Raw genomic sequence first — 56627 nt, 5'->3', positions numbered from 1 at the left:
CCATCGGCATCGTCGCAGTATGTACAGACCTGTACGGACCCCGGTGGCACCATGCGCAGCTTTGGCAACAGCCATGACGGACCGCTACGGATGCTGTTACGGATGCGAAAAATGCCCCGTTGTCGACGTGCACCGGCGCGTCTCGTGATCGGTGCCGCCGAGAGTATTCAGCGCGCCTCCGGTCCTGCGCTCCACCCGCCCCGATCCGACCGCCCGGTTGCTACCGGGCGGTCGGGTCGTTTGCGTGCCCAGGCTTCGAGGCACCGATCTCGGAACCGAAGCCTCGGTCGACCGAGCAGTGGTCAGCTCGCGATCATGCCATGCGGATCGATGACGAACTTCTGAGCAACTCCGCTGTCGAATTCGCGGTAGCCGCGAGGCGCGTCGTCGAGTGAGATCACGGTTGCATTCACTGCTTTCGCGATCGAAACGCGTTCTGTGAGAATTGCATTCATCAGTTCTCGGTGGTAGCTCATCACCGGGCACTGACCGGTGGCGAACGAGAGCGACTTGGCCCAACCGGTACCGAGACTCAGCGACAATGCGCCGCGCTGAGCCGCCTCGTCGACACCGCCGGGATCTCCTGTGACATAGAGACCCGGGATACCGATTCCGCCGCCCGCAGTCGTGATGTCCATCAGCGAGTTGAGCACTGTGGCCGGTGCTTCGTGCGACGAGTCTCCGCCGTGTCCACGGGCTTCGAATCCCACCGCATCCACCGCGGCATCGACCTCCGGCACGCCGAGAAGCTGCTCGATCTGATCCTGTGGTGCGCCCTTGCTCACGTCGACGGTCTCGCAACCGAAGGTTCGAGCCTGAGCCAACCTGTCGGCGTTCATGTCACCGACTATCACCACCGACGCTCCCAGTAGTTGCGCGCCGACCGCCGCGGCGAGGCCCACCGGGCCCGCACCCGCGATGTACACCGTCGACCCCGGCTTGACTCCGGCAGTGACTGCTCCATGGAAACCCGTGGGGAAGATGTCCGACAGCATCGTCAGGTCCAGGATCTTCGCCATCGCTTGGTCACGATCCGGGAACTTCAGCAGGTTGAAGTCCGCGTAGGGAGCCATGACGTACTCGGCCTGGCCGCCCACCCAGCCACCCATGTCGACATAGCCGAAAGCCGAGCCCGGTCGATCGGGATTGACGTTGAGACAGATACCGGTCTTGCGTTCCTTGCAGTTTCGGCACCGACCACAGGCAATGTTGAACGGTACCGAGCAGATGTCTCCGACCTTCAGGAACTCGACGTCTCGTCCCACCTCGACGATCTCACCGGTGATCTCGTGGCCGAGGACCAAGCCTTCGGGGGCAGTGGTTCGCCCTCGGACCATGTGCTGGTCGCTGCCACAGATGTTGGTCGAGACAACTTTCAGGATCACTCCGTGCTCGCATTTGCGGCCGACGTTCGCCGGATTGACTCCTGGGCCGTCGGTCAGTTCCAAGCCGGGATAGGCGATGTCCTGAACCTCCACCTTGCCCGGTCCGGCGTACGTGACTGCGCGATTGTCTGCCATTGTTTCTCCTCGTCGTTGAGTGAGCGTTGTGACCAGCGAGCCGAGATCATCGTTGCTGTCGCATCTTTCGTGAAACCTCCACATCATGCGAGCAACTTTGTGTTCGGCGTCACAATCCAGTATGCATGCTTGCGCATGGCCGCATCACCTCGGACCTACCAGTGGACAGGAGAGATGCGAGGGACCGAGACCGACGACGGCCAGGACGCCTGGTCACCGCTTCACACCCCGACGAACTCGATTTCGATCCGGTTCAGCGCCGGGTGAGAAGTGCGAACATCGCGTGCACTTCCGCCGCCGACGGAGTCGGCAGATTGCCTCGTGCATGAACGAATCCGATGCCCGAGCTCGTGGCGTTGAACTGACCTCGTGAACCGAACGGCGCGGCCGACCGGTCGATCGGCATCACCGAGCCCGCTCACCCGTGCCGTCGGCGATATTCCTCCACGGCTCCTGGATGAAGGGGAATTTCGCCCGTCATGATCAACGAGCGTGCGTCGAGAAATTGACTGCCGATCGCCTGACCGGGGACCAGGGCAGATGATCGGTCGAGCAGCACGCTCACCAAAGCGGCCACTGCCCGGTTCGGTACGTCGGGATGAGCCAACAACAGATTGGGGATTCCGACGGTCGTCACCCCCGGGTGCCTGCCGTATACATCGGCCGGAACCGGCACCGCCTCGTAGGCGGTACCGAAGGCGCGGCGTAGGTTCGGAACGAGCGCTCCGAGATCGAGCAGGCGGATCTCGGTACGCAGGTCGGTGAAGGCCGGGGTCGGCAACCCGCCCGCCCACATCACCGCGTCGATCTCGTTGTCGGACAGCGCGATTGCTGCCTCACTCATCAGCAGGCGAATTTCACGTATGGAATCCGGGCCCGAGACACCGGCGGCGTCGAGGATCCGGCGCGAGACCTCCGTTGCGCCGGATCCGGGTGCGCCGGTACTCACCCGTCGTCCCCGCAGATCGCTCGCGGTCGTGATGGGCGAGTCCGCCCGGACTGCGACCTGGAAGTAGTTCTCGTAGACGGTGCCGACCGCAGCCAGATCCGGACTCGGGTAGCTGTATGCGGCATCGATCAGGGTCATTGCCAGTTCGGCACGGCCGGAGACCAACGCCTCGAGGTTGTCGACAGACCCGGATGTCGTGAACGGTACGACCTCGGCCTCCGGGAGACCCGCGGCCGCGGCGGACAGCAGGCCGGAGAACTCCCAGAAGAATCCGCCCACCTCACCCGCGGCCAGACGCAACTGTGTCGGCGGCTCCGATGTGCACGCGCCGAGCGCGGCAGCGGCGACGGAGACAAGACCCGCCCGCAGCGCCGTCCTCCGAGACAACGGCGCTGCGGGCGAGAACATGTCCGTCACCCTATGGCGTCACGGTTCGCTCGAACGCTCGGCCCTGCTCCCGGTCCAGCTCGGTTTCCGCCTTGTTCCGCAGAACGAAGATGTAGACCAGGAGCGAGACGGTGATCACGACCGTCACGTAGAGGATGAACCACGGAACATTCCCACCGTTCTTCGCCGCCTGGTAGATCAACGGCGCGGTACCACCGAACGCCGAGTTGGCGAGGGCGTATCCCAAACCGACTCCGAGTGCGCGCACGTGTGAGGGGAACAGTTCTGCTTTGACGATCGCGTTGATCGAGGTGTAGCCGGTGAGGATCACGTAACCCACGCACACCAGCGCGAGCGACTGCACCACCGAGGTCGCCGTCGGCAGGAACGTGATGAGCACGTAGGTGTACAGCACGCCGCCGATGCCGAAGAAGATCAGCAGCGGCTTACGGCCGACCTTGTCGCTGATGAGTCCGCCGATGGGCTGCAACAGCATCAAGAAGACGAGACCGAAGAGGTTGATCCACGTACCGGTCATCCCCCGGTCCTCGTATGCGGTCTTGATCATCGAAGGAGCGTTGACGCTGTAGGTGTAGAACGCGATGGTGCCGCCTGCGGTCACCAGGAAGCAGATCAGCAGCGCACGGCCGTGATTGCGGACGAGTTCTTTCACCGATCCCGAGGACTTGTCGGCGCCACTGCGCACCGCGTCCAGTTGATCCTTCGTCAGCGATTCGTCCATGCTTCGACGCAGCCAGAAGACGACCACTGCCGCGACGCCGCCGATGAAGAAGGCTATGCGCCAACCGAAGTCCTCGATCTGCTCACGATCGAGGACCGTCTGCATCAGCAACAGGGTCACCTGCGCGAGAACGTGCCCGCCGATGAGCGTGACGTACTGGAACGACGAGAAGAATCCGCGACGCTCACGGGTGGCTGCCTCGGACATGTACGTGGCCGACGCGCCGTATTCACCGCCGGTGGCGAAGCCTTGGACCAGACGACCCAGGACGAGGATCACCGCCGCCCACACGCCGATGCTCTCCCGGCCCGGAGTCAACGCGATGACCAGTGAGCAAGCGGCCATCAGCGAGACACTGAACGTCAGTGCGGCGCGGCGACCGTTCCGGTCGGCGTAGCGTCCGAAGAACCACGAGCCGACCGGACGCATCAGGAATGTGACCGCGAAGATCGCGTAGACGTAGATCGTCGAATTCTTGTCCGCGGAATCGAAGAACTGGTTCTCGAAGTACGTGGCGAAGACGGTGTAGACGTACACGTCGTACCACTCGACGAGATTGCCCGACGAACCCCGCAACGTGTTGAACACGGCACGACGAGTTGCGGCGGGAGACGAGACCGTTGGGATCGGTGACGATCCAGCGGTCGAAGTGGCCCCGTTGGCCATGGGCAGATCCTTCCAGTGGTGCCGTTGGTCGCCGGGAGTCGAACAGCGACCTGAGTCCACCTACTGTGACCGCAAGCACAACCTGGAACCAAGCCATTTCGGATTTCCTAACACTCCCTTAGGAAACTATTCGCGGCACGTGCAGCTCGACCCGCAATCCCGACGGTCTACCCGCACTGACCTGCAGACGTCCGCCTGCACGTTCGGTCAGCGCGTGCACGATCGACAAGCCGAGGCCGGTACCGCCGCCCTGCGCACTCGAGGCACGAAAGAACCGGTTCACGACCTTGGGGAGCTCGTCGGCCGGGACGCCCGGTCCGGTATCGGCCACCCAGATCGTGATGGCCGTCGCACTCGCTCGGTGGCCGATCTCGACGGACGAGCCGCTGCCGGAGTATTTCGTCGCATTGCTCAGCAGCGCGTCGAGAATCCGAATCAGGTCGTCCTCGGGCAGGGCGACGAGGAGTCGTTCGGCCCCATCGGGCCCTTCGACATGCGCCACCATACCTGCCACAGCGATTGTGCTGGACCAGAATTCGACGCGATCGGCAATGGTCGCACCCACATCGCACGCGGTTGCGTCCTGATTCGATGGCGTCTCGGCAGCGGCAAGAACGAGGAGGTCTTCGACGACGGCGCTGAGGCGGTCGACTTCCTGCGTGGTCCTGAGGTGGGATTCTGCCGCTGCATCGGGCACCCGCATCCCCAACACGTCCAGTCGAATTCTCAATGCCGCCAATGGATTACGTAGCGCATGGGCGGTATCGGCAACCAGCCTCCGCTGCGCGGCCGTGGCCGACTCGACGTCGCCGGCCATGGCCTCGAACGCGCTGGAGAGCTCGCGCACTTCCGGTGGACCGAGATAGGCGGTATGCATCTGCGATGGGGCAACAGCATCTATCGGTAGTCGATCGTGGAACTTGTCTCCGAACGACTGAACCCGCGAGGACAGAGCCGTCAGTGGACGAACAACCCAGCGCGACAACGCAACAGCGATCCCGACGACGGTCACCAGAATCAGCAGCGCACCGCCGGCAATGATCATCCATGCGATCGCGACATCCGTGCGAGCGCTGTCGGTCGATGCTTCTATGACCACCGCGCCGTCCACCTGTGTTCCCCCGCCGACCGGAGCCGCGATCAACACCGAGGACCGGGACCAGGGCATCACACTGGACGGCAGATTCCCGCGTTGATTGCGCAGAGCGCCGGCTACGGCCTGTTGCACGTCGGATCGCTCCACATCCAGACCCGACTCCGCACGGACTCGACCGGCACGATCGACAACGACGATCCCCTCGTCGTACAGGTTGTCGTAGCGCTGCGCCGACTGTCGAATACGAGCTGCGCCGGACTCGTCCTCCCGCGAGCTGAGCTCGGCGAAGTAGGTTGCGGCGGCCGCTCGGTTCTCGCCGAACCGTTGGGCACGTTCGCGACCGACCAACACGGCCAACGGCACCGACAGGGCGAGTACGACGACGGTGGAGTAGATCATCAGCACCACCAGGACACGGCGTCGCATCTCAGATGTCCCAGCGGTAACCGAAGCCGCGGATGGTGACGATGGCACCCGGACGATCGAGCTTGGATCGCAACGATGTCATGTGCACATCGAGCGTCCGTGAGATCGCGACGTAGGCGTTTCCCCAGATGGCGTCCATCAGTTGCTCTCGGCTGACCGCTTCACCGCGCCTCGTCACCAGATGAGCCAGCAGGTCGAACTCCTTGGTTGTCAGCGAAACATCGCGACCGTCGACCTCGATTCCCCGACCGACCAGATCGACGACGATGTCACCGAGAACCAGCCGGTCGGCACCGGTGTCGTTCGTCGCGCTCCGACGTCGCGCAGCGACTTCGAGTCGAGCGTGCAACTCTCCCAACCGGGCCGGTTTGACGACGTAATCGTCCGCGCCGCCGCGGAGCGCTCGCACCACCGAACGTTCGTCGTCCCGCGCAGTCAGCACCACCACCGGAACCGAACTCAAGGTCCTCAGTTTGCGCAGCACCTCCAGCCCGTCCATGTCCGGCAGGCCGAGATCGAGTAGGACGACATCCATCTCGTGATAGCCGACCAGCACGTCGGCACCACGGCGCATGCGGACAGGTGAGTGCCCCACCTCGGTCAACGCATCCACCAACGCGTCGCCGACTCCGTCGTCGTCTTCCACCAGCGCTATCCGCATCGACCTCAACATAGGCCACGATCGTGGTTCGGTGAGCGCGCACCTGGGCTGAAATCGGCGCGAACCGGCACTCCTCGGGTACGGCTCGGCCTCCGATAACACGAATCGGCATTCCTGGTGTCCAATTTCCGACGCAGCCGAATAAGGGTTTCTGTACAGGCGAGTAGGTAAGACCCTATGTTCGGTCGCCCGCAGCGCCGGTAGCTTCATGACACCGACAAGGGCGTCGCGCTGCACTTCATCGCCGTATCGGCACGTATGCCGACGGCTTTCTCTTTCGACGTGGATTCGACGTGCCGTGGTGCCGCGTCAACCAGACAAGGATGACCTCATGTCAAGCAATCGCTCCGACTTCTTGGTACTCGGCTCGGGAACCGCGGGCTCGATCATCACCCGTCGGCTCCTGGATGCGGGCCACACCGTGACGCTCGTCGAGGCAGGCGGGCTCGACACCAATCCCGCCATTCACGACCTCTCCCGGGTCGGCGAACTCTGGCTGGGCCCGGAGGACTGGGGCTATTTCTCGTCTCCACAGGAACGCGCCCTCGGCCGCCGCTTGCACGTCCCCCGCGGAAAGGTCATCGGCGGATCGAATCAGCTCAACGGCACGATCTGGGTGCACGGAACTGCTTGGGACTACGACCAGTGGGCGTCGGCAGGCAACACCGGTTGGGACTGGGAGTCGGTTGCACCACTGTTCAAGCGTCTCGAACGCCACGGCGCAGACGGATTGATGGACGTCGTCGAACCGCCGCTCTCACCTGTTCAACAGGCGATCGTCGATGCGGCCGTCGCGTGGGGAATGCCCAACAACACCGACTACAACCACGGCGGCCAAGAGGGGGTGTCGCGGATGAAGTTGAATCTTGCCGGGGGAAAGAGACAGTCGACGTGGGCGGCCTACCTTCGGCCCGTACTCGATCATCCGAACCTCACGCTCGCACTGGGCTCGACCATCGATTCGCTGATCGTGGCCGACGGCACCGCGGTGGGCGTGCGAATCATCGTGGAATCCGAAGTGCGTGAGCTCCATGCGAGCACGATCGTCTTGTCCAGTGGAGCACTGGGATCCCCAGCGATTCTGTTGCGCAGTGGAATCGGTCCGGCCGCCGAGTTGGAGAAGCTCGACATCGACGTGCTCGTCGACTCCCCCGGTGTCGGGAAGAACCTGCAGGATCATTTCCTGGTGCCCGTCGTCTTCGGCACCACTCGACCCGTCGACCCACCGACGCCGTTTCATCCGGTGACCCAGACACACTGGTTCTGGAAGAGCGACCCGTCACTTCCAGTGCCGGACACCCAGCCGATCAACTTCAGTGTCCCGATGTACTACGACGAAGCAATGACCGGACCGCAATCCGGTTTCACCCTGCACGCCGGCCTCATTCGTCCGCACAGCACCGGAACCGTCACCCTGGCCTCGACAAACCCGACTGCAGATCCGACCATCGATTTCAACTTGTTCGACGACCCACGAGACATGGCTGCATTGGTCTATTCCGTGCGGCAGTGCCGAGAGGTCGGCCGGCAGGCTCCACTCGCACAGGACTGGGGTGCCTACGACGTCCTTCCTGGACCCGAGGTCTCCGACGACGATCACGCACTCGAGCAGTGGATCCGGCGCGCAGTGAACACGTATCACCACCAGGCCGGAACGTGCCGGATGGGCACGGACAGCCGCGCCGTCGTGGGGCCGGATCTGCGTCTGCACGGGCTCGACAATCTCGTGATCGCCGATGCGTCGGTGATGCCCTCGGTCACTACCGGCAATACCAATGCCCCCACGGCAATGATCGCCGAGCGGGCGGCGGAGCTGATCTTGTCGGCCTGAATCCTCCTTACGCGTCGATGCTGGTGCGGTCTGCGGGCCTGGCCGAGCGCGACCGGGCCTGCGCGGATGTCGCCGGTGGCCACCGGCGCACGCCTGATCAGTAAGGTCGAAGGATGACTGTGCGAGCAGGTGTGGTGGTGACGGGAACCGAGGTTCTGGCCGGTCGGGTCACCGACCGAAACGGTCCGTGGGTCGCTCGGGAACTTCTCGAAACGGGCGTCGACGTTGCCCACATCACCGTGTGCGGGGATCGGCCGGAGGATCTGACTGCCCAGGTCAGGTTTCTGGCCGATCAACGCGTCGACTTGATCGTCACCACAGGAGGTTTGGGTCCGACCGCCGACGACCTCACCGCCTCGACCGTCGCCGCGCTGTACGGTCGGGATCTGATTCTGGATGCCGAGTTGGAGAACCGGATCCACGCGATCGTGCGGCGCTGGCGAAGCCGAATGAGTTCCGCAGCCGATTCCGAGCCGCTACGCGCCGGCATCAGAAAGCAGGCAATGGTTCCGCAAGGTGCGCAGTCCATTTCACCGACCGGGACCGCACCCGGGATCGCGATACCGGCCGACCACTCCAGGTCACTGCCCGCCGTCCTGATCCTGCCAGGGCCGCCTCGCGAACTACAGGCGATGTGGCCGGAGGCCCTCGACACTGCACCCGTCGCCGAAGTCCTCGCCCGCCGTACGCAGGTACGTCAGGACACCATTCGCGGTTATCGACTGTCCGAGGCCGATCTCGCCGCGACGCTGCGAACCGCAGAGCGCGAGATCGCCGGGTTCGCCGAGCTCGAGATCACCACCTGCCTGAGCCTCGGCGAGCTCGAGATGGTGACTCGTTACGCCGAGTCGGCGAGAACCGCTTACACGGAACTCGAACGGCTCATCGACACAACCCATGGTGCACAGGTCTTTTCGACCGACGGCTCCACCATCGACGACATAGTTGCGCACCGATTGTCCGGGCATCGAATCGCCACGGCGGAATCGTGCACCGGGGGGATGATCGCCGCACGTCTCACCGATCGCGCAGGCTCGTCGGCGTATGTCATCGGGGCCGTGGTGTCCTACGCCAACGAGGCCAAGACCGGGCTTCTCGACGTCCCCGCCGAGGTCATCGATCGACACGGAGCTGTCAGCGAGCCGGTTGCGGCGCTCATGGCCGAGGGCGCACTCGAGCGGCTGAACGTCGACATCGCGGTATCGACCAGCGGCGTCGCGGGTCCGGGCGGCGGCACCGAGGCCAAGCCGGTCGGCACCGTCTGTTTCGCCGTCGCCGTCACGGGCCGCCCCACCATCACCCGCACGCTTCATCTTCCCGGCGACCGGGCAAGTGTGCGGGCACTGTCCACCACCGCGGCGATGCATATGCTCGCCGACGCGTTGGAGACCCGCTGAACCCTGCGACTGCGTCGAACCCCGCGGGCCGACCTTGTCAGACTCCCGGCCACGAGAGCACAATTCGACACCATGGCATTGATCTCGAAGGGCTTCGTGGGCCGCCGGCGGGGCGACGACGGGCGCACTCCCCCCGGTCAGTATCTGACAAAGGACTTCCCGGTCCTCGCGATCGGGCCCGCACCCGTGGTCGCAACCGACGCGTGGTCGTTCTCGGTCAGCACCGAACGGGGCGAGACTCGCAGCTGGACCTGGGACGAATTCGCGGCTCTTCCGCACGAGACTCCGACCGTCGACATCCACTGTGTCACCAAGTGGTCGAAGCTCGACACCACCTGGAAGGGCGTGAGCCTGGACGTTCTGCTCGACGGTCTCGACACCGATGCCGGCTACGTGGTGGTGCACGGATTCGACGGCTACACCACCAACCTCCCCTTGGAGGACCTCAGGAATGGGAAGGCCTGGTTGGTCACCGAGTTCGACGGCGCTCCGCTGGCTCGCGAACACGGTGGCCCGGCAAGGCTTCTGGTTCCCCATCTGTATTTCTGGAAATCGGCGAAGTGGATCTCACGCATCGAACTGACCCTGGAGAACGAACAGGGCTTCTGGGAGCGCGGTGGATACCACGACTACGGAGATCCCTGGCGCGAGCAGCGCTACCAGGGCGACTGACGTGGCCGTGACGGCCGGGGCGAAACCCTGGCTCGTTGCCACGGTGGCGACCGTGCGACGTGAGACCCCCACCGCATCCACCCTCGTTCTCGACGTCGACGGTTGGCCGGGCCATCTCGCCGGGCAGCACGTGGACGTCAAGCTCACCGCCGAGGACGGTTACAGCGCACAGCGAAGCTACTCCGTGGCCTCGGCCCCCGACGGCACCTCGCGCATCGAGATCGCGGTGCAGAATGTCGCCGACGGGGAGGTGTCGCCGTACCTCGTCGAGGCCGTCGAGGTTGGCGATCGCATCGAGATCCGCGGTCCGGTAGGTCGGTGGTTCGTCTGGCGGCCGTCCCGGCCCTCCGAGACCCCCTCTCCGCCGATCCTGTTGGTGGGTGGCGGTTCCGGCATCGTCCCGCTGCGCGCAATGGTGCGCGCGCAGGCGTCCGCGACGGGCGGACGGGTGCCGTTCCGGGTGCTGTACTCCGTACGCGAGCCCGCCGAGGTCTACTACTCGGACGAGTGGGCTCACCCTCCCGCGGGTGTGGACGTCACGATGATCCATACGCGGCGGGCTCCGGCAGGCAACGCGCGGCCCCTCGGCCGCATCACGATCGAGGACCTCGACGCCCACGGATGGCCGGCAGAATTCGAGCCGCGATGCTACGTCTGCGGTCCCACGAGCTTCGTCGATACCGTGGCCGACATGCTGGTGGCGCGTGGTCACGCGGCTGGGAACATTCGAACCGAGCGTTTCGGACCGAGTTGAGGCAGCGGTGGATCAGACGATGCCGCGGAGAAACTCGATCTCGAGGCGGCGGTAATCGTCGGTCCACCGTGAATCCACCGACATGAACGAATGGTCGAGTCTCGCCTCGTTCTTGCTGTACAGATTCAGCCGATTTTCGACTCCCACCCTGTCCAGCTTCGCGCTCAGTTCGGCTGCCTGGTCAGGGAAGGTCCCGGTGTTGCCATCGGAGATGAAACTCGGTGGAAAGCCTGCTGTGACATTGCCGATCACGTTCGCCTGCGCCAGCACTGCCGGGTCGGTGGTGTCGAGGTAGCTGCGGGCGGAAATGTCGAAGAAGAAGCCGTTGGACGGGCTCGGTGATTGTGGGGCTCCCGCTCTACCGACATCGAGCGCGGCGCTCTCGAACACGAGCGCCTTCAAGGCACTGCGACTCATGGTCGGTTCGATACCCAGTGCTCGTGCGTACTCGGGATTGGTCTGCACAGTGGCGTAATTGCCCACGATGTGGCCACCCGCACTGGTTCCGGCGAGCACGACGCGGCTCATGTCGAGGCCGTACCGGTCGGCATTCGCCTCGAGGAACTGCATGGCCTGGCCCAGTTGTATTGTCTGCGTGGGGAAACGGAACTTCGGCGCGAACGCGTAGTTCACCGACACCACGTTGAAACCGGCGTCCAGCATGGGCCCGGCCCACGACGCACCCTCGGAATCTGTGCTGGGGGCACCGTCCGTTTTGTCCCCCACTATCCAGCCGCCACCGTGGACCGTGACGTACGTCGGCCGACTCACCGACCGATTCTCGTCGGCGATATAGATGTCGAGGAACGAATTCGGAAGCGCCGAGCCGTATTCGACGTCGTTGGTCAGAACCGCGCCGTCGACCACCGACGTCGATGTCGGGGCGTCGGGCTCAAACGAGTTACTGTTCCCCAACGCCTGGAGCGATCGAACCAGCGGTGCCGGATCGGCTGCCACGCCGATGATCACGACCGAGACCGCCGTCGCAATCGCCGCTGCGACGCCGGCCGGGATCGCGGTAGCCGCTCTACGGGTGGAGACCGCCGAACGTCCTGCCCACGCCGAGGCGAGCACGAAGAAGCCGAACGCAATCGTTGCGGCCAAGGTCGTGACCCACAGGGTGTGCACGCCCGTCACCAGCCATGCCACCTGAGTGACGACAGCGACGGTGCCGAGCGATACGCCAACGGCTGCAAGCTTTCCCGCTGAGGACGAACGCACGAGAGATATCCCTACCACCGCTACGGCGATGACCCACAATCCCACCGCAAGCTGCTGACGGATGAGGAGGAACTCGAGCCACGCCAGTACCACGCTGACGCCGCCCGTCACCGCGAGCGCAACGTTCACGGTTCTCGTCCGCCGACCGCTTCCGCTTTCGGCACCTGCATGCACCATCACTGCGCCGACGCGTGACGTTGCCGGTGCAGTTCACGAACGGCGTCGCCGAACTCGGCCACCGGACCCTCCACCGCGATGCCCGGCACGATCTGTTCCATGGGCGACGGTGTGATCATCAGTGGTGCAGCACCGAATTCTTCGAGCCACGCGATCGCAGGTTTCACGCCTCGAACGTACCGGGTGGACCGAGGACGACTGTGGGCGCGGGCGAATCCGGCGACCGCCGCCGTCAGCGACGTCCAGTGCGGATCCGAACTATCGGTGCCACATCTGGTTCACGGTCCGAGCCGTCAGCGTGCCTACACGTCCATGATGGCAACTGCGCGCGTCCACCCCGCCGAGGCAGCTTGGATTTTCACCGGGAAGCAGGAGACTTCGAATCCCGTGTCGGGTAGCTGTTCGAGTCCGTTGAGCTTTTCCAGGTGGCAGTATCCGATGTCGCGTCCGACGCGATGCCCTTCCCAGATGACGGACGCGTCGTGTTCTTCGGCGAACCGGGCTGCGGTGTGCACGAAGGGCGCATCCCAGCTCCAGGCGTCGGTGCCGGTCAAGCGCACCCCCCTCTCGAGCAGGTAGAGGGTGGCGTCTCGTCCCATGCCGCAACCGGATTCGACGTCGGGTCGAGCACGTGATGGGAATCGATCGGTACGCCGTGGTTCCGGTCGAATCGGACCTCGCGGGCGCAACTCATTTGACACCCGATGATCTCGGCGACCGACCGTGTATCGAACCGGTCGGACAACCCGGCCTCGCTGCCTGGGCTGCAGGCAGCTATCCGCGACACGGGGTTCGGGTGCGCTCGCCGCTGAATATTCCATCGGCAGTGGCCATGTCGGGGACTGTCGGGGTGTACGCCGAGCCCGCACGGCGCTACCTTCCCAATCCCGACGTCCGATACATCGAACTCGACGGCCCGCAGGCGATCATCGCCCTCGCTTCTCGACCGGAGGGTCACCGGGAAAGTGTGGACGCGTTTCGCCGAGCGGTCCAGGCCGCGAGTGCACTGGAGGCATTGGCGGGCACGACCGGTCAGGACGAGGACACGCCGTCGGTTCAGTTCACTGCAGTGCCGCCGCGGTGACTTCTCACCCGATTCGATGCGCGATCGACGTCGGCTGCATCGGCCGAAACGACTTTCACCGAGACTCGCCGGTTTCCAGTTTCGCGCGGATGTGCCCGAGCAACGGAACGGCGTCACGCAAGGTGCGTTGCTGAGCGTGCGTCAGGTCGCCGAGTATGTCCACGAGTAGCCCTTCCGCCGCGATGTCGTAGACCCGAAGTTGTTCTCGCGCAAGATCGGTGAGGCCGACGCGCATGCTTCGCGCATCCGATTCGTCGGGTCGGCGAGCGACGAGGCCGTCCGACTCCATGGTTCGGACGAGGTTGCTGATCGTGGGACGAGCCAACCCCAGCTGACGCCCGAGCACAGTCGGGCCCTCCCACTTGTCCGGGAAGAGCCGCCTCAGGATCTCGATCTGCGCGTCGGGCAAGGCTTTGAGTCCGGCGCGCGAGCGGGAGGAGTTGAGCAGTACGCGCCGGAAGGGTCCTATCTCCTCGCTCAGGCGGCGGGCGATATCGGCAAGGCCGGCTGTGCTGTCGGAATCGTCCACCGAGCCAGACTACTCAGTCTCATATTTAGGTTTGCAACAAACGCATTTCTCGGCGATCATGGAGTCATGAGCATTCACACCAGCGTTGCCGACCCCGCCCCCGAACAGGCCCTGGATTCGATCGTCGGCCATCGATTCATCTACACCTACGCCAACGGGTGGCAGTACGAGATGTACGTCAAGAACGCCACCACCATCGACTACCGAATTCACTCCGGAATGGTCGGGGGCCGATGGGTCAAGGGACAGGAAGTCGACCTCGTCGCACTCGGCCGCGGCGTTTACAAGATCTCGTGGAACGAGCCCACCGGCACGAGCGTCGTGGTGAATGTCGTTCCCGAGGACCGCGTTGTGCACGGCACCATCTTCTTCCCTCACTGGGTGGAACTCGACGGATCCAGAACCGTCCTGTTCCAGAACGACCACCTCGACGAGATGCGCCGATTCCGCGATCAAGGCCCCACCTATCCGATCTATGTAGTTCCCGAGTTCGCGCACATCACGCTGTTCGAGTTCGTGGGCATCGACGACGACACCGTCGTCGACACCGCGCCCGCCGACCTACCGGCAGGCTTCGCCGACCGGAGCAACTGAGATGAACATCCAGAACCCTCGCATGGCCCCGGTGTCGATCTCCCACGGCGGTCAGCTGATTCGCGGCAACGAGTACCGGCCGGCCGTGGTCGAACACGCAGCACCGTCCGTTCTGATCGTGCACGGCTTCGGCGAGTCCAGCATCGGACCACAACGGCTCTTCGTTCAGATCGCCCGACGCCTCGCCGGGGCGGGAGCGGTCGTCCGCGCCTACGACCGTCTCGGGCAAGGAGTGAGCGACGGCGAGTTTCAGGACATCACCCTGCGCGACGAGGTCGAGCAGGTCTCGACCATGATCCGCACGTTTGCTGCCGACCGATACGCGCCGGTTCACGTCGTCGCTCACAGCCTCGGTGCAGTGGAAGCAGCAATGGCAGCCGCGACCATCCCCGAACATGTCGCCGGCCTCACCCTCTGGTCGCCTGCAGGCGTGGTCGTCGACGACATCGCCGTCAAACACGAGATCCAAGGCCGACCTCTCGATTCGGTCGCGCAGAACGGCGGCTTCGATTTCGGTGGCATGTGGCTCGGGCAAGCATTCTTCGACGACATCCGCAATGACCTCGACGTGTACGCGGCGGCGGCCGGATACGACGGTCCCGTCGACATCGTCCACGGCGACGCAGACCAGATCGTGCCGCTCCGATACGGACGCCGCTACGCAGAGTTGTTGCCGCGAGCGACATTCACAGCGATCGCCGGTGCAGACCACTCCTGGTCATCGCTCGTGTGGCGGGATGAACTCCTCACGCGACTGCTGTCGTTCGTGGGTCTACCGAGCGACCAGATGTGGCGCTCGGGTACCGGTCACGAGCGAACGGCGACGCCGTAACAGGGTGCCCGCGTCCAACCGCGGGGTTGCGCGAGACGAGGCCACCCGCACTCCAGCCCATTCAGCTCTGTCGATCCCTCATTCGACACTCGGTGGCCGCGGGCAACGCAAAGTCCACCGCCGCTCGGGCATGCAAACGTGTGGTGGGAAAAGTTGGTACGGCGAGGTCATCCGGCTTTATCAACAGTTCGACTTCGGTGCATCCGAGGACAATGCCTTCACATCCCGCGTCGATGAGTTCGTCGACCACCTCGAGGTAGGTGTCACGCGATTGCTCCTTGACGATGTTGTGACACAGTTCGTCGTAGATGATGCTGCTGACCGCCGCGCGGCCCGCGGCGTCCGGAGTCACCAAGTGCACCCCGCGAGCCGAGAAGCGTTCGCGATAGAAGGACTCTTCCATCGTGAACGCGGTGGCCAACAGACCGACCTTCGATAGACCATGCTCTGCCACAGCCTCGGCCGTGGTGTCGCCGATGTGCAGAAAGGGCACGTGAATCGCCTCTTCGATCCGCGGCGCTACGTAGTGCATCGTGTTGGTACACAATACGATCGCGTCGGCCCCTGCCGTTTCGAGCCGGCGGGCCGCTGAGACGAGCCTGGCACCGATCTCGTCCCACCCACCCTCGAGCTTGAGCGCTTCGATCTCACCGAAGTCGACGGATTCGAGAACGATGTGCGCAGAGTGCAAGCCCTCGAGTCTGTCGGCGACCATCTCGTTGATCAGCCGGTAGTACTCGGCCGTGCTGACCCAGCTCATTCCGCCGATGAGCCCCAGTGTCCGCATTCGATCCACTCCTCATGTTCCAACTCGTGCGATAGTGGGCGCGAACAACGATGACACTTCGTCTGGCAGCGACGAATCTCGGCCCCGTTCTATCTACTACCGGGCGAGAACAACCGTTCTGAAGAATCTGGTCGGGACCGCGGCGTAACACCGGGACACACTGGCCAGAATTATTCGCCGCGGTCTCGGTGCGCTGGGAGCGTCGACGCGATCACCGCAGTGACGATCATGATGGCGGCAATGGCGTAGAAGGCACGGTTGTACGAATTCAGCAACGCTGCCTTGTCGTTGCCGCTGGCCGCGGCGTAGGTGACCAACGCCGCCAGACCAAGGGCACCTCCGACTTGCTTGGTCGTATTCATCACCCCTGATGCTGCGCCGGCATCTTCCGGTGCGATACCCGAGTTGACCGACGCAGTGAGCGGAGTGTTCAGCATGCCACTACCGATACTGAACACGATGGCAGGCAACAGGATTCCTGCCGCATAGCTACTGCCGCTCGTCAATTGGGCCTGCCACCAGAAACCAGCCGCGGCCAGCAGTGCACCTCCTGCGATGAGCACCCGGCCATCGACACGGCTCATCAACCACGGCGCGGCACCGGCTCCGACGGCAATCGCCACGATCGTGTGTGGCAAGAAAGCCAGACCGGTCTGAACTGGGCTGTAGCCCAGGATGTTCTGCATCGTGAGGGTCAGGAAGTACCACATAGGGTTCAGACACGCGCCTGCGAAGAGCATCGCCACGTTGCCTGCTGCGACCGAACGATTGCCGAAGATCCGCAGAGGTATCAGCGGCGAACTCGCGAACCTCGCTTCGAGCACCACGAACATGATCAGCAGCAGTACCCCGGTCGAGATGCAGAGCACGGTCGACCGGGCACCCCATCCGCTACCGGCTGCCTGCGTTATTCCGTACGCGAGAACGCCCAGACCGGCAGTGGCCACAACTGCCCCGCTGGCGTCCAGGCGTGGTCGCGGCGGAGTAGGCCGGTCGGCCCTGAGGTGTCGGACTGTCAGCACGATGGCAGCAAGTCCGACGGGCACATTGGCTAGCAGCGTCGATCGCCACGAAAGATACTCCGTGAGAACACCTCCCACCAAGTTCCCTGCTGTTCCCCCTGCAATACCCACTGCGGTCCAGGTGGCGAGTGCACGAGTTCGACGAGGCCCTTCTGGAAATGACGCCGTCAATATCGCCAGCGTTGTCGGTGCCAGAATCGCAGCGCCCAGTCCCTGGATCGCCCGTGCCGCCACCAGGGTGCCGGCCGAGTCGGCCAGGCCTCCGGCGAGGCTGGCGGCCGAGAAAGCAGCGAGACCCACCAAGAAAACTCGCCGCCGGCCCGCCAGGTCCCCGAGTCTGCCGCCCAGGAGCAGGAATCCAGCAAACGTGAGCGCGTACGCGTTGACGACCCACTGCAGACCACCGTCTTCGAAACCGAGGGAGTCCCCGATCGACGGCAAAGCCACGTTCACTACCGAAATGTCCAGTACCACCATGAATTGCGCGGCACAGACCACCGACAGTGTGACGGCAGTCGATGCACGACGCGAGCGCTCACCGTCAGCCGCCGTCGCACCATCGTGCATAGTTCCGCTCCTCGTGACACCGTCGTTGATACGTTTGTATCATATTTCGGGTTCGATGAGGTCCACTGTGGCAGCCGGCAGCAGTGCTCCTATGGATCGTTCTGTCCGGCAGCGTTGTTCGATCCGAAACAAAACGGATCGCGAAGAAAGCACTCGGAGCTCAGCGACCGGGACTGCCCTTCCCAGCGCCACGGCAGCGATCGACACCCTGACAGGTAGCGGGTGCACGCTCGTACCCGATACGGTTGTATCACCAACGATCGAACGACGTAGGAGCGAACCGTGCCGCGTACGCCCGACCACACTGCACGTCGCACTCAGATTGCAGAGGCACTGGTTCGCGCGGCCACTCGGGACGGTTTGCATGCCGTCACGATGCGATCGGTCGCCGCCGAGGCCGGTGTCTCTCTGCGTCTGGTCCAGTACTACTTCGTCAGCAAAGAGCAACTCCTCGTCGGTGCGCTACGCCATCTCGAGCGCTGCAGTCACGAACGCTGGGCTCAGCGGCTGGCCGACATCCCGCAGCCGCTCCCGGCGCGATCGGTAATCGAAGCGTTCGTGTCCGAGGCCCTCCCCACCGACGAATCCAGCCGGGTATTTCACCAACTGAGCATGTCCTACGCCGTCTTGGCGATGACGAACCCTCAGATCGCGGAGCAACCGTTCATCAGCGGTGTCGACAGGCTCGAGAGCGAGCTCATCGAGGTGCTCGAGGGCGCACTCGCCGCGAACGAGATTGCTCCCGACCGCGATGCTCACACCGAGGCCGTGAGGTTGGTGGCGCTGGTCAACGGCCTCGGGACCGGCATCCTCATCGGCCACTACACGGACGAACATGCCGCTGAGGTGGTGGCCTATCACCTCGATCGGCTCTTCGCGCCTGCACAACATGAGCGAGACGAGGCCGTCGACGCGGCGTACCGCTGAGCTGGAAGATCGTCGAACAGTAGTGCCTATCGGCTCAATTCAGTCTCGCTCCACGTCCGGCGGTGTCAACGGGTACTCCATTGGACGACCTGTTCGATGCCCGCGCGTCGCGTGCGATACGAGTTCGCAGGATGACCACGGTCGGCCCAGCCGAACGAGATACCGAGTAGCACTGCGCGATCGGATGGGATGTCGAAGTACTCGCGAACGAACGGTGAGTAGGTGGCCAGAGCGGCTTGCGGTATCGCGGACACCCCGCGGCTCTGCGCTGCGAGCAGGAAGTGGGCGACATAGAGACCGGTATCCAGTGCGCCGTACGCTCCTTGAGCGGCGTCGACGGTGATGACAGCGCAATGTGGGGCTCCGAAGAGCTCGAAGTTCTTCTGCGCCTGTCGCGCCGATGCCGCACGGTCGCCCCGCCCGATGCCGAGAGCTTCGTAGAGCTGCCAGCCACTCTCCCGCCGTCGATCCAGGTGCACGCCCGTGTACTCGGCCGGCATCGGGACATCCGGCTGCATGTCGCCGCCCTTGTCTGCGGCATGCGCGGACAGGGCAGTTCGGAATCGCTCGGTGCCGTCGCCTTCGGTGACTATGACCTGCCAGGGTTGGGTGTTGCACCATGACGCCGACCGTTGTGCTGTGTCGAGGATCTGCACGATGGTCTCGTGCGGAACCTGCTCGGGCAGGTAGGCACGGCAGCTCCACCGAGAATCGAGTAGTTCGGTGAGCGCGTCCGACAACCGAGTGTCAGTGGGGTTCTCCATCTCGTCCTCTCCTTCGACTCCGTCGGAAACCGTGCGCACGCCCGCGCTCATACGACCGTGAACTGGGCAACCACCCAGCCCTCCGCACGTCGTTCGGTGACCAGTTCCACCCGCCGGCCGATGGCCACGTCATCGGGCGCGGTCGCCACGATATTGCACATCAGCTGGGGCCCGGCATCGAGACGAACCGTCGCCAGGACGTACGGGAGTTGTTCCACATAACCGGGTGACGGCTGAATGTGCACCCAGGAGAACGACGCGATGGTGCCGCTTCGGGGAGCGGGTACCCACTCTACTTCGGCGGCCGGGATCGCCCTTGTCGGAGAGATGAATTCGCCTGTCACCAGCCGCGGCAACACGAACCGTCCTTCCCGCAGGGCGTCCCAATACGGTGCGGCGAACGCATCTCCTCGAGGAATGGGACGGTGCTCGTTGACGTCCTCGGTCATGAGCTCTCCCGACCGAGGACGAGGGTGGAATGTTCGGCCATCATGCCTCCGTAGGTGTGGATCAGCGCGGTGTCGGCAGCCACCTGGCGATCGGTGACTTTACCCATCACCTGGTTGGCCCCCTCTACGATCATCGACATCCCGGACGCGTCCCCGCTGTGCCCGTATCCGATGAGTCCGCCGTAGGTGTTCACCGGAAAATCTCCGCCGGGCGAGGTACGGCCGGACCTGAACCAGTCTCCGGCACTACTGGATTCGGCGAAACCCAGGTGTTCGAGCTGGACGAGCGGCGCGAAGGAGAACGCGTCGTACAGCTGGGCGTGGTCGATGTCCTGGGGCGTACGCCCACTCATGGCGAATGCCGCGCGACCGGACTCCGCGATACCGGCGATCCGGAGGTCCGGGCTCTGGCTGACGTATCCGTGGCCGTGATGCTGTCCGAAACCGAGGACGTAGGCGGGTTGGTCGGTGATTTCTCGTGCCAGATCGCCCGATGCCACCAGCACTGCTCCTCCGCCGTCACAGGGGATCGAACAGTCGAGATAGTGGAATGGACTCGCGATCATGCGTGACGCGAGGACCTCGTCGACAGTGATCGGACCTTTGCTGTGGGTGATCGCGTCGGGGTTACGCAACGCCCACGCCCGTGCGGCAACGGACACCGCGGCCAGATCCTCGGCAGTCGTCCCGGTGTCGTACATGTACCGGGTGGCATATTGCGCGTAGAGGCCTGGAATGACCGCGCCGTGGAGGAACTCGAAATCCTCCTGGCACGCGTTGCGCACCATCTGCGCGGCAACGTCCGGTGCCATCTTCTCGAATTTCCCTGCGCCGACGCAGATCACGGCGTCCGCCATACCCGCGGAGATGGCCAATGACGCCTGCTGGACCATGTAGCCGTACGTGGCGCCGCCTGCATTGATCATCATCGCGAAACGCGCGGTGATGTCGAGTTCCTCCACCAGTTTCTCGTGAAAGAACGTGTCCGGGTGTGGTCCACCCATCTCACGCGGAGGAGCCAACAGGCCGTCGATCCGGTCGACCGAGATTCCGGCCTCCGCGATCAGTGCCGAGATCACGTTCCGGTAGAGCTGATGTGTTCCGATATCGGGGTAGCGTCCGGGCCGTAGTTCGACTGCGGCCGCGATGGCGGGGGCATTGCGCAACGGGAACGTCACGTCGGTGGGCATCGAGGACTCGACCTGTCAGTAGGACTTGGGGAGGTTCAACGCATTTTGCGCGATGTGACTCAATACGATGTTGTTGTTCACCGGCGCAACCTCGTTGAGCTTGGCCTGCAGGAAGAAAGGAATGATGTCCTGCCCCATGTCGGCGAATCCACCACCGAAGACCGTGGCGGCAGCGTTCGCTGCCTGACTGTAGGCGACGCTGGAGAGGTACTTGGCCATGTTGGCATCGAGTCCCACTTCGCCGCCCGCGGAATACAGTTCCGTGGCCTTGTAGAGAAGCGCGCGTGCGGCCTCGATATTGACCTTCGCTATCGCCATCGGGTGCTGCACGGACTGGTAAGCGCCGATCGGTGTGTCGAACGGCGCGCGCGTGTTGGCATGATCGACCGCTCGTTTCAGGACGTACTCGGCCTGACCGATGTTCGCTGCGGTGACCATCATGCGCTCGGGATTGAGGCAGTCGAACATCACGTTGAGCCCCTTGCCATCCGAGCCCAGCATGCTGTCCGCCGGCAGCGAGACCCCGTCGAAGTTCACGACGTAGTTGCGCTCGGCGAGATGGATACCGAGGTCCATCTGCGTGGCGGAGATCCCGTCGGATTTCGGATCGATGAGAAACAGCGAAATGCCGCGAGTCCGGTTCTCGGCATCGTAGGGCTGGGTTCGCGCGACCACGAGGCAGTGGGTGGAATCAGCGAATCCCGTGATGTAGTGCTTCGTTCCGTTGAGCACATACGAACCGTCCTCCTGCTCGATGGCAGTCGATCGAATCTTGAACGTGTTCGTACCCGCGTCCGGCTCGGTGATTGCGAAGGAGAACAACACATCTCCCGACGCGGTGCCCGGCAACAGCGTCTTCTTCTGCGCGTCGGTGCCGTACTTGACCAGCGGGATGCGCGACATGAAGTTCGGAACGACGTTGCCGAGAAACAGACCGTCCTGGCCGAGCCAATCGATCGCACTGGCGAGATCGGTCATATCGCCACCGATTCCGCCGAACTCCTCGGGAAGGGCGATGCCGAGCAGTCCCGTCTCCGCCCACAGGTCCATCAGTTTGGTGGCGGGTTCGTTCTTGCGTCCCTGCTCTGCCATGTACTTCCGGTCGACTCGCTTGGCGATGTCGGTGCAGATCTGGCGGATAGCTTCGAGGTTCTCACTCATGACTGCTCACTTTCGTAGCGGCGCAACGCAGGGGCGTACGTCGATGTTCGATTTCTGGCTGGGTGCCTGCTGGCGGCGATCAGGAATTCACTGTGATCGGTAGCGATGTGTGGTCGACTCGGCTCGGACTGCGACTCCGCGATCGGTCGACACTTCGACAGTGGCGTCGACCTCGACGCTTTCGCCGTCCCGTCGGACAGCGAGAATTGTTGCTGTACCGCGGATCTCGTCCCCCGGATACACGGAATCGACCATGGCGATCTTCCGCCTGCGAACCCACGCATCGGGTCCGAGGTAGTCGGTGATCGCACGGTCGACGAACCCCTGCAACGCGATGGTGTTCAGGTACATGTCCGGCTGCCCTTGGCTGCGCGCGTAGGCCGGCGAGTGATGCCCGGGGAACAGATCCCACGTCGACACCGGGACGAGGATCACCGTCTGCTCGGTGACCTCGAGGGTGACGGACGGCAGCACCGTCCCTGCCTGGAGCTCTGCCCAGGCTTCGTACGATCCGAGACCGGTAGCGCCGTGCGTCATCGGTCCGCCTCACCGAATCGAAACATGACGTTCTCGATGTCGGCTATCGGCCGTCCTTCGGCATCGATGTAGCGGAAAACAGTGGTGAGGAAGTGCCCGGTGCCCAGGCGGGTGGTGCGCTCGGGTGAGATGTCGACGATCTCGTCGTGATAGGAGATGACCTCACCGGCGAAGAACGGGCGGTGGTACACCGCGTCCGTGCTGACGTTGATCAGCGTACGGCCGGGTAACGGCACCTGGAACACGGCGAGATTCTGACTGCGGGCACCGTCGGGCCGCCACGGGAGCGGAAGGACCGTGCCCTGGACCAGCGCAGGCGGCGCAACCGGTCCCCCGAAGATCTGTTGCGCGAGTTCACGATCCCAGTAGATCGGGTTCGCATCCTCGATCATGGCGCAGAACATCGCGACGGATCCCTCGCCGACCGGAACGTCGGCGACATACGTCGGGCTGCGTCGACCGACGTGCGCAACGGCCTCGTCGTACGTGCCGACTGCCGGGTTCGAGGACGTGTGCACCGGCTGCGATGCTCCGGTCGAGTCCTCGTGCGTTGCAGTGGTCATGCCATCAGTGTGTAACCACACTCCAGTTTTGTCAATACAACGATATTCAACCTGTTGATTATTTTCGGAGCGCGAGCATCAATGTGCGGCACCTGGCGGTCACATGGTCGGCCGCCGTGGCCACCTCACCCGTGACCCACAACTTGCGACCGTCACGTTCGGCGACACGGGTTCGAACCGTCAACGGTTCCCCGTACGGCGTGGCATCTTCGAGATCGACCTGCAGTGAGACCGACAGTGCAGCGATCCCGAGACTGCGTACGGCGAAACCGCAAGCGTGATCGAGGATTCCCGCGACGACGCCCCCATGGACGCGGCCGGGAGGGCCCTCGTATGCGACGGACAGCGAGAAGTCCGCTTCGTAGCTTCCGTCGACGTTCGATGTCACGTGCAGCGGTGGGGCGATCGGGTTCCCCGACGAGTCATACGGATTGATCGACATCCGCTTGCCTCGCTCCATCTCTCGCCGATGATCGGTGACCGACGGCGGCGGGCCGAGCGCAGCACATGCCTTCTCCACGAGCGCCCCAGCTTCCACGAACGCCTCGCGGTCCATCTCGACGCACACGACCGCGTCCAGCAGGGTTCGGATCCGCGCCGCGAGCTCCGCTCTCTCGGGGTGCCCGTCGGTCACCGACGTGGAATGGTTCGCCACTGCCATGGTCATCCTCTTCCGCTGGATCACTCCTCGGGACACACGGTGTTGAGGATTCGACTCAGAGTCCCGATGTCCCTGGCCGCCAACTCCTTCAGGCCGAATTGCTGCTCGGCCAGCTTGGTCATGATGTCATCGACACAGCGCTCACCGTCGTCGGTGATGATCGCCAGCACCGAACGTCGATCGCCCGGATCGACAACTCGTTCGGCCAAGCCGAGCACGGCCAGTCGATCGACCGCGTTCGTAATGATGGTGCCATGCACTTGAAGCGCAGTCGCTATCCGCCCCAACGGAATTCGCGTAGCGGGTGCAAGGTGCAGGATTGTCAGCACCGACCACTGCGGACGACTGAGCTTGTACTGGCGCAATACCGATTCGATGGTCGCACCGACATGCCGTTCGACGCGCATCAAATGCAAGGCGACCCCGTACCGGGAACCGGCCCCGTACTTGGCGTCGACAGCTTCACGATAGGCGCTCAACGGACCGACTCCGCCATCGACCGCGTCAGAGTTCTCGATCATCGTTCTCGCTTCCGTCCCGCCCGTCTGTCCTCCACGTGCGCTGTCCGCAGAATCCACCTGCCGATGCCATTGAACCAGAAGGTGGATTCGACGACATGGACTGCGAGCTCGCCGCGGACGTGGACGAGCAAGATTTTACTCAAGAACTTGATACTCGACATTTTGAATATCTTGTCGTACTGTGGCTCGCACCACACCGCCGGATGCACTGCCGACGCAGCGTCGGCAGTCCGCAGTGGCGCACAGGCGCCGGGCGAGAAGAGAGGTTTCGAATGGCCGAGACAGCGACTGACCTGGGTTACCCAGCAGAGACCGACGTAGCGGGGATCGACGGAATTGTTTCGGTCCCTGCGGCATTCGATCGCACCGTCGAGAGGTTCCCCGATGCTGTCGCATACCGGACGGTCGACGACAGCACGCGTCTGACGTGGTCTCAGGTCCGGGACGAGGTCCGCGCGTGGTCGGCCGCGATGCACGGTATCGGTGTGCGCCGACACGGCAGCGTCGCCCTGTTGATGGTCAATCGGCCCGAACACCTCATCGCCGACTTGGCGTCGATCCACCTGGGTGCCGCATCGACCAGCATCTACAACACCATGCCGCCGGCTGACATGGCCTACGTCGTGGCCGACGCCGGCGCAGAACTCCTCGTCACCCAGGCCGCCTTCGTCCCGGCGATTCGCGCCGCTGTGCTGAACCACGGCCTCGAACTGCGACACCTAGTCGTGTTCGACTGCGACACAACCGAACTAGAGCCCATAGCCGGGGTCGTTCTGCACAGTCCTGCGTCCTTCCTCCAGCGCGGACCTGGGCCGGACTTCGATTTCGAGCAGTCCTGGCGCACCGTCGATTCCGAGGACATCTGCCACGTCATCTACACATCGGGAACGACCGGCACTCCGAAAGGAGTCGAACTCTCGCATCGGTCTGCCCTCGCGTGCGCCGACGTCTACCGCACCGTCGCCCCGGTCGCCCCGGGCCGTCGTCTCCTGTCTGCGTTTCCACTGGCACATGCCGCCGAGCGAGTGGTCACGTATTTCCTCCCCATCGTGCAGGGGCACTGCGTGACGTTCTGTGACGACGTGCGTCAACTCTCCCGGTACTACATCGAGGTGCGACCGGCCTATGTGTTCATGACTCCCCGCAGCCTGGAACGGTTCAAGGCGACCATCGAACGCAACATCGCGCTGGAAGAGGACCCGACCCGCCGCGCACAGATGCGTCGGGCGGTCGAGTTGGGGAGCGAAGTGTTCGCTGCCGAGCAGAGTGGCACTCCGCTGACCGACGCGGTGCGCCGCGAGTGGCAGGCCACCGGTGAGACCCGGCGCGAGATCCTCGCCTCGGTCGGGCTGGACGGCGTCGAATACGCCGGCGTAGGCGCAGCACCCGTGACCGTGGATCTGATGGCCTTCTTCCTCGGCCTCGGACTCTCGGCGCGCGAAGGGTACGGGTTGACCGAAAGCGGAGGCCCCACCGCCCTGGGACGGCTGCAGCAGCCCTACCGAGTCGGCTACGCCGGGTGCGCCAGTCCCGGGATGGAAATCAAGCTGGCCGACGACGGCGAGGTTCTCCTGCGTGGCACCGGAATGATGACTCGTTATCGCAATGATCCCGGTGCCACGGACGCTGCGTTCGACGAAGACGGTTGGTACAAGACCGGTGACATCGGCGTGCTCAACGAACTCGGTCAACTACGGATGGTGGACCGCAAGAAGGAACTCATCATCAACTCCAACGGCAAGAACATGTCGCCCGTCAAGATCGAGTCGAGGATCAAGAACTCCGGAACCCTCGTCGGACAGGTGGTCGCCTTCGGTGATTCCAGACCGTTCGTGACCGCATTGATCACTCTGGACCCAGAAGGACTGGAGGTCCTCCAGAAGAACAACGACATCGAACCGGGCACCTCCGTCCACGAGCTTGCCGACAACGCAGCTGTTCGTGCGGCGCTGCAGGCCCAGATCGACCGCGCGAACGAGCAGCTGTCCGAGGTCGAACGGGTTCGCGCCTGGACGCTGCTCACCGAAGACTGGCCGGTCGGCGGTGACGAGCTCACTCCCACCATGAAGCTGCGTCGCCGGTCCATCACCACGAAGTACGCCGACCGGATCGACGGTCTGTACGCATGAGCGATCCGAATTCCAGTGGTCCACTGGCCGGCCTGCGGGTGGTCGAGCTCGCCGGGATCGGCCCCGGCCCGTTCGCGGCGATGATTCTCGCCGACATGGGAGCCGATGTCGTTCGGATCGACCGTCCAGTTCTGGACACCCCGATAGCTGCTCGTTACGACCTCCTTCGCCGTGGGCGACGCACACTGGCCATCGATCTGCGCACTCCGACAGGGCGTTCCGAGGCACTCGCCGTGATCGCACACGCCGACATACTCATCGAGGGCAACCGCCCCGGTGTCGCCGAACGACTGGGGGTTGGCCCCGAGGAGTGCTGGGCCGAGAACCCCAAGCTCGTGTACGGACGGATGACCGGTTGGGGACAGGACGGTCCACTGGCCCACACCGCCGGGCACGACATCACCTACTTGGCCCTGTCCGGGGCGCTTCACGCCATCGGCTCCGCGGACGGCCCGCCGGTCATGCCCGTGAATTTGCTGGGCGACTTCGGCGGCGGCTCGATGTACCTGGTGTCCGGACTTCTCGCTGCACTGTGGGAGACACAGAGATCAGGCAAAGGGCAGGTTGTCGACGCGGCCATCGTCGACGGTGCCGCCTCACTGACGACGCTGTTGCACGGCCTGGTCGCCGCGGGATCGTGGTCCACCGACCGAGGAACGAACCTTCTCGACGGTGGACGGCCCTGGTACGACATATACGAGACCAGTGATCATCGATGGATGGCGGTAGGTGCCCTCGAGCCGAAGTTCTTCGCCGAGTTCTGCCGGCTCTTACCGCTGGAGGCGGACGAGAGCGACCGCGCCGACCCGTCCAGATGGCCGAAAATGAAGCAGCGCATCGCGAACGCGTTCGCCACCCGCACCCGAGACGAGTGGGACGGCGTCTTCTCCGACACCGATGCGTGCGTGGCTCCGGTTCTCTCGCTCACCGAGGCGGGAGAGCATCCCCATTTGCGCTATCGCGCAACCTACCTCGACGTCGACGGCATCAGACAGCCTGCGCCGGCACCGCGGTTCGACCGAACTCCCACCGTCATCTCCTCGACCCCGGCGGCCGCGCTGACATCGGAGGACGTGTTGTCGACGTGGCGCTGATCGAACGAGTCGGTGTCGTCATGCCCCAGTACTGCGAGGATCCAGCCGACTACGCGGCGACACTCGAACGACTCGGATTCGGCCACGTCGTCGTCGACCCGACGATCGCCGTGCTGTTGGCTCTCGGGGCAACCAGATCACTGACCGTCGTGACACGACACGGCCGCGGCGACAGAATTCTCGACGGGCTGCCGGCCGCCGCCGCGCGACGACTGAACGCGTCCTCCCGGTACCCCGATGTCGACATCACAGCGGCCGATATCGACGATCCCGCAACCCTGCGCCACCGATTATCCCACGCCGCAAACACGTCACCGAGCCACCGCGTGACAGTCCGGTTGCCCGCCGACGGTCACCGGGGAATGCTCCTGACCCTCGCACTCGACGTGGTCACCGACGGCCACGCCTTTCGGCAGGGTCCGCGCCGCACCGCTGATGACCTCGAGATCGGCCAGATCATCGATCTCGGATCGGTGACTGCCACCGAAGACGATATGGTCGCTTTCGCGCAGCGGTGGGATCCTCTCGACTTCCATCTCGACAGGCCACGAGCAGAACGTTCTCCTCTCGGAATGCTGTGCGCCAGTGGCGTGTACACGCAGGCGATGATCCAGTCCATGACTGCACGCACCATGCTTCGCAACTTCGCTATAGTGGCGGGACGCGGCAGCACCGGATTGAGACTCTTCCGCCCCGTCACGCCGGGCATGACATTGCACGGGACGGTGGAGGTCGTCGCGGTCGAACCTCGATCGGAGGCGCAGTCGCTGGTCACGATCACATCGCGACTGGACAGCGACGGCGACAGAATCATGGAACAGACTGGGCAACTCGTCGCTCTGCGATCGGCCACCTGACCCGTTTCTCGCATATACGGCAACACTGGATCTCCGGAATCGGCGGATCACGAGCGGAAGTAAGGGCAGCAAGCCACATGGACATCGGAATAATCGGGGCCGGGCTCATCGGCGGAACCCTGGCCCGCGCGTTGGCGGGCACAGGAAACTCGGTGAGAATCGCACATTCTTCCGACCCCGATACATTGACGGATTTCGACGACGACTCGCGCATCAGACCGATGTGGGCGTCATCGGCGGCGAAAGACGTGGACCTCGTCGTGCTCACCATTCCGATGAAATCCGTCGATCGCCTGTCGCCGAATCTGCTGAAGACACTGGGGTCGGTACCGATCGTGATCGACACCTGTAACTACTACCCCGTTCGGGACGGCCGCATCGATGCATTGGATACCGGTACCGCAGACAGTGAGTGGGTGACATTCCGACTCGGTCGTCCGGTCTACAAGGTGTTCAACAACATTTCGGCACCCAGCCTGAAGTACAAAGGGTCGGCCGACCCGGCAAGCCGAGTCGGCCTGGCGGTGGCCGGTGCCGAATCCGAGGACAAGAAGATCGTGTTCGACCTGGTCGACCTACTCGGGTTCGATCCTGTCGACGGAGGAACGCTCGATCAGTCGTGGCGGCAACAGCCGGGCACGCCGACGTATTGTCGAGATCTGAACGCTGTCGAACTTCGAGACGGGTTGGCCGCCACCCTGCCCTCGAGAATCCCGGACTACCTGAAAGCACGAGATTCACTCACCGATATGGACGCAGCCGTGGCGAGGACCCGAAGCAGGATGTGACCCTACGGCCGATGGTGAATTCACTTCCAGCGCAGTGCATTTTGCACTGGCACCGAGATCGACAGGCAACGCGATACCGGTGACGACGACCGGTAGGCAGTGTCGAGTCATTTCGGCTGTACCGACGAGCTCTGTCAGGCGTTCCTCGTACGTCGCCGTCGTTCCCGGTGCGTGAGTCCGCCCCATATTCCATCCGGTTCGCCGTACGTCATAGCGTGTGCCAAACAATCCGCTCGGACAGGACACTGCACACACACAGCTTTGGCAGCCGATTCAGCACTGGCGAGATTGGTCCACTGACATTCGGCGTCCGGATAGAACATCGAGATCGGCATCGTTCGACATTGGGCTTTGAGTTGCCACCGCCAAGCCTCCAGAGTCGGAGACAATGTCGCATTTGCTGGCATGAAAATTCCATCTGTGTTGACGGCCGACAGAACGGCTCCGACTTCGGTCCACGTGGCGGACTGGGGCTGCGTGACTCCGTCGCGCGTCCAGCGCAGTTTATTTTGCGCTGGCACCGAGATCGACGGGCAGTGCGATACCGGTGACGTACCGGGCTTCGTCCGAGGCGAGATAGAGCACCGCGTTCGAGATATCGCTCGTTTCCACCCACGGAAGGGGCCAGATATTCGGAGCCGCATACACCTCTGCAGCATCGTCGAACGTCGGGTTCTCCAGATCGGGCCTGAAGGCCTTCCTGATCATCTCACTGTCGAGCATCGGAGTACGCACATTGGTCGGATGAATAGTGTTCACCCGCACCCGATGTGGCGCGAGTTCATGAGCGAGCGACTTCGCCAGGCCGGTGACGCCCCACTTGGCAGCCGCGTACGAGGCAGCTCCCGCCGCACCCTTCAAGCCCATCAACGAACTGGTGATGATGATCGAACCACCCGACCCCTGATCGATCAGATGAGAGGTCGCCGCCTTCGTGGTATGCCACACCCCGGTGAGATTGGTGCCGATCATGTTCTGCCACTCCTGCTCCGACTGTTCATGAGACGGACCCATCGTCAGGATGCCGGCATTCGCACAGACGATATCCACATGCCCCAGCTCCGAGACCCCGGCATCGACCGCCGCCTTCAACTGGTCGTAATCACGCACATCCGCACGAGTGGCATGGACACGCCGCCCGAGCCCTTCGATCTGACGCACCGTCTCAGCGAGATCCTCCGAAGTGGAAGGGACATAATCGATTCCGGTATTCGCACAAATATCCACCGCAATGATGTCAGCACCCTCCGCCGCCAACCGAAGCGCATGCGAACGCCCCTGTCCACGAGCAGCTCCGGTGATGAACGCAACTTTGCCTTCGACGCGACCAGCCATTGATCTTCTCCGTACTCCCAGCCCACACAAGGCATCGATTCGATGAATGAAGCAATCCGCCTCACACGACAACCCACCCCACAAAAGTGGCGTCGGTCACTACAACAACCAGTAGACCCCCCACCCACAACACTGTCCAATGCATTTTTCCGAAGTGGCATATACGGCAGACGTATTCAGATCATCCGTCGGTTCCACGACCCCGTTTGCTCGTCTCGAGCGGGGTCGGCTGCGAGGACCGACGGATGCCAACGAGCCAGGAAGGGCATCGATGGTTGATGGGGGTTCTCGACGGAAGCATGAAAATCCTCTGCACGACGCCCTCGAGTTGGCCTACCATGACAGACAGTGATTACTGCACTGAGTGCAACAATGCGTGAGGTCGTGCGGCCGAACGTGATCCAGAAGCCCGGATGGAGTCCGTGAAATGATCGTGTCCCGTCGACCTGCAGGTCTTGCAGATGACTCGCCTTCGCTCGCTGCGTTGAGCAATCGCGAGCATGACATCCTGAGGCAGATCGTGGCAGGCAGGAGCAATCCGGAAATAGCTGCGGAGTTTTTCATCAGCGTAAACACCGTGAAATTTCATGTAGCGAACATTCTCCGTAAACTCGAGGTTCGTTCGAGACTGGACGCTGCGGTATTGTTCACGGCAGCGGGTTCCGGCGGTTCCGAGTGAAGAACCCTCGAACTTTTCGATAGACATCGCGTCGCTGACGTGACGCAACATTCATACGCGCAACGAATAATTCGTGCTCGTAATTATCATTTGAGTTCCCCGCGCAGCTGCGGCAGGATTGGTCGAGCGAGACCGTTAGGAAAATCAACAAAAAGCCGAACTTTGCAATATTTGTGCAGCAAACATCATAGGCATACGGTGCGGCCAGGATCAGAGAGCGAACACTGTGCACATGAGAAAGAGCAGCATGTTTGTCTCCGCGCAGTTTACCGGAGTGTGCTTTGTCGGCGGTACCGGGTTCTTCTTCATCTCCGTCGCATTGACGGGACTCTCCTTTGGTCAAGTTTCATGGTTTCGGATTCTTCTCGGTTGTGTCGCAATGCTTCTCGTGGTACCACTTGCGTCGAGGTTCGACATTCCGAAGCAGGCGTATGTTTGGTTTCAAATATCGATTCTGGCGATGCTGAATTTGGTTGTCCCCTTCTTTCTCTTATCATGGTCTCAGCAGAGCATTCCTACCGGCCTGGCAACGATGTACATGTCATTCGTACCGATTGCGGCCGTTCTCTTCTCCACCATCCTGTTTCGCGTCGAGAAGTTGTCAGTCGTCCAAATCATCGGACTATTGGTTGGAATCGCGGGCATAGCGACCCTGCTCGCGCCATGGAACGGCAGTGGCGGTGCGGATTTGTGGGGAAGTGTCGCATGCCTTTCAGCCGCCGTGTCCATCGGCTTCAGCTTCGCATATACACGCAGACTGTTGAACCAGATCTCGATCTCGGCATCATTTCTGGCATTGTTGGAGTTCTGCGTAGCGACAGTTGTCATGTTGGCCGCGACACCTTGGATTTCGCTGGGCGAGGCCCGATTCAGCCTCAGCGTCGTGGCAAGCCTCGTGATATTGGGTTTGATCGGGACCGGTTTCGGTGTGATGTGGAGTCTGAACGTGGTCCAGGCATGGGGGCCATCGCGAGCATCGATGTCGACATTGCTGTCCCCCGCGATCGGACTTTCCATCGGCATCGTCTTCCTCGGCGAGTCGCTGCACTGGTATCAGGCACTCGGAGGTACGGCGTTGGTTCTCACCGTTCCCCTCATGAATTCAGCACGCCATCCGCGGCCCGACAGTGATCAGTGAATTCGGAATCGAGAGAAATATCGTTCGATCGTTGCTGCAGTGCCTGGCGTCTCGACCCGGTACCACCGGTCGACCGGCACGGACAGACGGCACAGGGCCGGTTCGAATATAGTGGCTACCTGGGTATTTCGAGTTTGCGTCGACACAACTCCAGGAGCTCGAGCCGAACTCGAGGTGGACACCGATAGTGGCCCTCCCGCAAGATGAGTTCGAGTCTTGTGAAGTACTGAGCGGAGGAGATTCCGAACTGGACGAAAATCTCCTCCGCATGCCCACCACCCCAGTGCCGCCACGTCATCGCGTACTCGAGTAACTCACCACCCCGATACACGTCCTTGCTGGTACGTGCCCCCGGCGGTGGAGGACCTGCACTTGGTTTCTGCGAGCGGCGCATCGGGATCTCACTTGCTGATAGTCATGGTCGCAGTGCGACCTTCACCGGTCGGGTATCGAGCAGGTAGGCGGCGGCCCGAATTGCGGTGTCCGCTTCTTCGAGCGGATACACGTCGGTTACCCAGGTGCCGATGTCGATGCCCTCTTCGAGAAGCTCGACTGCCAAGGCGAACGCGTCGTCTACGGCATTCGGGTGGGACAACGGGTTCACCAGAGTGATCTCACGCTGCAGAAGCGACGGCCAGTCCACGGGTTGCTCGGCCGGCGTCGTGACGGAAACATTGACGACGGTCCCCATGGGGCGAACAAGAGTCAGGGCAAGCTGTTTGGCGCTTCCGGAACCCGCCGTTTCCACTACGACGTCGACTTCACCGCCGGCGTCGCGAATTCTGTGCACGGTGGTCTCGACGGCTTCGCCGCGGGCGATCGCCACCGTGCTCGTGACGCCGAACTCGCGGGCCTTCGCCAAACGGTCGGCGTCGGATTCCAATCCGACCAGTGTGACCGTTGCACCCTTCCGCACAGCCGCAAGGGCACAGGCCAGGCCTTGTGTACCTGGGCCGATGACCGTGACATGATCCCCGCTGCGAGTGTTTCCGCACTCGACCCATCTCAGGCCGTTCGCGAGCGGGGAGCATGCGATGAGGGCAGTGCGCTCAGACAGTGCCGCCGGCACGCGGTACACCAAGGCGTGAGCGGGAACGAAGACGTGGGTCGCGTAGCCACCCCACAGGCCCGGCTTCTCGGACATGGGCAATGTTCCGTAGCCGCTGAAGACGTTACGTCGTTCGCACAGGTAATACTGGCCCCGGTCGCAGGTGCGACAACCATCGCACGGCCACCGAGATTCCACGGTGACCAGGTCGCCGACTTCGAGGTCTCGATCGGCTGCAGCCTTGTTGCCGATCTTCTGGACCCGGCCGATGATCTCGTCGCCGAAGACAACCGGGGCGAGCTCGTTGAGCCAGGAGAATTCGCCCTTGTACATATGCAGCTCTGAACCATCGACACCGCACAGAACGACCTCGACGATCATCTCGTCCTCGGCGAGATCAGGCAGAGGAATCTCCTGAATGGCGAACGTCTCGGGTGCCAGATAGGCGACGACGCGAGCGGTATTTGTCACGGAGTACTCCTGTTGTCTTTCGGTGGTTGGTTGAACCGAGTGGCATCGGCGGTGAATGTCAGAGGGGCGAGACGGTGCCCTGTTCGATAGACGTTCCCGAACAGGTACGTCCCCTCGAATGTGAGTTCGGGCGCGAGCGAGGTTCCGTGAGTGCTGGTTCCTTCCACGGACGTGACGAGATCTGGAAGCCAGGCCAATGGCGATCTGACCGAGATACGAGACGGGTCGGCCGGTTCGATGGCCGTCAGAACCCACCTGCCGTCTTGTTTCTGAACAGCAGGTTCGGCGATCACGAGATCGAGCAGACCGTCGTGTCCCGTGAACCGAATTCCTCCGGCGAAAAAGTACTCTCCCGCAACCGTATTCGACTCCTGTCGCTGCGGAAATGTGAACTCTCCACCGACCGGGGTGCACCCGTCGAAACACTGCTGCGAACCGTGTGGGAGACCGCCGATGTACTGGAGAAATCCGGCGTCGACACCCCATACAAGTTCGGTGCGATCACTCGCCGGGCTCATCTCAGGGCACCGGCTGGGCGGCCGCGACGCACTCTGCGAGTTTGAGGCGTTCGTTGGCGATTCGTTCCGGGTCCATCCGAATCTCGGCACCGGTGCCCAGCAGAGTCTTGGCACCGAGGAAGTCCCCCGTGTGGTTGACGGCATCTACGCCGAGCAACCGGTTTCCGTGCAGATAGACGACGCTGAACTTGCCGCTGTCCACGTCGCCGCGCACAATCCGACCGTCGTATCCGTGAATCAATCCGGCGGTTTGAAGTTTCGTTTCGTACTGATGAGACCAGAACCACGGCACTGGCTGTGCTGGCGCAGGCGAGTTCATGATGTCCGCAACCGCGATTCTTGCGTGGGCTGAGGTATTGGGTACCGACTCGAGCCTGACTCGTGATGGGACGGCCGAGTACGGGGAAACGAAGTTGGCGACATCGCCGATCGCGTACACGTCGGGGAGCGAGGTTCGACAGCGTTCGTCGACATCGACGCCGTTCGACACTCGAGCGCCCGCACGCTCGAGCACGTCAGAATTCGGGATCAGTCCGATTCCCACGAGCATGACCGATGCGGACACCATGTGGCCGGAAGTAAGTGTGACCGAACGTAATCGACCGTCCTCGGACGTGATCTTCTCGACGCTGGTAGCAACGTGCAGTTCGACGCCTTCGCAACGGTGGAGGTTCGAGAAGTAGGTCGATACCGGCTCGCTCGTCACCCGCGCAAGTAGTCGTGGTTGAGCCTCGACAACGGTGACGTCGGCTCCCGCGCGCCGAAAGGAGGCTGCGGCTTCGAGGCCGATGAAGCCACCACCGACGATGACTGTCGGAGGGGCCGACCGCATGATGTCTCTGAGGGCGACTGCGTCGTCGAGAGTGCGGAATGTGTGCACTCCGGGCGTGCTCTCGGTTCCAGGAAGCAATCGTGGAGTGCCTCCTGTAGCCCAGATCATCGTGCGATAGCCCAGGCGACACCCGTCGTCGAGGGTGACCGATCGACCGATCGAGTCCACACGTGTCACGCTGCGCGAATCGAGCAGCGACACTTCGTGATCGCGCCAGTACCGAGGCGAACGTAGGGCGATGTCATCCCCTGTGCGCTCGCCCACGAGGAACGCCTTGGACAGCGGCGGGCGTTCGTACGGGTAGCCGCTCTCGGCCGAGACGATCGCCAGGCTCCCGTCGAACCCCCGTTCCCGAAGAAGTGATGCGGCCTGGGCTCCTGCGTGTCCACCTCCCACGATCAGTACGTCGTAGGTGTCGGTCATTTCGCGACCTCGACGACGATCTCGTCGAGTCCCGCGCGGCATTTGAGTTGGCAGGCGAGTCTGGACTCGGAATCGGAGCCCTCGATCATGTCGAGCAGTTCTCGTTCGTCCACGGACGGTGCCACCAGTAGCTCTTTCCATGGAGCTCGCACATGCACATGGCAGGTACCGCAGGACATTTCGCCACCACATTCACCGATGATGCGGTCTACTCCTGCGTCGAGCGCCAGGTGCATGAGGTCACGGCCGGGGTCACCGTCGACCACGATCTCTCGATCGTCTACCGAGAATCGAATCTTGGTCATGCGTAGGCCTTTCCACTGATCGTCGTTGCGTCGACGGGTGCATATCGAACAGGCATGGATGTGAAGCCGGTGACACTGGTGTCTGCGATCCACGTGGGTTCTGCTGTGGTTTCGAGATCGGGAAATGCGCGGAGCACCTTCGGAATCAACGCTGACAACTCCAGGCGGGCCAGCGCCCGGCCCAGGCACAGGTGAATACCCTCACCCAGCGAGAGGTGCCGGTTCGGGCTGCGGAGTATGTCGAATCGATGGGGGTCGACAAATTCCCGCTCGTCTTTGTTGGCCGCGGCGAGAAACCCCACAACCCAATCTCCGGTTCGGATGGTCTTGCCGTGCAGTTCTATGTCCTGGGTGGCTATACGCAGGCGATTCTTTGCCGGCGTGCCCCATCTGAGCACCTCTTCGACGGCACCTTTGACACGTGTCGGATCGGCCAGCAGTAGCTCACGTTGACCGGGGTTTTTCAAGAACTGCCAGATTCCGACAGCGGCCGCGTTGCGAGTGGTTTCGAGGCCGCCGCCGATCATGGTGACGAACCAGGTCTTCATCTCGTGCACGCTGAGCTTGTCGCCGTCGATCTCCACATTCCCGATCACCGTGGCGAAATCGTCGCGGGGGTGTCGCCTGCGCTCCAGCGCGAGTTCGGTGCAGTACTCCTGGAGTCTGCGTAGCCCGACGAGGGAGGTTTTCACCTGGTCGTTGTCGATGATGAACCGCGGATCCGCAGCAGCCAGCCACTGCCAGCACGCTTCGCGCAGCATCGGCCAGTCGTTCTCCGGAACACCCAGCATCCTCAGAATGACTTTCACGGGCAGCTCGGCGGCGATGTCCTCGACGAAATCGCAACTGCCACGTTCGGCTACTTCGATCAGTATCTCGTCGACGATGGAGTGGACGTCGTGGCCCAGTTTTCCGATCGCAGGAACGCTGAAGTGCTTGTTGATCGGGCGACGGTACATATCGTGAATTGGATTGTCGTTGAACGCCACTCCGATGTCGAAGCCGCGTTCGTGACGTTCTTCGGGGGTCAGTCGTTTCGGAGTTCGGGGGACTCTGGTGTCCCATCTGGAGCTCAATCGCTCGTGGTCCAGAAGGTAATTCTTGACATCGTCGTACCTGGTCAGCGACCAGTAGTGCTTCCCATATCGATCGTCCTGGGTCCAGTGCAGCGGATCCTCGTCTCGCATCCGAGCGAAGGCCTCGTGATATCCCGGCGAGGTGTACCAGTTCGGGTCGAGCAGGCTGTTGTCGACTGTCGTCCAGTCCATCGAAAGCTCCTAACGGTGTGTTCCCGGACACAAGTCCGAGCGCTGTTACGAGTAGACCGACATCGCTGAAGTCTGTCCAATGAACATTTGAGGTGTTATATATGCATCACATGAATGTTCAGCAGAGGGAGTCGCCATGTTCGACATGCACAAACTGCATCACTTCAGAACGCTGGCACGAACCGGAAGCTTCAACAGCGCCGCGGCGGAGTTGAATCTGACGCAACCCTCGCTGAGTCGAAGCATCCAGGCACTCGAGAAGCAATACGGCGTCCAATTGCTGGAACGGCAGCGAGGCAGACTTGGAATTCAGCTGACTCAGAGCGGGCATCAGGTGCTGCGGTTCGCCGACCAGCTTCTCAACATGGGCGACTCGATGGAGCGAGAACTGACCGGCCGGACTCACGAACGGCATCCGACCTTGGCCTTCGGACTGGGGCCGATGCTGGCAAGTGCGACACTCGATCGTCTGCTCGATCATCTGCACGCACAATATCCGGGGCTCGATGCGACGGTCGTGATCGACGCGACGTCGGTGATGTATCCACGGCTGCTCAACGGCGAGCTCGAGTTCTACATCGGACAGTCGTTCGGTCAACGAACTTCGAGCCGGGTCCTACACACCCCGTTCGCGTACACTCCCCCTCGGTTCTACGTTCGGCAAGGACACCCGCTGATCGAACGCAGTTCGATTCCAATCGAAGATCTGAAGTCCTATCCCCGCATCGCCGGTACTGCGTGGAACGACTCGTTGTCACGACTGCCCTCCGACCAGGTTGCGGCTGTGCGCGCGACGCTGCGGCTGGACAACTACGACATTCTCGCGCGCATCGCCGCGTCCAGCGATGCTGTTCTCATCTCTCCTCATGTTCGCGAGAGCACTGGATTGACAGCCATCCCCGTGGAGTTTGCGCCCCAGCACGAGCTACATCAGGTCGACATGTACTGCCTCGAGGGAATCGGCATGTCCCCCGTGGCGCGTTCGGCTCTGCAACGCCTGAAAGAGCTGGTGGACGAATTGATGGCGGGCATCCATTAGGACTTACCAATATGCACCGTTGCTATACGTAGCGGCCGAGAGATGCATTGGACATTTGATCGAGCGCGTCGTGTACTGAAGCAGTAGAACGTGATCGTGGTCACTATCCACCTGCGGTGTCTCCACGAACCCGGGCTGACGTTTTACATCCCGAAACGCCCACACACCGCCTCAAGGACCCCAATGCCTCGTATACAAGCACGCAGTCGTTTGATCTCGATGATCGACAATGGCGAACTGCCAGTGGGCGCTTTCGTCATGTCCACAGACGCAGCAACGACCGCAATTTTCGGCAATGTCGGTTACGACTTCGTCATCATCGACCGCGAGCACGGCCCCAACGACGTGACGTCGACGCTCAATCACATACGCGCGGCCGAAGCGAACGGAGTGATACCGATCGTTCGGGTTCTCGAAAACTCGGCGACGCTGATCCAGTCCACCCTGGACATCGGTGCCCACGGAATCGTGGTGCCCAAGATCGCCACAGCCGACGACGCCCGCCGCGCTGTGCTCGCAAGCCGATACGTCGCCGGCGGACGGGGCATGTGCCAGGCAACCGAAGCCGCTCGATGGGCACACGATGGCTGGCACGCACACAAAGCTTCGTCCAATGAAAACGTATTGATCATTCCATTGGTCGAGACGGCCGAGGGCATCGAAAACCTCGACGAGATAGCAGCTGTCGACGGCATCGACTTCATCTTCTTCGGACTGGCCGACCTGTCTCAGGATCTCGGAATCGACATGTACGCCGACGCCGACCAATTGATCAGAATCTGGGACGAATCAGTGGTGCGAGCCCGCCGGGCCGATGTCCATCTGGGATCGCCTCTCGGGTACGGATTCGATCACGGCGACTACGGGACCGTCGACGGAGATCTGATGATGCTTCGCGCCGGTGCCGAGTCGGCACTGGCACCGTTGAGAAAGATCGCTCCCGGTTCTGCGGCGAACCGATCGGATCCGCTTCTCACGGCGCAACGTTGACCGTCGCGGCCGACCCGTTCGGCTCACGCTCTCCAGCAGCAACGCAGCAGCCACACAGTGTGAGCTGCCCGCACGTAATCACTCGAAGGGAACCCACATGGCCTCGCAGTACAAACTGACTATCGCTGGTGAACAGGTATCTGTCCCAAGTGAATTCGACGTGGTCGATCCCAGCACCGGTGCAGTCTTCGCGCAGGCCCCGGCGGCTGGATCGGCGGAGGTCGATTTCGCCTTCTCGTCCGCCGAGGCCGCGTTCCCTGCGTGGAGCGCTGACTCGAAAGCCAGGCGGGCCGCTTTACATGCGATCGCCGACGTGACCGAGAGCGCCGCGGACGAACTCGGGCGCATCCTGTCTCTCGAGACAGGTAAACCACACGAGGATTCGCGATGGGAATTTCGGTTGGGTGCGCTGTGGATGCGGTACTACGCGGACCTCGATGTCGAGGTGCAGGAGACCTCCGATTCCGAGGGGTACCGAGCGACCGTGGCACGGCGTCCGCTCGGAGTCGTCGCCGCGATCAAGCCGTGGAACACTCCCATCATTCAATTGGCCTGGGCGATTTCACCCGCACTGCGCGCGGGAAACACAGTTGTTCTCAAGCCATCCCCGTTCACCCCACTGTCTTCGTTGGCTCTGGCGAGCCGGATCTCGCCGCTACTTCCCCCCGGCGTACTCAATGTCGTGACCGGCCCCGACCCTCTCGGTGAACTCCTGACCTCGCATCGCACACCCCGCAAGATCACCTTCACCGGGTCGACGCGCGCAGGAACCCAGATCGCGACAGCGGCCGCGGGCGGGCTCAAACACTTCACCCTGGAGATGGGCGGCAACGACCCAGCGCTCATCCTCCCCGGTGCGGACATCGCGGCCATTGCGTCGCCGCTCTTCTGGGCAAGTTTGATGAACAACGGTCAGATCTGTGGCGACGTCAAACGGATATACGTACATCGCAGCCAGCACGCTGATCTGGTGGATGCCCTCGCCTCGATTGCCACGTCGACGAAAGTTGGAGGACCTTTCGAGGACGACGTTCAACTCGGTCCGGTATCGACTAGGCCGCAATACGACCGTGTCGTGGGGCTGTTGAACCGAGCACTGTCGGAAGGCGCACGCGCTGCCTCGGGCGGCGCACCGATCGACGGGCCCGGATTCTTCGTACCGCCCACTGTCCTCGACAACGTCGACGACGGTTCGGCGATCGTCGACGAGGAACAGTTCGGGCCACTCATACCGGTCGTTGCGTACGACGACATCGAAGACGGCATCAGGCGGGCGAATCGAACGAACTTCGGCCTGAGCGCATCCGTTTGGGGTCCGGACCTCGAACAGAATTCCGCGATCGTGACCCGTCTTCAGGCCGGGATGGTGAGCGTGAACCAGCACGGGTTCGGTGCACGACCCGATCTTCCCTTCCTCGGCCACAAGTCGAGTGGGTTCGGAGTCGAGAACGGACTGTGGGGACTCGAGGAGTACACCCAACTGCAGGTAATCGGGACACCTGGGGCCGGGCCACGGCCCGACGTCGAATTCTGCTAGCCCCGATCGCCGGATCCACCAACGGCCCCAACTGAACTCACCGGGAGTTCCTGAACCTGATCCGTCGATCGTGGTTCAGGAACTCCTCGATCGAAGACGAATCGCCCGGCCGCCGCTCCAGGTGTCGATGCCCTGCCAGCGTCCGCCCGCGCCGTGCCCTCTGCACGCATTCATCGCCCAGGCGCACACCGCTGCCTATCCATCACCATCCACCGTTCCTTGAGTAGATCACCGGGAGAATCCGTGAGCTCGAAGTCAATAAATGTGACACAAGAAATCGAACGTTCGAGTTTTTCGAATGTTCAGAAACGAATTGTTGTTCTGTGCCTAGCTCTTGCGATATCCGATGGTCTCAATTCTCTTTCCGTCGGGTATGCGATTCCGGGACTGTCGGAACTCTGGGACGTGTCACCAGGTTCTTTTTCGGTCGTGATCGTAGCTGCGATCATCGGTGAGATCATCGCCTCCGTCCTGATCGCCCCGATGGCCGACAGGTTCGGCAGGAAAGCGTTGATCACCGTTGGCATCATCCTTTTCGGAGCATCGACAGTGGCCGCTGGATTTGCACCAGGACTGCTGGCTCTGGTGATATGTCGCTTCATTTCCGGAGTGGGAATTGGAACTGCATCCCCCAATCTATTCGCATTGGGATCCGAGTTCGCCCCCGGGAAGTTCAAAGCAACCGTCGTCACGGTCATCGCCACCGGCATGGCACTGGGAGGGGCGATCTGCGGAATTATCGCAGGCGTACTCGTACCAGGATTCGGAGTCAGGTCGATCTTCATAGTCGCCGGTGCGATCCCACTGCTGGTTCTCATTGCAGTGTGGGCATTCCTGCCAGACTCGCTGGAAATGTATGCAGCACGAGGCAAAACGCACGACATCGCGCGCATCCTGAACAAGATCAAGCCCGACGGCGGCTACACCGCGTCCGACGTGTACGCCGCCCGATCGCCCGAACAAGACTCGTTGACCGGCGTACGGAACCTGTTTCGCGATGGTCGACGAACATCGACAATCTTGGTGTGGGCGATGCTGCTACTGAGCATCACCGGTTCGTATTTCGTGTTCAGTTGGTTGACGACTCTTCTCGTACTCTCCGGAATCGCCGAATCCACTGCGATCTTTGCCACCTCGGTCACGACTTTCGGCGGCATCGCCGGCGGCATACTTCTCGGGCTCACCATGGACAGGAGCCGACTGGGCATCGGCGCGCTCCTTCTGGGGATCCTGTTGCAGATCGGCGCCACGTACACTCTCATTGCCATTCTGGCAGGCGGGTCAACGGCATCCTCGAACACGGTAATCGCCGTCTGTTTGCTGCTCGGAGCCGGAATCATCGGCACTGGCACCGCCATAACGGCTGTGGTCGCCCAAACCTATCCACCGTCATTGCGGGCGACCGGCATCGGGTGGGCCGCAGGATTCAGTCGGATCGGCGCGATCATTGCACCACTCGTGGGCGGAGCACTGATCAACAAAGGCCTCTCTCCGTCCAGCGTCCTTCAGATTTCGCTCATACCAGCGGTACTGACTGGAACTATGGTCGTACTGTTCCATCGATACGGCAAATATCATGTCTCTGATTTCGCACCCACCACGCATGCAGAAAGTGCACCCGTCAGACTCGAACCTCAGGCGACCAGCGACTGAACCACCGAGCTCTGCTCGGACAGTGGAGCTGACCGTGCACTCCACTGAATCCTCGACTGCCGTCGGAGCCGACCACTTCGGCCTCGAGAAACCCGATCCGCTATCGAGAAGCTCGCACATGACGGGGTAACGGCCGACAACCCGATCCGCGCCACGTCGTCGAAGGGACGCGGCCACGGAACCTGCTCGATATGGGAGACGTCCCCGCGTTGCACCAACGCGGGGACGTCTCCATTTCCGACGTTCACCGACCGCCTCGCACTGTAAGGTGACCGCGGGGATCGGTACGGCTGGAGAAGAATATCGGGGGATCATGACTCTGTTCGGTGTGCTCGATCGCGTATTGACTCGACGACTGCCCCTGGAGCCTCCGGACGATCCCCATGCCGCGATCCTTCCGACCCCGATCGACAACGACGATTTCTTCCTCACCCCTCCCGGCATCGAGGACCTCGATCCCGGTGCGGTGATCCGGCAGCGCACGACCCGCGGTCTGGTGCCCCGGCCGCGAACCACCCTGCAGCAGTTCATGGTGCGATCGACCGACGCGCGCGGTCTCCCCGCCGGCGTCACCGCCTCGCTGCTGATCCCGAAGCGGCCGTGGACCGGGCGCGGACCGCGGCCCGTCGTCGCCCACAACGTGGCCATCGATTCTCTCGGAGCCAAGAGCACGCCGTCGTACCGACTCGTGCACGGTGTCGGTGCCGACCTCCCGCCGGTGATGCCGCTCTGGCTCGCCCGCGGATACGCCGTCCTCGTCGCCGATCACCAAGGCCCGAGGATGTCGTACTCCGAAGGCACGATGGCCGGGCATGCCGTCCTGGACTCGCTGCGCGGGATGACGGTCGTCGCCCCTGAACTCGCCGACAGTCCGGTAGTGGCCTACGGCTACAGCGGCGGCGCGATCGCCACCACGTGGACCGCGCAACTGCAGCCGAGGTACGCACCGGACGTGAGGTTGGCAGGTGCCGTCGCCGGTGGAACACCCACCGACTTCTCGATGCTGCTGGACACCATGAACGGCACTGTCGCAGCCGGCCTGCTGGGCGCGGCGAGCATGGGTCTCGCGCGTGAGCACCCCGAGATGGTGGAGTTGTTCGGCCCGAAGGCGCTGCTGTTGGCGTCCTGGGTGAAGGACATGTCCGTCCTCCCCCTCGCCTTGGGCGGGTTGGCCCGCATGCGAATCGAGGACTTGGCGTCCGAGCCCGACCCGTTCGACTCCGACATCGCGCGGCGGGTGATCGCCGCGAACCTCCCAGGGACCGACGCGCCGTCGGCACCGGTCGCGTTCTTCCACGGTTCCGCGAGCAAGATGATCGGCGACCGCTTCATCCCCGAAGCCGGGGTCACAGCCCTGATCGAGCAGTGGCGCAGCAAGGGCGCCGACGTTCACTACGAGCCCGTGGCAGGCGACCACTTCATCGGAGCCATGACTGGCCTGCCATTCGTGTTGCGTTGGACCGCACAGCAATTCGCTGCCAACGGGTCGGGTTAGCTCGACGCCCACCGAGGTCGGCGGGATAGGACGGCATCGTGCGGTCCGATAGTTCCAGGGGCACGGACCAACCCATCCTGTTCGACAAGAAGGCTTTTCACGCGGGTCAACGACTGTGTGCGATGGGCCCCGGCGTGTGGGACGGTCCAGCTAACGGAAGGCCGCTTCGCCGGTCATCGCCTTGCCGATCGTGAGCTGATGCATTTCCGATGTTCCCTCGTAGGTCAGGACGGATTCGAGGTTGTTGGCATGCCGCATGACCGGATATTCGAGCGTGATGCCGTTTGCACCGAGGATCGTCCGGCACGTCCGGGCCACCTCGATCGCCTCGCGAACATTGTTGAGCTTTCCCGCGCTGACCTGTTCCGGAGTGAGCCCGACGCTGTCCTTCAGACGACCCAGCTGATAGGCGAGGAGGTGGCCTTTCCCAACTTCGAGAGCCATGTCCGCGATCTTGGCCTGAGTCAACTGATAGCCGGCCAGGGGCTTGTCGAATACCTCCCTCGTGAGCGAGTACTCGACGGCCGAGTCCAGGCAGTCTCGCGCCGCTCCGATCGCACCGAACACGATCCCGAACCTCGCCTCGTTCAGACACGTGAGTGGTCCACGCAGGCCTTCCGCGAGAGGAAGCATCGCCGACGCCGGCAGCCGCACATCATCGAGCACGAGCTCGGAGGTCACCGAGGCACGAAGTGACACCTTGTTCTTGATCTCGGGTGCCGAGAACCCCGGGGTGTTGGTTGGCACCACGAACCCGCGAATGCCGTCATCTGTCCGAGCCCAGATCACCGCTACGTCAGCGATGGACCCATTCGTGATCCACATCTTCGTACCGTTGAGTACCCAGTCTTCGCCGTCGTTCTTCGCGGTGGTCCGCATGCCTGCGGGGTTGGACCCGAAGTCCGCCTCGGTGAGACCGAAGCACCCGATCGCGTCACCGCGGGCCATCGACGGTAACCACGTGTGCTTCTGTTCTTCGCTTCCCCACCGGTGGATGGCGAACATCGCCAGCGAACCCTGCACCGACACCAGGCTCCGGATGCCGGAATCGACGGCTTCGAGTTCCAGGCACGCAAGACCGTAGGCCGTGGCGCTCATGCCAGCGCATTCGTAACCGTCGAGGTGCATTCCGAGCACACCGAGGGAGCCGAGCTCCTTGGCGAGCTTCCGGGCAGGCAGTGTTCCGTCCTCGAACCATTGAGCTATGAACGGACGAATCCGCTCGGACGCAAATTTCCTTACGGTATTACGGATCTCGATCTCGTCGGGCTGTAGGAGCGAATCGAGACCGAACATCTTTTCGGCCGAGACAAGAGCAGACAACAGTTCCTCCGGGAGGTCAAAGGGATTTGCGTTGGTTGGTGAATCGAGCCATCACTTCATCTGTGTCCGCGCCGAGTTCAGGAGGTGCACTGGTGATTGTGGGCCGCACCCCGCCGAAGCTGATCGGCGACGGAATTTGTTCGAGCGGCCCTATCGACGGGTGGCGAACGGTCTCCACCATCCCCAGCGCCGCGGTGTGCGGGTGCGCGTAGATCTCATCCAGGTGCCGAATCGGCGAGACGGGAACCGAGTTGCTGTTGAGCAACGAACACCAATGCTCGACGGTGTCTCCGGCGAACACCGAGGTCAGTTCCTTCTCGAGAGCGTCACGATTGTCGACGCGGTTGCGGTTCTGGACGAATCTGGGATCCTCACCCAGATCGTCACGACCGATGGCCCCGCACAGGTCTCGCCACTGCGCATCATTGCCGACTGCAACGACGAAGTGCCCGTCGACGGCAGGGAACGCCTGATAGGGAACAAGATTGAGGTGCGCAGACCCCATCGCGACGGGCCGCTCCCGGGTAGCGAAGTAACTCGTCGCCCAGTTGACGTGCAGCGCGAGTTGGCACTCGTAGAGCGAGGTTGTGACGTACTGCCCTCTGCCTGTACGAGTGCGCTCGTACAGCGCAGCGAGAATGCCGATGATGCCGAACAACGCCGCACCGAGATCGCCCATCGCGAAGCCCGCTTTCAGTGGCGCACCGCCCGGTTCACCGGTGAGAGACATCAGCCCACCTGCCGCTTGAGCAAGAATGTCGTAGCCAGGTTCGTCGCGCAGTGGCCCTTCGTCCCCGAACGCCGAAATATGCAAGACAATGAGATGCGGGTGACGTTCCGATAGCGCACGGTAATCGAAAATCTTCTGTAACCCACTGCCTGGCTTGAAGTTTTCGACGACGATGTCCGACTCGGCCAGCATACGATGGATCAGCGCCTGACCCTCGTCGGACTTGAGATCCACCGTCACCGACTTCTTGCCACGGTTGATCGCGAGGTAGTAGGCAGCATCATCGCCGACGAACGGTGGACCCCAGGACCGGGTCGGGTCGCCGCCCTCGGGGTGCTCGATCTTGGTCACGTCGGCACCCAGATCGCCCAACGACATGGTTGCGTACGGGCCGGCAAGAATCTTCGAGAGATCGAGCACCTTGAGGCCTGCCAGCGGCGACGGTCCCCGATTGGCGGATTCGCTCATCGCGTTGCACCTACCGTCGAATCGGCCAGAGGACTGGCAAGAAGTGCGGATTCGCGATCGACGGCCGTTCCGTCGACGACCGCCCCGAGATGACTCAGCGCCTCGGCGGACACGTCGTCCGAACGGTCGAGGTACGCGAATGCCACCAACAGTCCGCGGTAGTCGCCGGTCGAGTGTATGGAGTGATTCGCCAGATCGAACAGCAAGGTCTGCATGATCGTTTGTGCAAGTGCATTTGCGTAATGCGCACAACCCGACTCGGCTACGTCCGTCGAACTGATCAGAAGACGGTCGCCCCGCTCGGTCAGGTCTTCCCATGCGCGAACGAGAACGGAACGGCCGTCGGCGCAATCAGGGCCGAGGCCCGCCAATACGCCGATCATCGTAGTCGCAATGTGTCTATGCGCGTTGAACTTTCGCATGCACCGCAACACGTCAAGCGCGATGACGTTGCTGGAACCCTCCCAGATCGAACCGAGGTGGGCGTCGCGAACCAACCGAGCATGCGCCCATTCCTCGATATAGCCGTTACCGCCGCGCACCTCCATGGCCTCTCCGGTGACCACTCGCGCTCGCTTGCAGATGAAATGCTTGGCGAGGGGCGTCAGAACCCGGATCAGTTGTTTCGAATCGGGGTTACCGTCATCGGCGGCCTGAAGGCACTTCGCGCTGTAGGCGACCATCGCCAAGGACGCCTCTGATTCGAGGCAGAGCTCGAGCAGTGTCGCGCGCATCAGCGGCTGCTCGAACAGGGGCTTTCCGAACACGATTCGATCACGAGTGTGGTCGACTGCGTCCCGAACAGACCTGCGCATCAAAGCACTGGCGCGCATGGCATTCGACAGTCTCGACGTGTTGACCATCTCTGCCATCTGCACGAAGCCTCGGTCCAACTGCCCCACCTGAAGGGCATGTGCCCCGGAAAGAGTTACTTCACCGCTCGGCATCGACCTGGTGCCCATCTTGTCCTTGAGGCGGTCGATCGTGAAGTTGTTGGGCGAGCCGTCGGGCAGCTTCTTCGGCACCATGAACATGCCAACTCCCCTGGTGGAGCCGTCCTCGCCTCCAGGGAACCTGGCCAGTGTCACGATGACATCGGCGTCGGGGTTGGAGGCGAACCACTTCTTACCCGTGAGTCGCCAGCCGCCATCGCGCGGCTCTGCCACCGTCTCGGTCATGGCGATGTCGGTTCCGGCTTGCGGCTCGGTCATGAACATGGCACCGGTCATCGAAGTCGCCGGGTCCACCGAGGTGAGACCATCGATCCACGGGCCGAACACATCACTGTCTCCGAACAGCTCGAGAACACGTGCCGCTGCGTCCGTCATCGAGACCGGGCATGCGAGCCCGAACTCCGCTTGGACGAAAACATATGATGCCAGGTACTTCACCAGGTGCGGTGGAGTTTCCGCCCAGCCGTGCAGTCCCCGATGTGACAACGCAGACAGGCCGTACGTGCTGTAGGCCGCCTCGCACAGCTCCGAATAGGCAGGGTGATAGACGATTTCGTCGACACGGTTGCCGTCGCGATCGAACTGGCGAAGGACCGGCGGGTTCTTGTCCGCCGTGGCGGCGAGACCGTCGAGTCGACCGGCAGCATCCTCGCCCAGGGCATCCAGCAATGCGTCGAGCCTCTGGAGATCCTCACCGTCGGTCCAGCGTCGGACTACTGCATGGAGCGCGGGGTCGCGTCGCGCGTAATTCATGTTTCAGGCCTTTCCGGTGTTGCTGAGTGTGGACGCCGTCGTCGCGTCGTACACAGCGAGCGGTTCGAGCCGCTTACCTCTGCGCAGTAGGACCGACATACACACGACCGACAGCAGTACGTAGAACAGGCCGAGTCCGACGACGACCCAGATCGAGCCGGTGGCATTGAGGAGGAATTGAGACAGCAAGGGGGCGGTACCAGCGAAGATCGCCGTCGAGAACTGGTACGAGAGTGAGATTCCCGTGTAGCGGACATTGGTCGGGAAGACCTGCGCCAAAATACCTGCCAGCGCTGCGTAGTACATGGCGTGTGGGGCGGTAGCGAGAATCATGCCGAGCATCGCCCAGGCGACCGATCCGGTCTGGATGAGGAAGAACATCAGCGGAAGCAGAATCAGCTCCGGCAGCAGCATCCATTTGATGGCCCGCGACGGGTCGATTCTCGTGGCAAAGATCGCACCGAACGGCTGGATGATCACCTGTGCGACCAACGCGCAGGTGATGACAAGAAGAAAGTCTGCTCGTTCGAATCCGAGATCCGTCGTCGCCCACGATAACGCGAACGTGGTTTTGACGTAGGTGATCGCCACTCCGGCGACCACTGCGCCGACGCCGAGGAGCAGTTCTATCGGATGGGAACGAACGACCTGGACGAGGGGCAAGCGAGTGCGTTCTTGTTTTTCGACGGCCTGCCGCATTTCCGGCGTCTCGGAGATGTGCAGACGAATGTAGAGGGCGACGGCAACCAGCAGCGCCGACGCGACGAAAGGTATACGCCAACCCCAGGATTCGAAGACACTGTCCGACATCGCGGTCAATGCCAGGAAGGCGAGCGTGGCCATGAGGTTGCCGACGGGCGATCCTTGTTGTGCGAAGGCACCGTACAGGACCTTCTTCTTCGGTGGAGCGAATTCTGTGGCGATCAGGACGGCACCACCCCATTCCCCACCCATCGCGATGCCCTGCACCACACGAAGGGTGACCAGCAGGATCGGTGCCAAGATTCCGATCGACTCGTAGGTCGGCAGCAAACCGACTCCGACGGTCCCGATGCCCATCATCGCCAGGGTGATGACCACTGCGTTCTTACGGCCGAACTTGTCACCGAAGTGGCCGAAGATGATGCCGCCCAACGGACGTGCGAGGAACCCGACTGCGAACGTTGCGAACGCAGCGAGAGTCCCGACCGCAGGGGACGCGTCGGGGAAGAACAGTTTGCCCAGCACGAGCGCAGATGCGGTGCCATAGATGTAGAAGTCGAACCATTCGATGGTCGTGCCGGCGAACGCGGTGATGCCGGCTTTGCGCGCCTTCTTCACGTCGTGCATCGACTGTAAGTCGCCGTCTTGTGAAAGTGTCACCTGAAGTCCTGACTGTGTGATCCGCATGGAGATAACCATTGAGTGCGATGTAGATCACTATTCCTGAGCCTCCTTGTAGAGTCCAAGACGTAATTTGGCTTCATTGAGTGTCAGATTCACTTAACTGGGAGATCGCATGGAGTTACGGCATCTGGACGCTTTCCTCGCAGTCGCGGAGGAGTTGCATTTCGGACGCGCTGCCGAGAAGCTCCATGTGGCGCAGTCGCCGCTGAGTCAGACGGTTCGGGCACTCGAACGAGAACTGGGCACAGACCTGTTCATCCGCACCACACGCTCGGTACAGCTCACCGACGCTGGAACAGCACTGATGGAACCCGTCCGGATGATCAGGGCTCAGCTGAATGTCATCCACAGCGTTGCTCGGTCGAGCAAGACCGGCGAAATCGGTTCTGTTCGCATCGGATTCGGCGGGGCAAGCGGATACCAGGCGTTGTCGCGTCTGGCACGGTCGATCGCCGACGCCCACCCGGGCGTCGAACTGGTCCTTCGGCCTCAGCTGTACTCCGGGGAAGTGATAGACGCTCTGGCCGATGGCAGCATCGACATGGGGATCGTCGGATTGCCGGCTCCTCCCCATCTAGCCACAGTGACCGTCAGCGAGGAAACTCTGATCCTCGCGGTTCCTGCGGGACATCGCCTTGTCGGTGCATCTGAAGTCGACGCCACCGACCTCCGGCACGAGCGGTTCGTGTTCTATCCGGCCGAACACGGATCTGTAGTGCGCGAGACGACGCTCGCGCTGTGCGCGGATGCAGACTTCGCGCCCACCATTGCCCATGAAGCCCCCGACCCCTACAGTCTGCTCGCAATGGTGGGCGCGGGCGTCGGCATCGCCGTGGTCGTAGCGTCAACCCAACAACTCAGAATGGATGGCGTCCACTACCTCCCGCTCGCCGGGCCCACCCGGGTCCTACGCATCGCGATGGCATGGAACCCCGCCAACCCCTCTCCCGCACTCGCCGTCGCTGTCGACGTCCTGCGAACCTCCGTCGAAGAGCACAGGTCTCAGGTGGTTGCCCGAGACAGGGGATGATGCCTGAACCCGATTGAGATCCGGAACGCAGAATTGCCGTCCGAGAACGGACCAAACCACAAGGTACCAATCGGCCCTTGGGCTGAGGAGATGCACACCGAGTCACCGACTAGGTCGGGATGTTGCGATCTGAAATCAGCTGCACCGGTGACCCAGTCAGATCTGCGGGATTCCACCGACGTACACGGTGTTGCCCGAAATCCACTGCCCTGTTCCAGAAATCTGAAACCAGATGGACTCCTTTGGCCCCCAGCCGGGCTCGCAGCAGTGGTGTACAGATTCAACACTTGCACGCAACGATCGCTCGCCTCCCTGCGTGACTTTCGCCGCGGCGTCTGTTCTCATCGAGCAATAAAATACTTCCGAATTTTCTTGTGGTGGTGGGCAAGTCAGCATCAGCAGAGTCTCGCAGCTGCTCGAACAGTCTCTCGTCGAACAGTTCCGTTCTTCGCCGAGGCGGCTGGACAACCGCTCGAAGCAAGTCGCCCGTGTGAGCCCGAATGTGACGAAGATGTCTTCCTCAGGGCCACCACCGAACTCGGTCCGGCGCTCGGCGTGAACCTCTCGATGGTGCCCTCGGGGTCGCGTCCTCCAACCGGCTGAGCACATTCGTACCGGTGAGGGCCGAGACCCGGTGTGGATCACAGCCCTATGTCGACGTGGTTTTCGCTCAGGCAGTTGCGGCGACGATGCTATGTGCGAATTTCGAGGCATTCGCCGAAGATCATGCCTTGCTGTGTAACTGATGCGACGAGACGACCGGCCCGGTTGAAAATCGTTCCTCGGGCCAGTCCGGATCGTGCCGTGTGGAACGGCGAGTCCTGAACGTAGAGGTACCAATCGCCCGAGCGGACATCGGCATGGAACCACAGCGCATGATCGATGCTTGCACTGCGCATGGTGTGGGCACCCTCGATGTCCCCTCGTGCGTGTGCGATCACCGGGAGCAGTGATCGGTCGCTGGCGAACGCGAGCACAGCTCGATGCTCGTTCTGGTTCCCGCCGTCGGCGGCAGCGGTGCGAAACCAGAAGCGTCGTGAGTCGGCATTGTCTATATAGCGAATATCGACCGGACGCGACGCGGTCTGCCAGTGCTTGCCCGTCGGCAACTTGATGCCGTCGGGTGGCAGACCGAGCGTCCGACGACGGTAGAGCGGCTCCAACTCCTCCGGTGCCGGGACGGTGTGCACAGAAAGGAATTCGTCGACGACCAATCCGATCGCCGAAGGGAGACAGAACGAGGCCGACACACGCGCCAGCCGGCGTCCGTTCTGCACGATCGTGGTCTCACGGATGGAGAAGGACCCCCCGTCTCGAATCGTGTCGACCTCGTAGTCCAAGGGATGCTCATGTGTACCCGACGAGAGAAAGTAGACGTGCAGCGAATTTGCCACTCTCCGAGGGTCACTCACCGTTGCAGCGCTCGCCATCAATGCCTGAGCGACGAGATGGCCCCCGAATGTGCGTTGCACGAAGCCTCGGATCGGCTGCCCGACGAACTGCGCTCGATCGTCGCAGACAGTTCCTCCGTCCGGCTCGCTCGATGGGCGAACAATCAACCGATCGATCAAGGACTCGTCGTTGATCACCCCTGCCATCGATGTGTCGTCACCGAACTCGCCCCGATCCGGGCACTGCCGAGTAGTTCCCATGTCGATAGACAGTACTCTATAGAGTGTGTAATCTACATCATGCCGCTCCCGCCGAGTGGCACACACCACCATCCGGCGTTCTGTCCAGAACCACGATTCACACCGCTCCCAGGAGTTGAGCCCATGAACGAACATCGCAACGATCCCGACGGCACTCGGTCGTTCGCCCAGAGACTGATCGACCCGAAGTCGATTGCGATCGTGGGGGCCTCCAACGATCCGAAGAAGACGACTGCCCGGCCGCAGCAATTCTTGGCGCAGGCCGGATATACCGGGAATGCCTACTTCATCAACCCGACGAGGGAAACCGTCCAGGGCGAAAAAGCATGGCCCAGCCTATCCTCACTGCCCGAGGTTCCCGAGCACGTCTACATCATGACCGGTGCCGAAGCGGCGATCTCCGCCGTCGAAGAATGTGCTCGACTCGGCGTCACTGCCGCCACAGTTCTTTCGTCGGGTTTTGCCGAGGAAGGCCCTGAGGGCCTCGAACGCGAGGAGCGACTGCGTGCAGCCGCGGCCGAGGGCGAGGTGCGAGTCATCGGACCGAGCAGCTTGGGAGTGGTCAATCCGCGCACCGGAGTCATGCTCACCGGTAACGCGGCATTCGGCGAGCCGAACATACCCTCCGGCGGAATCTTCGTCGCGTCGCAGTCGGGCAGCGTCATCGGATCGCTCGTCAGCCGCGCTCGCGGTCGCGGAATCGGATTCGCCGGACTCGTCTCCACCGGTGGCGAAGCCGACCTGTCCCTCGGGGCACTGTGCGAGTCGATGGTTGCCGATCCCGGCGTCACCTCCTTTGCCCTCTTCATGGAATCGCTGCGGAATTCGGAGGACCTCGCGTCGTTCGCGCAGGCCGCCGCTGCCGCGGGCAAGCCGGTCGCAGTCTACAAGCTCGGTCGATCGGATGAAGCTGCGGCACTCTCGGTTTCGCATACCGGAGCACTGGCCGGCGAGGACAGTGAGTCCGAGGCATTCTTCCGGTCTTGCGGCTTCGCTCGGGTGTACAACTTCGAGTCCCTCGTCGAGGCACCCGGCCTGCTGCGTCGCGTCCCTGTCTCCCCCACTCCCGCCTCCCCACGCGTCGGCGTCGTGACGACCACCGGCGGAGGTGCCGCGATCATGGTCGACCAGCTGGCACTGCGCGGACTCACCATCGCAGGACCGAGCGAGGAACTCGTCGCAACGATGGCCGAGCGCGGAGCCCCCATCCCGCACAGCCTGATTGCCGATCTGGGCTTGGCGGGCGCGCGACACGACATCGTCACCGGCGCTCTCGACGCAATGCAGGACAGTGGCGAGTTCGATCTGATCGTGTTCGTCATCGGCTCCTCGGCGCGGCTGAATCCGGAACTCGCCGTGCAGGCCATCTCCGAGCGGGGCAACCACTCGGTGCCCATCGTCGCCTTCGCGCTGCCCGAAGCACCCGACGCCGCAGCACTTCTCAATACCTCGGGCGTCCCTGCCTTTCGCACCCCGGAGTCGTGCGCCGACGTCATCGCAGCCACATACGGCCGCGTACCGGCGTCCGTAGGCAACGGAGCTCGATTCGCCGTCGACGCGTCGGCATCGACCGCCGTACTGGACGAGAAGGCATCGAGCGAACTACTCGGGTCTCTGGGTGTTGAATTCTGTCCCGCCGTCGCACTGCACGTCGACTCTCTCGATGGGGAGCTGAACCTGCCCTTCGCCTACCCGGCCGTCGTGAAGGTGTTGTCGGACGAAGTCCCTCACAAGAGCGATGTCGGTGGGGTTGTCCTGAACGTGGTCGACGACCACGGTGTGCGCGACGCTGTTCGATCCATCGTCACCAGCGTCGGCGAGAACCAGCCCGATGTCGTCGTCGACCGTGTTCTCGTGCAGCAGATGGCACCTCGCGGCTTGGCCGACGCGTTGGTGGGATACCGCGTCAGCGCCGACGTCGGCCCGTTGGTCGTACTGTCCACAGGAGGTGTATTGGCCGAAATCTTCGCTGACTCCTCCGTTCGCCTGGCCCCTGTCGACACCAAAACCGCCCGCGAAATGATCGGCGAGGTCAAGGGTCTGTCGGTGGTCAGCGGTTACCGCGGACTTCCGGGAGGCGATCTGGATGCTCTCGCAGCCACCATCGTTGCGCTCTCAGAACTCGCCGTGTCCCACACAGATGTCCTGGAAGCCGAGATCAACCCGGTCTCCATCCGTCCAGCTGGTGCGGGCGTCGTCGCACTCGACGCGCTGGTGCGTCGAGTATCGAGCTCCGACGTAGGACAGTCGGTGACGGTGGGGTCTTCCGCTGCCGCAGGTCTCTGACCACACTCGACCAGAACCGAAGTGGCCCCGAACCGACAGGTTCGGGGCCACTTCTCGTCCGAATACGTTCTCCCCGAGGATCAGTCGCAGCGAGCCGACATGCCGCCGTCGACGACGACCTCGGTACCGGTCACGAAGCGAGCCTCATCGGATGCGAGGAACAATGCGACGTTCGCGGTGTCTCGGCCATCGCCCATGAACCCGATCGGAATCCGCGAGAGCCGTTGTTCGAGGAGCTTGTCGACGTCACCACCGGAGCGTTGACCGGCGAGCCGAACCTCGACCATCGGCGTGTGCAGCTGTCCCGGAATCACAGTGTTGGCACGAATACCGCACGGGGCGTGTTGGACCGCGACGGACCGGGTGAACGCGATCACGCCGGCCTTCGACGCGGAGTACGCCGCTTGTGCTGCTCCGGTCCAGCGGATGCCCGATGTGGACGCGGTGTTGACGATGGCACCCGTGCGAGCCTCCTTCATGTACGGCAGGACGTGCTTGCACGTGAGAAACGTTGTCGTGAGATTGAATTCGAGCTGCTTGTTCCACTCTTCCTCGGTTATCTCCACCGGCCCGCCGGCGCGAGACCCACCGACGTTGTTGACCAGTATGTCGACCCTGCCCGCCTGCTCGACACAACTGGCCACCACTGCCTGAACGGCGTCGGTGTCGGTGACATCGCACCGAAGGGGAACGATCGACCCGGCAGGCCCGTCGAAACGTGCCACGGTCTCGTCGAGTGCCTCCCGGTTCAGATCGATCGCGAAGACCGTCGCGCCTTCCTGGGCGAAGCGCACCGCGGACGCACGACCGTTACCCCAACCAGGTCCTACACTTCCTGCTCCCGTTACCAGGGCAACTTTGCCCGCCAATCGACCGGTCATGCCGTCACTTCGCTTTCCGTTGATTCGGAGGTGTCCGCCGACTCGCTGTGGCCGACGTGAAGTGCTACGAGAAATCGAGACACCATGTTGTACGCCGCGATGGTGCCGGTCAGCTCAACGAGTTGCTTTGTGCCCAAACGCTTGTGAACGGCCGCACTGAGCTCGCCCGGCACCGTGACCGACCGCGTCATCGCGTCTGTATAGGCGAGGATGAGCTGATGATCGTCCTCCAGCGACGCGGTGTCCGCGCCAAGTCTCAGGGCGGCCACCTGCTCGTCCGTCAGCCCCTCTGCGTGTGCGAGCGGGACGTGCGCACGCCACTCGTAGTCTGCACCGTTCAACGCGGCAACGCGACAGATCGCGAGCTCACGGAACACACCGGGCAACGCCATGCTGGACCTGACAGCACCGAGCAACGCATTCCATCCGTCTGCGAATGGCTCGCTGTGCAGCAGGGCCTCATCCAGCGGAGTCAAGTAACCGCCTCTGCGGGCTCTGACTCGGTCGGCTACCTCACCGGTACCCGGAGCGGAAGGAACTCTTGTCAATGGTTTGGTCCTCTCGTTGTGGGCTCCATGAGGTCTCGAACCCCATGGATTTCGTAGGTCGAAGGTTGGCCGGGATCGGCGTTGACCCCGAGTCGGACGATTCAACGATTACGGATGGTTCGACATCCCATTCATGCGCCGGCAGCCACCTCGACCGAGGTCGAGGTGGCCGTCATCGTGCATCGTTCTTCTAAGCCTGAATCCACCGATAGAACTTCCATTGACCGGAGTGTCTAACTGAAGAAAGTGCCCCCTGAACTGGGATGATTTGAGTTCTCACGCAACAAATCCACCAGCTCAGGAAAGGCACTTCCAGTGAAAGTGTCCCACA

55 protein-coding genes (1 of these 55 running past the window's edge) are annotated in these 56627 nt (G+C 62.6%); 21 read left to right on the top strand and 34 right to left on the bottom strand.

All coding sequences use genetic code 11. The features are described 5' to 3' along the window. The 6 genes from ACOQFP_RS21010 to ACOQFP_RS20985 form a co-directional block, all read right to left on the bottom strand. Nucleotides 1–10, bottom strand: partial view of an arabinofuranosidase gene (locus ACOQFP_RS21010; protein WP_341243861.1) — the start only. 956 nt of this gene lie to the left of the window's left edge; the window shows 10 of its 966 coding nt (coding positions 1–10); its start codon is at nt 8–10; its stop codon lies beyond the left edge, outside the window. A 292-nt stretch (nt 11–302) separates the two neighbouring features. Then, on the bottom strand, nt 303–1520 hold the full coding sequence (fdhA, locus tag ACOQFP_RS21005) for a formaldehyde dehydrogenase, glutathione-independent (protein ID WP_341243860.1): 1218 nt from the start codon (nt 1518–1520) through the stop codon (nt 303–305). Nucleotides 1521–1938: 418 nt separating this feature from the next. Further along, complete coding sequence (locus tag ACOQFP_RS21000; RefSeq protein WP_341243859.1) at nt 1939–2877, bottom strand: TAXI family TRAP transporter solute-binding subunit; 939 nt, start codon at nt 2875–2877, stop codon at nt 1939–1941. Between the two features lie 10 nt (nt 2878–2887). Next, complete coding sequence (locus ACOQFP_RS20995) at nt 2888–4264, bottom strand: MFS transporter (RefSeq protein WP_241256961.1); 1377 nt, start codon at nt 4262–4264, stop codon at nt 2888–2890. A gap of 118 nt (nt 4265–4382) precedes the next feature. Further along, nucleotides 4383–5786, bottom strand: a complete 1404-nt coding sequence (locus tag ACOQFP_RS20990) for a sensor histidine kinase (protein ID WP_421585423.1) — start codon at nt 5784–5786, stop codon at nt 4383–4385. A 1-nt stretch (nt 5787) separates the two neighbouring features. After that, on the bottom strand, nt 5788–6447 hold the full coding sequence (locus ACOQFP_RS20985) for a response regulator transcription factor (RefSeq protein ID WP_206490625.1): 660 nt from the start codon (nt 6445–6447) through the stop codon (nt 5788–5790). Nucleotides 6448–6778: 331 nt separating this feature from the next. Between ACOQFP_RS20985 and ACOQFP_RS20980 the strand changes: the two genes are divergently transcribed. The 4 genes from ACOQFP_RS20980 to ACOQFP_RS20965 all read left to right on the top strand — a co-directional run bounded on the left by ACOQFP_RS20980 (nt 6779) and on the right by ACOQFP_RS20965 (nt 11101). Beyond that, entirely contained in the window at nt 6779–8278 is a 1500-nt protein-coding gene (locus tag ACOQFP_RS20980) for a GMC family oxidoreductase (protein WP_421585422.1), read from the top strand. Between the two features lie 113 nt (nt 8279–8391). Beyond that, complete coding sequence (locus ACOQFP_RS20975) at nt 8392–9675, top strand: competence/damage-inducible protein A (RefSeq protein WP_421585421.1); 1284 nt, start codon at nt 8392–8394, stop codon at nt 9673–9675. A 72-nt stretch (nt 9676–9747) separates the two neighbouring features. Next, nucleotides 9748–10347 (top strand): sulfite oxidase-like oxidoreductase, encoded by a 600-nt coding sequence (locus ACOQFP_RS20970; RefSeq protein ID WP_206490192.1) that lies wholly within the window; start codon nt 9748–9750, stop codon nt 10345–10347. Nucleotides 10348–10354: 7 nt separating this feature from the next. After that, nucleotides 10355–11101, top strand: coding sequence for a ferredoxin reductase (locus ACOQFP_RS20965; protein ID WP_374222396.1), 747 nt, complete (start codon nt 10355–10357; stop codon nt 11099–11101). Nucleotides 11102–11113: 12 nt separating this feature from the next. Here ACOQFP_RS20965 and ACOQFP_RS20960 read toward each other — a convergent pair whose 3' ends face one another. The 3 genes from ACOQFP_RS20960 to ACOQFP_RS20950 all read right to left on the bottom strand — a co-directional run bounded on the left by ACOQFP_RS20960 (nt 11114) and on the right by ACOQFP_RS20950 (nt 13200). Further along, entirely contained in the window at nt 11114–12451 is a 1338-nt protein-coding gene (locus ACOQFP_RS20960; protein WP_421585420.1) for an alpha/beta hydrolase, read from the bottom strand. Nucleotides 12452–12498: 47 nt separating this feature from the next. Continuing rightward, on the bottom strand, nt 12499–12666 hold the full coding sequence (locus ACOQFP_RS20955) for a hypothetical protein (RefSeq protein ID WP_421585419.1): 168 nt from the start codon (nt 12664–12666) through the stop codon (nt 12499–12501). A 135-nt stretch (nt 12667–12801) separates the two neighbouring features. Next, entirely contained in the window at nt 12802–13200 is a 399-nt protein-coding gene (locus ACOQFP_RS20950) for a cyclase family protein (protein WP_421585418.1), read from the bottom strand. On the opposite strand from ACOQFP_RS20950, the gene ACOQFP_RS20945 reads away from it, so the two are divergent. Beyond that, nucleotides 13134–13583 carry a LysR substrate-binding domain-containing protein gene (locus tag ACOQFP_RS20945; protein WP_421585417.1) on the top strand — a complete coding sequence of 150 codons (450 nt, stop codon included), beginning with the start codon at nt 13134–13136 and terminating at the stop codon, nt 13581–13583. The genes ACOQFP_RS20950 and ACOQFP_RS20945 overlap by 67 nt on opposite strands. A gap of 55 nt (nt 13584–13638) precedes the next feature. Here the strand turns inward: ACOQFP_RS20945 and ACOQFP_RS20940 are convergent, their stop codons facing one another. Next, complete coding sequence (locus ACOQFP_RS20940; RefSeq protein WP_206490188.1) at nt 13639–14112, bottom strand: MarR family winged helix-turn-helix transcriptional regulator; 474 nt, start codon at nt 14110–14112, stop codon at nt 13639–13641. A gap of 66 nt (nt 14113–14178) precedes the next feature. Here ACOQFP_RS20940 and ACOQFP_RS20935 point away from each other — a divergent pair, with 66 nt between their 5' ends. Then, on the top strand, nt 14179–14706 hold the full coding sequence (locus ACOQFP_RS20935) for a phenolic acid decarboxylase (RefSeq protein ID WP_421585416.1): 528 nt from the start codon (nt 14179–14181) through the stop codon (nt 14704–14706). Nucleotide 14707: 1 nt separating this feature from the next. Further along, nucleotides 14708–15538, top strand: coding sequence for an alpha/beta hydrolase (locus ACOQFP_RS20930; RefSeq protein WP_421585415.1), 831 nt, complete (start codon nt 14708–14710; stop codon nt 15536–15538). 61 nt (nt 15539–15599) lie between these two features. On the opposite strand, the gene ACOQFP_RS20925 is transcribed toward ACOQFP_RS20930, so the two are convergent. Both ACOQFP_RS20925 and ACOQFP_RS20920 read right to left on the bottom strand, forming a co-directional pair. Continuing rightward, entirely contained in the window at nt 15600–16325 is a 726-nt protein-coding gene (locus ACOQFP_RS20925; RefSeq protein ID WP_421585414.1) for an aspartate/glutamate racemase family protein, read from the bottom strand. Between the two features lie 170 nt (nt 16326–16495). Next, nucleotides 16496–17914, bottom strand: a complete 1419-nt coding sequence (locus ACOQFP_RS20920) for an MFS transporter (protein ID WP_421585413.1) — start codon at nt 17912–17914, stop codon at nt 16496–16498. Nucleotides 17915–18196: 282 nt separating this feature from the next. Between ACOQFP_RS20920 and ACOQFP_RS20915 the strand changes: the two genes are divergently transcribed. Further along, a complete protein-coding gene (locus ACOQFP_RS20915; protein WP_206490183.1) occupies nt 18197–18841 on the top strand; it encodes a TetR/AcrR family transcriptional regulator in 645 nt (214 codons plus the stop codon). Between the two features lie 65 nt (nt 18842–18906). On the opposite strand, the gene ACOQFP_RS20910 is transcribed toward ACOQFP_RS20915, so the two are convergent. From ACOQFP_RS20910 to ACOQFP_RS20875, 8 genes are all read right to left on the bottom strand, one after another. Further along, nucleotides 18907–19605: a nitroreductase gene (locus ACOQFP_RS20910; protein ID WP_341243897.1), complete on the bottom strand. Its 699-nt coding sequence runs from the start codon at nt 19603–19605 to the stop codon at nt 18907–18909. A 47-nt stretch (nt 19606–19652) separates the two neighbouring features. Beyond that, nucleotides 19653–20054, bottom strand: a complete 402-nt coding sequence (locus ACOQFP_RS20905) for a Zn-ribbon domain-containing OB-fold protein (protein WP_421585412.1) — start codon at nt 20052–20054, stop codon at nt 19653–19655. Beyond that, nucleotides 20051–21244: a thiolase family protein gene (locus ACOQFP_RS20900; protein ID WP_421585411.1), complete on the bottom strand. Its 1194-nt coding sequence runs from the start codon at nt 21242–21244 to the stop codon at nt 20051–20053. Before ACOQFP_RS20900 ends, ACOQFP_RS20905 begins: the two co-directional genes overlap by 4 nt. 15 nt (nt 21245–21259) lie before the next feature. Next, nucleotides 21260–22405: an acyl-CoA dehydrogenase family protein gene (locus ACOQFP_RS20895; RefSeq protein ID WP_206490179.1), complete on the bottom strand. Its 1146-nt coding sequence runs from the start codon at nt 22403–22405 to the stop codon at nt 21260–21262. Between the two features lie 87 nt (nt 22406–22492). Beyond that, the gene (locus ACOQFP_RS20890) at nt 22493–22942 is read right to left on the bottom strand and encodes a hypothetical protein (RefSeq protein ID WP_421585410.1); all 450 of its coding nucleotides are present in this window, start codon (nt 22940–22942) and stop codon (nt 22493–22495) included. Further along, nucleotides 22939–23505, bottom strand: coding sequence for an FAS1-like dehydratase domain-containing protein (locus ACOQFP_RS20885; protein WP_421585409.1), 567 nt, complete (start codon nt 23503–23505; stop codon nt 22939–22941). The genes ACOQFP_RS20890 and ACOQFP_RS20885 overlap by 4 nt, the downstream gene beginning before the upstream one ends. 58 nt (nt 23506–23563) lie before the next feature. Then, on the bottom strand, nt 23564–24166 hold the full coding sequence (locus ACOQFP_RS20880; RefSeq protein ID WP_421585408.1) for a PaaI family thioesterase: 603 nt from the start codon (nt 24164–24166) through the stop codon (nt 23564–23566). 20 nt (nt 24167–24186) lie between these two features. Then, nucleotides 24187–24687 carry a MarR family winged helix-turn-helix transcriptional regulator gene (locus ACOQFP_RS20875; protein ID WP_206490175.1) on the bottom strand — a complete coding sequence of 167 codons (501 nt, stop codon included), beginning with the start codon at nt 24685–24687 and terminating at the stop codon, nt 24187–24189. Nucleotides 24688–24959: 272 nt separating this feature from the next. Between ACOQFP_RS20875 and ACOQFP_RS20870 the strand changes: the two genes are divergently transcribed. The 4 genes from ACOQFP_RS20870 to ACOQFP_RS20855 all read left to right on the top strand — a co-directional run bounded on the left by ACOQFP_RS20870 (nt 24960) and on the right by ACOQFP_RS20855 (nt 29555). Continuing rightward, complete coding sequence (locus ACOQFP_RS20870) at nt 24960–26816, top strand: AMP-dependent synthetase/ligase (protein ID WP_421585407.1); 1857 nt, start codon at nt 24960–24962, stop codon at nt 26814–26816. Beyond that, nucleotides 26813–27910 carry a CaiB/BaiF CoA transferase family protein gene (locus tag ACOQFP_RS20865; protein ID WP_421585406.1) on the top strand — a complete coding sequence of 366 codons (1098 nt, stop codon included), beginning with the start codon at nt 26813–26815 and terminating at the stop codon, nt 27908–27910. Before ACOQFP_RS20870 ends, ACOQFP_RS20865 begins: the two co-directional genes overlap by 4 nt. After that, on the top strand, nt 27901–28767 hold the full coding sequence (locus tag ACOQFP_RS20860) for a MaoC/PaaZ C-terminal domain-containing protein (RefSeq protein ID WP_421585405.1): 867 nt from the start codon (nt 27901–27903) through the stop codon (nt 28765–28767). Before ACOQFP_RS20865 ends, ACOQFP_RS20860 begins: the two co-directional genes overlap by 10 nt. A gap of 77 nt (nt 28768–28844) precedes the next feature. Further along, nucleotides 28845–29555, top strand: coding sequence for an NADPH-dependent F420 reductase (locus ACOQFP_RS20855; protein WP_206490171.1), 711 nt, complete (start codon nt 28845–28847; stop codon nt 29553–29555). A gap of 134 nt (nt 29556–29689) precedes the next feature. On the opposite strand, the gene ACOQFP_RS20850 is transcribed toward ACOQFP_RS20855, so the two are convergent. After that, complete coding sequence (locus ACOQFP_RS20850) at nt 29690–29962, bottom strand: WhiB family transcriptional regulator (protein ID WP_341243902.1); 273 nt, start codon at nt 29960–29962, stop codon at nt 29690–29692. A gap of 97 nt (nt 29963–30059) precedes the next feature. Then, entirely contained in the window at nt 30060–30890 is an 831-nt protein-coding gene (locus tag ACOQFP_RS20845) for a mycofactocin-coupled SDR family oxidoreductase (protein ID WP_206490169.1), read from the bottom strand. Nucleotides 30891–31317: 427 nt separating this feature from the next. On the opposite strand from ACOQFP_RS20845, the gene ACOQFP_RS20840 reads away from it, so the two are divergent. Next, nucleotides 31318–31569: a helix-turn-helix domain-containing protein gene (locus ACOQFP_RS20840; RefSeq protein ID WP_206490168.1), complete on the top strand. Its 252-nt coding sequence runs from the start codon at nt 31318–31320 to the stop codon at nt 31567–31569. Between the two features lie 232 nt (nt 31570–31801). Next, nucleotides 31802–32707: a DMT family transporter gene (locus ACOQFP_RS20835; protein WP_206490167.1), complete on the top strand. Its 906-nt coding sequence runs from the start codon at nt 31802–31804 to the stop codon at nt 32705–32707. Nucleotides 32708–33122: 415 nt separating this feature from the next. Here ACOQFP_RS20835 and ACOQFP_RS20830 read toward each other — a convergent pair whose 3' ends face one another. Genes ACOQFP_RS20830 through ACOQFP_RS20810 form a run of 5 tightly spaced genes read right to left on the bottom strand, consistent with a single transcriptional unit; the run spans nt 33123 to nt 37572 of the window. After that, on the bottom strand, nt 33123–34226 hold the full coding sequence (locus ACOQFP_RS20830) for a zinc-dependent alcohol dehydrogenase (RefSeq protein WP_206490166.1): 1104 nt from the start codon (nt 34224–34226) through the stop codon (nt 33123–33125). Further along, complete coding sequence (locus ACOQFP_RS20825; RefSeq protein WP_421585404.1) at nt 34223–34744, bottom strand: HtaA domain-containing protein; 522 nt, start codon at nt 34742–34744, stop codon at nt 34223–34225. The genes ACOQFP_RS20830 and ACOQFP_RS20825 overlap by 4 nt, the downstream gene beginning before the upstream one ends. Before the next feature lies 1 nt (nt 34745). Beyond that, nucleotides 34746–35999: an NAD(P)/FAD-dependent oxidoreductase gene (locus ACOQFP_RS20820; protein ID WP_421585403.1), complete on the bottom strand. Its 1254-nt coding sequence runs from the start codon at nt 35997–35999 to the stop codon at nt 34746–34748. Continuing rightward, on the bottom strand, nt 35996–36304 hold the full coding sequence (locus ACOQFP_RS20815) for a 2Fe-2S iron-sulfur cluster-binding protein (protein ID WP_206490163.1): 309 nt from the start codon (nt 36302–36304) through the stop codon (nt 35996–35998). The genes ACOQFP_RS20820 and ACOQFP_RS20815 overlap by 4 nt, the downstream gene beginning before the upstream one ends. Then, nucleotides 36301–37572, bottom strand: coding sequence for a cytochrome P450 (locus tag ACOQFP_RS20810; RefSeq protein WP_421585402.1), 1272 nt, complete (start codon nt 37570–37572; stop codon nt 36301–36303). Before ACOQFP_RS20810 ends, ACOQFP_RS20815 begins: the two co-directional genes overlap by 4 nt. 136 nt (nt 37573–37708) lie before the next feature. Between ACOQFP_RS20810 and ACOQFP_RS20805 the strand changes: the two genes are divergently transcribed. The 5 genes from ACOQFP_RS20805 (at nt 37709) to ACOQFP_RS20785 (ending at nt 44286) form a co-directional block, all read left to right on the top strand. Then, nucleotides 37709–38611, top strand: a complete 903-nt coding sequence (locus tag ACOQFP_RS20805) for a LysR family transcriptional regulator (protein ID WP_421585401.1) — start codon at nt 37709–37711, stop codon at nt 38609–38611. Nucleotides 38612–38794: 183 nt separating this feature from the next. Further along, nucleotides 38795–39601, top strand: a complete 807-nt coding sequence (locus tag ACOQFP_RS20800; RefSeq protein ID WP_206490160.1) for an HpcH/HpaI aldolase family protein — start codon at nt 38795–38797, stop codon at nt 39599–39601. A gap of 160 nt (nt 39602–39761) precedes the next feature. Beyond that, a complete protein-coding gene (locus ACOQFP_RS20795; RefSeq protein ID WP_421585400.1) occupies nt 39762–41138 on the top strand; it encodes an aldehyde dehydrogenase family protein in 1377 nt (458 codons plus the stop codon). 153 nt (nt 41139–41291) lie between these two features. After that, a complete protein-coding gene (locus ACOQFP_RS20790) occupies nt 41292–42791 on the top strand; it encodes an MFS transporter (protein WP_421585399.1) in 1500 nt (499 codons plus the stop codon). Between the two features lie 313 nt (nt 42792–43104). Continuing rightward, on the top strand, nt 43105–44286 hold the full coding sequence (locus ACOQFP_RS20785) for a lipase family protein (protein WP_421585398.1): 1182 nt from the start codon (nt 43105–43107) through the stop codon (nt 44284–44286). 150 nt (nt 44287–44436) lie between these two features. Here ACOQFP_RS20785 and ACOQFP_RS20780 read toward each other — a convergent pair whose 3' ends face one another. Genes ACOQFP_RS20780 through ACOQFP_RS20765 form a run of 4 tightly spaced genes read right to left on the bottom strand, consistent with a single transcriptional unit; the run spans nt 44437 to nt 49842 of the window. Continuing rightward, on the bottom strand, nt 44437–45582 hold the full coding sequence (locus tag ACOQFP_RS20780) for an acyl-CoA dehydrogenase family protein (protein ID WP_421585435.1): 1146 nt from the start codon (nt 45580–45582) through the stop codon (nt 44437–44439). A 43-nt stretch (nt 45583–45625) separates the two neighbouring features. After that, nucleotides 45626–46807, bottom strand: a complete 1182-nt coding sequence (locus ACOQFP_RS20775; protein WP_421585397.1) for a CaiB/BaiF CoA transferase family protein — start codon at nt 46805–46807, stop codon at nt 45626–45628. Next, the gene (locus tag ACOQFP_RS20770; protein WP_421585396.1) at nt 46804–48513 is read right to left on the bottom strand and encodes an acyl-CoA dehydrogenase family protein; all 1710 of its coding nucleotides are present in this window, start codon (nt 48511–48513) and stop codon (nt 46804–46806) included. Before ACOQFP_RS20770 ends, ACOQFP_RS20775 begins: the two co-directional genes overlap by 4 nt. A 3-nt stretch (nt 48514–48516) precedes the next feature. After that, entirely contained in the window at nt 48517–49842 is a 1326-nt protein-coding gene (locus tag ACOQFP_RS20765; protein WP_421585434.1) for an MFS transporter, read from the bottom strand. Nucleotides 49843–50011: 169 nt separating this feature from the next. Here ACOQFP_RS20765 and ACOQFP_RS20760 point away from each other — a divergent pair, with 169 nt between their 5' ends. Continuing rightward, nucleotides 50012–50929, top strand: a complete 918-nt coding sequence (locus ACOQFP_RS20760; protein ID WP_421585395.1) for a LysR family transcriptional regulator — start codon at nt 50012–50014, stop codon at nt 50927–50929. A 692-nt stretch (nt 50930–51621) separates the two neighbouring features. Here the strand turns inward: ACOQFP_RS20760 and ACOQFP_RS20755 are convergent. Continuing rightward, nucleotides 51622–52581: an acyl-CoA thioesterase gene (locus ACOQFP_RS20755; RefSeq protein WP_421585394.1), complete on the bottom strand. Its 960-nt coding sequence runs from the start codon at nt 52579–52581 to the stop codon at nt 51622–51624. A gap of 123 nt (nt 52582–52704) precedes the next feature. Between ACOQFP_RS20755 and ACOQFP_RS20750 the strand changes: the two genes are divergently transcribed. After that, on the top strand, nt 52705–54867 hold the full coding sequence (locus ACOQFP_RS20750) for an acetate--CoA ligase family protein (RefSeq protein ID WP_421585393.1): 2163 nt from the start codon (nt 52705–52707) through the stop codon (nt 54865–54867). A gap of 80 nt (nt 54868–54947) precedes the next feature. On the opposite strand, the gene ACOQFP_RS20745 is transcribed toward ACOQFP_RS20750, so the two are convergent. Both ACOQFP_RS20745 and ACOQFP_RS20740 read right to left on the bottom strand, forming a co-directional pair. Then, entirely contained in the window at nt 54948–55748 is an 801-nt protein-coding gene (locus tag ACOQFP_RS20745; protein WP_421585392.1) for an SDR family NAD(P)-dependent oxidoreductase, read from the bottom strand. Further along, nucleotides 55745–56224, bottom strand: a complete 480-nt coding sequence (locus ACOQFP_RS20740) for a carboxymuconolactone decarboxylase family protein (protein WP_421585391.1) — start codon at nt 56222–56224, stop codon at nt 55745–55747. Before ACOQFP_RS20740 ends, ACOQFP_RS20745 begins: the two co-directional genes overlap by 4 nt. Between the last annotated feature and the right edge of the window lie 403 nt (nt 56225–56627).

The organism is Rhodococcus sp. MALMAid1271 (assembly GCF_049195265.1).
In the GTDB taxonomy this organism is placed as follows: domain Bacteria; phylum Actinomycetota; class Actinomycetes; order Mycobacteriales; family Mycobacteriaceae; genus Rhodococcoides.
This window is presented reverse-complemented; position numbering and strand designations above follow the sequence as displayed.

Excerpts from the sequence above, each read along its gene's own strand:
- fdhA (WP_341243860.1), bottom strand. The coding sequence starts at position 1,520 with ATGGCAGACAATCGCGCAGTCACGTACGCCGGACCGGGCAAGGTGGAG.
- ACOQFP_RS21000 (WP_341243859.1), bottom strand. The coding sequence starts at position 2,877 with ATGTTCTCGCCCGCAGCGCCGTTGTCTCGGAGGACGGCGCTGCGGGCG.
- ACOQFP_RS20995 (WP_241256961.1), bottom strand. The coding sequence starts at position 4,264 with ATGGCCAACGGGGCCACTTCGACCGCTGGATCGTCACCGATCCCAACG.
- ACOQFP_RS20990 (WP_421585423.1), bottom strand. The coding sequence starts at position 5,786 with ATGCGACGCCGTGTCCTGGTGGTGCTGATGATCTACTCCACCGTCGTC.
- ACOQFP_RS20985 (WP_206490625.1), bottom strand. The coding sequence starts at position 6,447 with ATGCGGATAGCGCTGGTGGAAGACGACGACGGAGTCGGCGACGCGTTG.
- ACOQFP_RS20980 (WP_421585422.1), top strand. The coding sequence starts at position 6,779 with ATGTCAAGCAATCGCTCCGACTTCTTGGTACTCGGCTCGGGAACCGCG.
- ACOQFP_RS20975 (WP_421585421.1), top strand. The coding sequence starts at position 8,392 with ATGACTGTGCGAGCAGGTGTGGTGGTGACGGGAACCGAGGTTCTGGCC.
- ACOQFP_RS20970 (WP_206490192.1), top strand. The coding sequence starts at position 9,748 with ATGGCATTGATCTCGAAGGGCTTCGTGGGCCGCCGGCGGGGCGACGAC.
- ACOQFP_RS20945 (WP_421585417.1), top strand. The coding sequence starts at position 13,134 with ATGGGAATCGATCGGTACGCCGTGGTTCCGGTCGAATCGGACCTCGCG.
- ACOQFP_RS20935 (WP_421585416.1), top strand. The coding sequence starts at position 14,179 with ATGAGCATTCACACCAGCGTTGCCGACCCCGCCCCCGAACAGGCCCTG.
- ACOQFP_RS20930 (WP_421585415.1), top strand. The coding sequence starts at position 14,708 with ATGAACATCCAGAACCCTCGCATGGCCCCGGTGTCGATCTCCCACGGC.
- ACOQFP_RS20925 (WP_421585414.1), bottom strand. The coding sequence starts at position 16,325 with ATGCGGACACTGGGGCTCATCGGCGGAATGAGCTGGGTCAGCACGGCC.
- ACOQFP_RS20920 (WP_421585413.1), bottom strand. The coding sequence starts at position 17,914 with ATGCACGATGGTGCGACGGCGGCTGACGGTGAGCGCTCGCGTCGTGCA.
- ACOQFP_RS20910 (WP_341243897.1), bottom strand. The coding sequence starts at position 19,605 with ATGGAGAACCCCACTGACACTCGGTTGTCGGACGCGCTCACCGAACTA.
- ACOQFP_RS20905 (WP_421585412.1), bottom strand. The coding sequence starts at position 20,054 with ATGACCGAGGACGTCAACGAGCACCGTCCCATTCCTCGAGGAGATGCG.
- ACOQFP_RS20900 (WP_421585411.1), bottom strand. The coding sequence starts at position 21,244 with ATGCCCACCGACGTGACGTTCCCGTTGCGCAATGCCCCCGCCATCGCG.
- ACOQFP_RS20895 (WP_206490179.1), bottom strand. The coding sequence starts at position 22,405 with ATGAGTGAGAACCTCGAAGCTATCCGCCAGATCTGCACCGACATCGCC.
- ACOQFP_RS20890 (WP_421585410.1), bottom strand. The coding sequence starts at position 22,942 with ATGACGCACGGCGCTACCGGTCTCGGATCGTACGAAGCCTGGGCAGAG.
- ACOQFP_RS20885 (WP_421585409.1), bottom strand. The coding sequence starts at position 23,505 with ATGACCACTGCAACGCACGAGGACTCGACCGGAGCATCGCAGCCGGTG.
- ACOQFP_RS20880 (WP_421585408.1), bottom strand. The coding sequence starts at position 24,166 with ATGGCAGTGGCGAACCATTCCACGTCGGTGACCGACGGGCACCCCGAG.
- ACOQFP_RS20875 (WP_206490175.1), bottom strand. The coding sequence starts at position 24,687 with ATGATCGAGAACTCTGACGCGGTCGATGGCGGAGTCGGTCCGTTGAGC.
- ACOQFP_RS20870 (WP_421585407.1), top strand. The coding sequence starts at position 24,960 with ATGGCCGAGACAGCGACTGACCTGGGTTACCCAGCAGAGACCGACGTA.
- ACOQFP_RS20865 (WP_421585406.1), top strand. The coding sequence starts at position 26,813 with ATGAGCGATCCGAATTCCAGTGGTCCACTGGCCGGCCTGCGGGTGGTC.
- ACOQFP_RS20855 (WP_206490171.1), top strand. The coding sequence starts at position 28,845 with ATGGACATCGGAATAATCGGGGCCGGGCTCATCGGCGGAACCCTGGCC.
- ACOQFP_RS20850 (WP_341243902.1), bottom strand. The coding sequence starts at position 29,962 with ATGCCAGCAAATGCGACATTGTCTCCGACTCTGGAGGCTTGGCGGTGG.
- ACOQFP_RS20845 (WP_206490169.1), bottom strand. The coding sequence starts at position 30,890 with ATGGCTGGTCGCGTCGAAGGCAAAGTTGCGTTCATCACCGGAGCTGCT.
- ACOQFP_RS20840 (WP_206490168.1), top strand. The coding sequence starts at position 31,318 with ATGATCGTGTCCCGTCGACCTGCAGGTCTTGCAGATGACTCGCCTTCG.
- ACOQFP_RS20835 (WP_206490167.1), top strand. The coding sequence starts at position 31,802 with ATGAGAAAGAGCAGCATGTTTGTCTCCGCGCAGTTTACCGGAGTGTGC.
- ACOQFP_RS20825 (WP_421585404.1), bottom strand. The coding sequence starts at position 34,744 with ATGAGCCCGGCGAGTGATCGCACCGAACTTGTATGGGGTGTCGACGCC.
- ACOQFP_RS20820 (WP_421585403.1), bottom strand. The coding sequence starts at position 35,999 with ATGACCGACACCTACGACGTACTGATCGTGGGAGGTGGACACGCAGGA.
- ACOQFP_RS20815 (WP_206490163.1), bottom strand. The coding sequence starts at position 36,304 with ATGACCAAGATTCGATTCTCGGTAGACGATCGAGAGATCGTGGTCGAC.
- ACOQFP_RS20810 (WP_421585402.1), bottom strand. The coding sequence starts at position 37,572 with ATGGACTGGACGACAGTCGACAACAGCCTGCTCGACCCGAACTGGTAC.
- ACOQFP_RS20805 (WP_421585401.1), top strand. The coding sequence starts at position 37,709 with ATGTTCGACATGCACAAACTGCATCACTTCAGAACGCTGGCACGAACC.
- ACOQFP_RS20800 (WP_206490160.1), top strand. The coding sequence starts at position 38,795 with ATGCCTCGTATACAAGCACGCAGTCGTTTGATCTCGATGATCGACAAT.
- ACOQFP_RS20785 (WP_421585398.1), top strand. The coding sequence starts at position 43,105 with ATGACTCTGTTCGGTGTGCTCGATCGCGTATTGACTCGACGACTGCCC.
- ACOQFP_RS20780 (WP_421585435.1), bottom strand. The coding sequence starts at position 45,582 with ATGTTCGGTCTCGATTCGCTCCTACAGCCCGACGAGATCGAGATCCGT.
- ACOQFP_RS20775 (WP_421585397.1), bottom strand. The coding sequence starts at position 46,807 with ATGAGCGAATCCGCCAATCGGGGACCGTCGCCGCTGGCAGGCCTCAAG.
- ACOQFP_RS20770 (WP_421585396.1), bottom strand. The coding sequence starts at position 48,513 with ATGAATTACGCGCGACGCGACCCCGCGCTCCATGCAGTAGTCCGACGC.
- ACOQFP_RS20765 (WP_421585434.1), bottom strand. The coding sequence starts at position 49,842 with ATGCACGACGTGAAGAAGGCGCGCAAAGCCGGCATCACCGCGTTCGCC.
- ACOQFP_RS20760 (WP_421585395.1), top strand. The coding sequence starts at position 50,012 with ATGGAGTTACGGCATCTGGACGCTTTCCTCGCAGTCGCGGAGGAGTTG.
- ACOQFP_RS20755 (WP_421585394.1), bottom strand. The coding sequence starts at position 52,581 with ATGGGAACTACTCGGCAGTGCCCGGATCGGGGCGAGTTCGGTGACGAC.
- ACOQFP_RS20750 (WP_421585393.1), top strand. The coding sequence starts at position 52,705 with ATGAACGAACATCGCAACGATCCCGACGGCACTCGGTCGTTCGCCCAG.
- ACOQFP_RS20745 (WP_421585392.1), bottom strand. The coding sequence starts at position 55,748 with ATGACCGGTCGATTGGCGGGCAAAGTTGCCCTGGTAACGGGAGCAGGA.